56 protein-coding genes and 1 tRNA gene (1 of these 57 running past the window's edge) are annotated in these 55,460 nt (G+C 61.9%); 37 read left to right on the top strand and 20 right to left on the bottom strand.

Features of this window, described 5'->3' with window-relative positions:
• From DNK06_RS14840 to DNK06_RS14820, 5 genes are all read left to right on the top strand, one after another.
• Nucleotides 1-542, top strand: partial view of a monovalent cation/H+ antiporter subunit D gene (locus DNK06_RS14840; RefSeq protein ID WP_131180763.1) — the 3' end only. The gene continues 961 nt to the left of window position 1, outside the view; 542 of the gene's 1,503 nt are visible here — the last part of the coding sequence; the start codon falls outside the window, past its left edge; it ends in the stop codon at nt 540-542.
• Entirely contained in the window at nt 539-1,042 is a 504-nt protein-coding gene (locus DNK06_RS14835) for a Na+/H+ antiporter subunit E (protein WP_131180762.1), read from the top strand. The genes DNK06_RS14840 and DNK06_RS14835 overlap by 4 nt, the downstream gene beginning before the upstream one ends.
• Nucleotides 1,027-1,296 carry a K+/H+ antiporter subunit F gene (locus tag DNK06_RS14830; protein WP_131180761.1) on the top strand — a complete coding sequence of 90 codons (270 nt, stop codon included), beginning with the start codon at nt 1,027-1,029 and terminating at the stop codon, nt 1,294-1,296. The genes DNK06_RS14835 and DNK06_RS14830 overlap by 16 nt, the downstream gene beginning before the upstream one ends.
• A gap of 13 nt (nt 1,297-1,309) precedes the next feature.
• Entirely contained in the window at nt 1,310-1,642 is a 333-nt protein-coding gene (locus DNK06_RS14825; protein ID WP_131180760.1) for a Na+/H+ antiporter subunit G, read from the top strand.
• A gap of 94 nt (nt 1,643-1,736) precedes the next feature.
• Nucleotides 1,737-2,243, top strand: a complete 507-nt coding sequence (locus DNK06_RS14820) for a GNAT family N-acetyltransferase (protein WP_131180759.1) — start codon at nt 1,737-1,739, stop codon at nt 2,241-2,243.
• Here DNK06_RS14820 and DNK06_RS14815 read toward each other — a convergent pair.
• Nucleotides 2,240-3,850 carry an NAD(P)/FAD-dependent oxidoreductase gene (locus DNK06_RS14815; RefSeq protein WP_131180758.1) on the bottom strand — a complete coding sequence of 537 codons (1,611 nt, stop codon included), beginning with the start codon at nt 3,848-3,850 and terminating at the stop codon, nt 2,240-2,242. The two genes, DNK06_RS14820 and DNK06_RS14815, sit on opposite strands and share 4 nt — an antisense overlap.
• 190 nt (nt 3,851-4,040) lie before the next feature.
• On the opposite strand from DNK06_RS14815, the gene DNK06_RS14810 reads away from it, so the two are divergent.
• Nucleotides 4,041-4,670 carry a DUF998 domain-containing protein gene (locus DNK06_RS14810; RefSeq protein ID WP_131180757.1) on the top strand — a complete coding sequence of 210 codons (630 nt, stop codon included), beginning with the start codon at nt 4,041-4,043 and terminating at the stop codon, nt 4,668-4,670.
• Between the two features lie 92 nt (nt 4,671-4,762).
• Nucleotides 4,763-5,653: a universal stress protein gene (locus tag DNK06_RS14805; RefSeq protein ID WP_131180756.1), complete on the top strand. Its 891-nt coding sequence runs from the start codon at nt 4,763-4,765 to the stop codon at nt 5,651-5,653.
• Nucleotides 5,654-5,658: 5 nt separating this feature from the next.
• Here DNK06_RS14805 and rlmF read toward each other — a convergent pair whose 3' ends face one another.
• On the bottom strand, nt 5,659-6,636 hold the full coding sequence (rlmF, locus tag DNK06_RS14800; protein ID WP_131180755.1) for a 23S rRNA (adenine(1618)-N(6))-methyltransferase RlmF: 978 nt from the start codon (nt 6,634-6,636) through the stop codon (nt 5,659-5,661).
• A 199-nt stretch (nt 6,637-6,835) separates the two neighbouring features.
• On the opposite strand from rlmF, the gene DNK06_RS14795 reads away from it, so the two are divergent.
• Nucleotides 6,836-7,303, top strand: a complete 468-nt coding sequence (locus DNK06_RS14795) for a bacteriohemerythrin (RefSeq protein WP_131180754.1) — start codon at nt 6,836-6,838, stop codon at nt 7,301-7,303.
• A gap of 167 nt (nt 7,304-7,470) precedes the next feature.
• On the opposite strand, the gene DNK06_RS14790 is transcribed toward DNK06_RS14795, so the two are convergent.
• The 12 genes from DNK06_RS14790 to DNK06_RS14735 all read right to left on the bottom strand — a co-directional run bounded on the left by DNK06_RS14790 (nt 7,471) and on the right by DNK06_RS14735 (nt 24,611).
• Nucleotides 7,471-9,300 (bottom strand): SLC13 family permease, encoded by a 1,830-nt coding sequence (locus DNK06_RS14790; RefSeq protein WP_131180753.1) that lies wholly within the window; start codon nt 9,298-9,300, stop codon nt 7,471-7,473.
• Nucleotides 9,301-9,324: 24 nt separating this feature from the next.
• Complete coding sequence (locus DNK06_RS14785; protein ID WP_131180752.1) at nt 9,325-9,621, bottom strand: winged helix-turn-helix domain-containing protein; 297 nt, start codon at nt 9,619-9,621, stop codon at nt 9,325-9,327.
• Between the two features lie 10 nt (nt 9,622-9,631).
• Nucleotides 9,632-10,831 carry a DUF3322 domain-containing protein gene (locus tag DNK06_RS14780; RefSeq protein WP_131180751.1) on the bottom strand — a complete coding sequence of 400 codons (1,200 nt, stop codon included), beginning with the start codon at nt 10,829-10,831 and terminating at the stop codon, nt 9,632-9,634.
• Between the two features lie 12 nt (nt 10,832-10,843).
• Nucleotides 10,844-14,233 (bottom strand): ATP-binding protein, encoded by a 3,390-nt coding sequence (locus tag DNK06_RS14775; protein ID WP_131180750.1) that lies wholly within the window; start codon nt 14,231-14,233, stop codon nt 10,844-10,846.
• Between the two features lie 2 nt (nt 14,234-14,235).
• Nucleotides 14,236-15,726: an RNA-binding domain-containing protein gene (locus tag DNK06_RS14770; protein ID WP_131180749.1), complete on the bottom strand. Its 1,491-nt coding sequence runs from the start codon at nt 15,724-15,726 to the stop codon at nt 14,236-14,238.
• Nucleotides 15,723-16,301 (bottom strand): DUF4194 domain-containing protein, encoded by a 579-nt coding sequence (locus DNK06_RS14765; RefSeq protein WP_131180748.1) that lies wholly within the window; start codon nt 16,299-16,301, stop codon nt 15,723-15,725. Before DNK06_RS14765 ends, DNK06_RS14770 begins: the two co-directional genes overlap by 4 nt.
• Before the next feature lie 8 nt (nt 16,302-16,309).
• Nucleotides 16,310-17,746, bottom strand: coding sequence for a DUF3375 domain-containing protein (locus tag DNK06_RS14760; protein ID WP_207389927.1), 1,437 nt, complete (start codon nt 17,744-17,746; stop codon nt 16,310-16,312).
• 125 nt (nt 17,747-17,871) lie between these two features.
• The gene (locus tag DNK06_RS14755) at nt 17,872-18,981 is read right to left on the bottom strand and encodes an ISAs1 family transposase (protein WP_131180885.1); all 1,110 of its coding nucleotides are present in this window, start codon (nt 18,979-18,981) and stop codon (nt 17,872-17,874) included.
• Between the two features lie 200 nt (nt 18,982-19,181).
• Nucleotides 19,182-22,067 (bottom strand): valine--tRNA ligase, encoded by a 2,886-nt coding sequence (locus DNK06_RS14750; protein ID WP_131180746.1) that lies wholly within the window; start codon nt 22,065-22,067, stop codon nt 19,182-19,184.
• A 140-nt stretch (nt 22,068-22,207) separates the two neighbouring features.
• Nucleotides 22,208-22,618, bottom strand: a complete 411-nt coding sequence (locus DNK06_RS14745; RefSeq protein WP_131180884.1) for a DNA polymerase III subunit chi — start codon at nt 22,616-22,618, stop codon at nt 22,208-22,210.
• Nucleotides 22,619-22,627: 9 nt separating this feature from the next.
• On the bottom strand, nt 22,628-23,047 hold the full coding sequence (locus tag DNK06_RS14740; protein ID WP_131180745.1) for a DNA polymerase III subunit chi: 420 nt from the start codon (nt 23,045-23,047) through the stop codon (nt 22,628-22,630).
• Nucleotides 23,048-23,111: 64 nt separating this feature from the next.
• Nucleotides 23,112-24,611, bottom strand: coding sequence for a leucyl aminopeptidase (locus DNK06_RS14735; RefSeq protein WP_131180744.1), 1,500 nt, complete (start codon nt 24,609-24,611; stop codon nt 23,112-23,114).
• A 206-nt stretch (nt 24,612-24,817) separates the two neighbouring features.
• Between DNK06_RS14735 and lptF the strand changes: the two genes are divergently transcribed.
• Both lptF and lptG read left to right on the top strand, forming a co-directional pair.
• On the top strand, nt 24,818-25,939 hold the full coding sequence (gene lptF / locus DNK06_RS14730) for an LPS export ABC transporter permease LptF (protein WP_131180743.1): 1,122 nt from the start codon (nt 24,818-24,820) through the stop codon (nt 25,937-25,939).
• Entirely contained in the window at nt 25,932-26,993 is a 1,062-nt protein-coding gene (gene lptG / locus DNK06_RS14725) for an LPS export ABC transporter permease LptG (RefSeq protein WP_131180742.1), read from the top strand. The genes lptF and lptG overlap by 8 nt, the downstream gene beginning before the upstream one ends.
• Nucleotides 26,994-27,113: 120 nt before the next feature.
• Here lptG and DNK06_RS14720 read toward each other — a convergent pair whose 3' ends face one another.
• The 3 genes from DNK06_RS14720 to DNK06_RS14710 form a co-directional block, all read right to left on the bottom strand.
• Nucleotides 27,114-27,608, bottom strand: a complete 495-nt coding sequence (locus DNK06_RS14720) for an RDD family protein (RefSeq protein WP_131180741.1) — start codon at nt 27,606-27,608, stop codon at nt 27,114-27,116.
• A gap of 94 nt (nt 27,609-27,702) precedes the next feature.
• Complete coding sequence (locus DNK06_RS14715) at nt 27,703-27,915, bottom strand: cold-shock protein (RefSeq protein ID WP_131180740.1); 213 nt, start codon at nt 27,913-27,915, stop codon at nt 27,703-27,705.
• A gap of 346 nt (nt 27,916-28,261) precedes the next feature.
• Nucleotides 28,262-28,346 (bottom strand) — tRNA-Leu (locus DNK06_RS14710).
• Between the two features lie 112 nt (nt 28,347-28,458).
• Here DNK06_RS14710 and queA point away from each other — a divergent pair.
• The 6 genes from queA to DNK06_RS14680 all read left to right on the top strand — a co-directional run bounded on the left by queA (nt 28,459) and on the right by DNK06_RS14680 (nt 34,542).
• Nucleotides 28,459-29,508: a tRNA preQ1(34) S-adenosylmethionine ribosyltransferase-isomerase QueA gene (queA, locus tag DNK06_RS14705; protein WP_131180739.1), complete on the top strand. Its 1,050-nt coding sequence runs from the start codon at nt 28,459-28,461 to the stop codon at nt 29,506-29,508.
• A gap of 14 nt (nt 29,509-29,522) precedes the next feature.
• Nucleotides 29,523-30,638 carry a tRNA guanosine(34) transglycosylase Tgt gene (gene tgt, locus DNK06_RS14700; protein WP_207389926.1) on the top strand — a complete coding sequence of 372 codons (1,116 nt, stop codon included), beginning with the start codon at nt 29,523-29,525 and terminating at the stop codon, nt 30,636-30,638.
• 39 nt (nt 30,639-30,677) lie between these two features.
• Complete coding sequence (gene yajC, locus DNK06_RS14695; protein ID WP_131180737.1) at nt 30,678-31,007, top strand: preprotein translocase subunit YajC; 330 nt, start codon at nt 30,678-30,680, stop codon at nt 31,005-31,007.
• 72 nt (nt 31,008-31,079) lie between these two features.
• Complete coding sequence (gene secD, locus DNK06_RS14690) at nt 31,080-32,948, top strand: protein translocase subunit SecD (RefSeq protein WP_131180736.1); 1,869 nt, start codon at nt 31,080-31,082, stop codon at nt 32,946-32,948.
• A gap of 9 nt (nt 32,949-32,957) precedes the next feature.
• Nucleotides 32,958-33,878: a protein translocase subunit SecF gene (gene secF / locus DNK06_RS14685; protein WP_131180735.1), complete on the top strand. Its 921-nt coding sequence runs from the start codon at nt 32,958-32,960 to the stop codon at nt 33,876-33,878.
• Nucleotides 33,879-34,002: 124 nt separating this feature from the next.
• Nucleotides 34,003-34,542: a glycine zipper 2TM domain-containing protein gene (locus DNK06_RS14680; protein WP_131180734.1), complete on the top strand. Its 540-nt coding sequence runs from the start codon at nt 34,003-34,005 to the stop codon at nt 34,540-34,542.
• Between the two features lie 144 nt (nt 34,543-34,686).
• Here DNK06_RS14680 and suhB read toward each other — a convergent pair whose 3' ends face one another.
• Nucleotides 34,687-35,502, bottom strand: coding sequence for a type III secretion system regulator SuhB (gene suhB / locus DNK06_RS14675; protein ID WP_131180733.1), 816 nt, complete (start codon nt 35,500-35,502; stop codon nt 34,687-34,689).
• 143 nt (nt 35,503-35,645) lie between these two features.
• Between suhB and trmJ the strand changes: the two genes are divergently transcribed.
• The 19 genes from trmJ to der all read left to right on the top strand — a co-directional run bounded on the left by trmJ (nt 35,646) and on the right by der (nt 52,240).
• Nucleotides 35,646-36,425, top strand: a complete 780-nt coding sequence (gene trmJ, locus DNK06_RS14670; RefSeq protein ID WP_131180732.1) for a tRNA (cytosine(32)/uridine(32)-2'-O)-methyltransferase TrmJ — start codon at nt 35,646-35,648, stop codon at nt 36,423-36,425.
• Complete coding sequence (cysE, locus tag DNK06_RS14665) at nt 36,418-37,197, top strand: serine O-acetyltransferase (protein WP_131180731.1); 780 nt, start codon at nt 36,418-36,420, stop codon at nt 37,195-37,197. The genes trmJ and cysE overlap by 8 nt, the downstream gene beginning before the upstream one ends.
• Before the next feature lie 148 nt (nt 37,198-37,345).
• Entirely contained in the window at nt 37,346-37,843 is a 498-nt protein-coding gene (gene iscR, locus DNK06_RS14660; RefSeq protein WP_131180730.1) for a Fe-S cluster assembly transcriptional regulator IscR, read from the top strand.
• Between the two features lie 43 nt (nt 37,844-37,886).
• Nucleotides 37,887-39,101: an IscS subfamily cysteine desulfurase gene (locus tag DNK06_RS14655; protein ID WP_131180729.1), complete on the top strand. Its 1,215-nt coding sequence runs from the start codon at nt 37,887-37,889 to the stop codon at nt 39,099-39,101.
• Between the two features lie 42 nt (nt 39,102-39,143).
• Nucleotides 39,144-39,530 (top strand): Fe-S cluster assembly scaffold IscU, encoded by a 387-nt coding sequence (iscU, locus tag DNK06_RS14650; RefSeq protein WP_002552476.1) that lies wholly within the window; start codon nt 39,144-39,146, stop codon nt 39,528-39,530.
• Between the two features lie 12 nt (nt 39,531-39,542).
• On the top strand, nt 39,543-39,866 hold the full coding sequence (gene iscA, locus DNK06_RS14645; protein ID WP_131180728.1) for an iron-sulfur cluster assembly protein IscA: 324 nt from the start codon (nt 39,543-39,545) through the stop codon (nt 39,864-39,866).
• Nucleotides 39,866-40,393: a co-chaperone HscB gene (gene hscB / locus DNK06_RS14640; protein ID WP_131180727.1), complete on the top strand. Its 528-nt coding sequence runs from the start codon at nt 39,866-39,868 to the stop codon at nt 40,391-40,393. The genes iscA and hscB overlap by 1 nt, the downstream gene beginning before the upstream one ends.
• Nucleotides 40,394-40,447: 54 nt before the next feature.
• Nucleotides 40,448-42,313 (top strand): Fe-S protein assembly chaperone HscA, encoded by a 1,866-nt coding sequence (gene hscA / locus DNK06_RS14635; protein WP_131180726.1) that lies wholly within the window; start codon nt 40,448-40,450, stop codon nt 42,311-42,313.
• 3 nt (nt 42,314-42,316) lie between these two features.
• Complete coding sequence (fdx, locus tag DNK06_RS14630; RefSeq protein ID WP_131180725.1) at nt 42,317-42,658, top strand: ISC system 2Fe-2S type ferredoxin; 342 nt, start codon at nt 42,317-42,319, stop codon at nt 42,656-42,658.
• 15 nt (nt 42,659-42,673) lie between these two features.
• Nucleotides 42,674-42,874, top strand: a complete 201-nt coding sequence (gene iscX, locus DNK06_RS14625) for a Fe-S cluster assembly protein IscX (RefSeq protein ID WP_131180724.1) — start codon at nt 42,674-42,676, stop codon at nt 42,872-42,874.
• Between the two features lie 138 nt (nt 42,875-43,012).
• On the top strand, nt 43,013-43,444 hold the full coding sequence (gene ndk / locus DNK06_RS14620; protein WP_042555298.1) for a nucleoside-diphosphate kinase: 432 nt from the start codon (nt 43,013-43,015) through the stop codon (nt 43,442-43,444).
• A 27-nt stretch (nt 43,445-43,471) separates the two neighbouring features.
• A complete protein-coding gene (gene rlmN, locus DNK06_RS14615) occupies nt 43,472-44,620 on the top strand; it encodes a dual-specificity RNA methyltransferase RlmN (protein WP_131180723.1) in 1,149 nt (382 codons plus the stop codon).
• A gap of 13 nt (nt 44,621-44,633) precedes the next feature.
• The gene (pilW, locus tag DNK06_RS14610) at nt 44,634-45,395 is read left to right on the top strand and encodes a type IV pilus biogenesis/stability protein PilW (RefSeq protein ID WP_131180883.1); all 762 of its coding nucleotides are present in this window, start codon (nt 44,634-44,636) and stop codon (nt 45,393-45,395) included.
• The gene (locus DNK06_RS14605) at nt 45,392-46,411 is read left to right on the top strand and encodes a helix-turn-helix domain-containing protein (RefSeq protein ID WP_131180722.1); all 1,020 of its coding nucleotides are present in this window, start codon (nt 45,392-45,394) and stop codon (nt 46,409-46,411) included. The genes pilW and DNK06_RS14605 overlap by 4 nt, the downstream gene beginning before the upstream one ends.
• A 1-nt stretch (nt 46,412) precedes the next feature.
• Entirely contained in the window at nt 46,413-47,525 is a 1,113-nt protein-coding gene (ispG, locus tag DNK06_RS14600; protein WP_131180721.1) for a flavodoxin-dependent (E)-4-hydroxy-3-methylbut-2-enyl-diphosphate synthase, read from the top strand.
• Between the two features lie 20 nt (nt 47,526-47,545).
• Complete coding sequence (hisS, locus tag DNK06_RS14595) at nt 47,546-48,835, top strand: histidine--tRNA ligase (protein WP_131180720.1); 1,290 nt, start codon at nt 47,546-47,548, stop codon at nt 48,833-48,835.
• A 33-nt stretch (nt 48,836-48,868) separates the two neighbouring features.
• Entirely contained in the window at nt 48,869-49,507 is a 639-nt protein-coding gene (locus tag DNK06_RS14590; protein ID WP_131180882.1) for a tetratricopeptide repeat protein, read from the top strand.
• A complete protein-coding gene (gene bamB / locus DNK06_RS14585) occupies nt 49,500-50,651 on the top strand; it encodes an outer membrane protein assembly factor BamB (protein ID WP_131180719.1) in 1,152 nt (383 codons plus the stop codon). The genes DNK06_RS14590 and bamB overlap by 8 nt, the downstream gene beginning before the upstream one ends.
• Nucleotides 50,652-50,767: 116 nt before the next feature.
• Nucleotides 50,768-52,240, top strand: a complete 1,473-nt coding sequence (gene der, locus DNK06_RS14580) for a ribosome biogenesis GTPase Der (protein WP_131180718.1) — start codon at nt 50,768-50,770, stop codon at nt 52,238-52,240.
• Nucleotides 52,241-52,447: 207 nt separating this feature from the next.
• On the opposite strand, the gene DNK06_RS14575 is transcribed toward der, so the two are convergent.
• Nucleotides 52,448-53,383 (bottom strand): LysR family transcriptional regulator, encoded by a 936-nt coding sequence (locus DNK06_RS14575; protein WP_131180717.1) that lies wholly within the window; start codon nt 53,381-53,383, stop codon nt 52,448-52,450.
• 96 nt (nt 53,384-53,479) lie between these two features.
• Between DNK06_RS14575 and DNK06_RS14570 the strand changes: the two genes are divergently transcribed.
• Nucleotides 53,480-54,304 carry an SDR family oxidoreductase gene (locus DNK06_RS14570; RefSeq protein ID WP_131180716.1) on the top strand — a complete coding sequence of 275 codons (825 nt, stop codon included), beginning with the start codon at nt 53,480-53,482 and terminating at the stop codon, nt 54,302-54,304.
• Nucleotides 54,301-54,855: a lipocalin-like domain-containing protein gene (locus DNK06_RS14565; protein WP_131180715.1), complete on the top strand. Its 555-nt coding sequence runs from the start codon at nt 54,301-54,303 to the stop codon at nt 54,853-54,855. The genes DNK06_RS14570 and DNK06_RS14565 overlap by 4 nt, the downstream gene beginning before the upstream one ends.
• An 80-nt stretch (nt 54,856-54,935) precedes the next feature.
• On the opposite strand, the gene DNK06_RS14560 is transcribed toward DNK06_RS14565, so the two are convergent.
• Nucleotides 54,936-55,325 carry a DUF4260 domain-containing protein gene (locus DNK06_RS14560; RefSeq protein WP_207389922.1) on the bottom strand — a complete coding sequence of 130 codons (390 nt, stop codon included), beginning with the start codon at nt 55,323-55,325 and terminating at the stop codon, nt 54,936-54,938.
• Between the last annotated feature and the right edge of the window lie 135 nt (nt 55,326-55,460).

Raw genomic sequence — 55,460 nt, 5'->3', positions numbered from 1 at the left:
TCGGTACCGCGCAGAGTCTGAGCGCCGCGCTTTACTACCTGGTGCACAGCACCTGGGTGTGTGGCGGGCTGTTCCTGCTCGCCGACCTGCTGGCGCGTCAGCGCGGCGATATTGGCTTGCGGCTGCGCAAGGGGCCGCAATTGCTGCAGCCGAAATTGCTCGGTGGGCTGTTCTTCATCGGTGCCATTTCCGTTGCCGGCTTACCGCCGTTCTCGGGGTTTCTGGGCAAGTTGATGCTGCTGCGTTCGGTGGAAACCGGCACGCAGGCGCTGGTGCTATGGCCGGTAGTGCTGTGCGGCGGGCTGGGGATGGTGATCGCCCTGGTGCGCGCTGGCAGCACCCTGTTCTGGCGCTGCACCGGTGAGCCGGCGCCGGCCGCCGAGTTCGACCGGATTCGCGCTCTGGCTGCCATCTGCCTGCTGGCTGGCGGGCCGCTGCTGGTGATCGCCGCTCAGCCGATCCATGAGTACGTCCAGGCCGTCGCCCAGCAATTGCTGGATGTCGATAGCTACCTGCAGATCGTGCGCGGAGGTGATGCATGAGCCTATCCCGATGGTTGCCCCATCCCATGCTCACCGTGCTGCTCACGGTGATCTGGCTTTTGCTGGTCAACGCACCGAGCGTTGGTCATCTGTTGCTGGGTGCTTTTCTCGGCTGGGGCATCGCCCTGCTGTGCCGTGGTTTCATGCTTGACGTGCCACGCCTGCGTCGGCCTTTGCTGCTGTGCCGCTACATGCTGATGGTGCTCTGGGACATCGTTATCGCCAACCTGCATGTGGCGCGATTGGTGCTGGGTCCGACCAGCAGGTTGCGGCCGGCATTCGTCGAGGTACCCATGGCCATCGAGAACGAATTCATGCTTTCGGTACTCGCCTGCATCGTGTCGCTGACCCCGGGAACCGTGTCATCCGGTCTCAGTAGCGATCATAAAACCCTGCTGCTGCACGGCCTGGACGTGGCTGATGGCGAGGCACTGATCGCCGAGGTCAAGTCACGCTACGAAGCCCCGCTGATGGAGATTTTCGAATGCTCGTCTACGTAATTCCCCTGTGCATGGCGCTGATGGGCGTCGCCGTAGCGCTCAACGTGATCCGCCTGGTGCGCGGCCCGGATATGCCGGATCGGGTACTGGCCCTGGATACGCTGTACATCAACGCCCTGGCGTTGATCGTGGTGTTCGGTATCTGGCTCGAGTCGGATCTGTTTTTCGAGGCGGCGCTGCTGATCGCCGTCATGGGTTTCGTCGGTACCGTGGCGGTGGGCAAGCACCTGCTGCACGGCGAAATCATCGACTGAGGAGGGTATTGCCATGCCATTTTGGATCGAAGCACTGGTGGCGTTTTTTCTGATCACCGGCTGCTCCTTCGCCTTGATCGGCGCCATTGGTCTGTACCGCCTGCCGGACTTCTTCACCCGTCTGCACGGCCCGACCAAGGCCACCACCCTGGGCGTAGGCAGCATGGTCGTGGCGTCGATGATCTTCTTCGGCAGTCACGAAGAAGGGCTGAGCCTCCACGAACTGCTGATCACCCTGTTCCTGTTCATCACCGCCCCGGTCAGTGCCCACATGCTCGCCAAGGCGGCGATGCAGCAGAAGGTCAAGTTGGTGAGCCGTACCCGCGGTCGGCCCTGGGAATCCTGAACTGGGCTGGTCGTTTGGCGCCTGGCTGTTCCTGTCGGCGGTGCTGCGCAGCCCATAGACTGCATCCGCAACCTTCCTGAGCGAGGCCCTGCAGATGCAGTGGCAACAACGTGCGGCGACCGCCGCGGACATCGAAGCGCTCTGTGCGCTGATCTTCGAGCACGGCCCCAACCCCTGGAATCATCTGCCGCGCGCAGAGGTGACTGCCCATCTGCAGGGCATCGCCGATGGCAGTACACGCGCTTTGCTGGCTGAGGGAGAGGCTGGATTGCTGGGGTTCGTCAGCCATGTGCGCACCACCTGGTTTCACGAGCACCAGCCCCTGAGCAGATGCGATGACGAACATGCCTATATCTGCGAGGCCGTGACCCACCGCGACATGGCGGGACGGGGGCTGGGTTCCGCGCTACTGCGCCAGGTGGTGGCGGATATCCGCAGCGAAGGCATCATGGACATCTATATCGATCGTCACGAAGAGAACGCGGCCTCAGCCGGCATGATGCGCAAGGCCGGGTTCGTCGAGATCAGCACCGTTGATGACGGCGAGCGCCGGCCCAATGGGTCACGGCGCACCACTCTATGTCGTTGGCAGTCGGCTTAGTCGGCCAATAGCGCCCGCGCCAGGCCTTCGGCGACGCGGATGCCATCGACACCGGCGGAGAGGATGCCACCGGCGTAACCAGCGCCTTCGCCGGCGGGGAACAGGCCACGCACGTTGAGGCTCTGCAGGTCTTCACCGCGGGTGATCCGCAACGGCGAGGACGTGCGGGTTTCGATGCCGGTCAGTACCGCATCGTGCAGGTCGAAGCCCTTGATCTGCTTGCCGAATGCCGGCAGTGCCTCACGGATCGCCTCGATGGCGAAGTCCGGCAGGGCCGGTGCCAGATCCCCCAGTTTGATTCCCGGTTTGTAGGACGGCTCGACACTGCCCAGTGCCGTGCTCGGCTTGCCAGCGATGAAGTCGCCCACCAGTTGGCCCGGCGCTTCGTAGCTGCTGCCACCGAGTACATAGGCGTGGGACTCCAGGCGTTCCTGTAGCTCGACACCAGCCAGCGGGCCACCGGGATAGTCCTGCTCCGGGGTAATGCCGACGACGATGCCGGCATTGGCATTGCGCTCGTTGCGCGAGTACTGGCTCATGCCGTTGGTCACCACTCGATGCGGCTCGCTGGTGGCGGCGACCACGGTGCCGCCCGGGCACATGCAGAAGCTGTACACCGAGCGGCCGTTCTTGGCGTGGTGCACCAGCTTGTAGTCGGCGGCGCCAAGCTTCGGATGGCCGGCGTATTTGCCGAGACGGGCACGATCGATCAGCGATTGAGGGTGTTCGATACGGAAGCCCACCGAGAAGGGTTTGGCTTCCATGAATACGCCGCGCTTGTGCAGCGCACGGAAGGTGTCGCGGGAGCTGTGACCGAGAGCCAGGATGACGTGGCGGCTGTGGATCTGCTCGCCGTTCTCCAGTTCTACGCCGAGCAGTTGGCCGTCCTCGATCAGTACGTCGCTGACGCGCTGCTGGAAGCGTACTTCACCGCCCAGGGCCTTGATCTCCTCACGCATGGTGGCGACCACGCCCGTCAGGCGGAAAGTGCCAATGTGCGGTTTGCTGACGTAGAGGATTTCCTCTGGCGCGCCAGCTTTGACGAATTCTTCCAGCACCTTGCGGCCGTAATGGTTGGGATCCTTGATCTGGCTGTACAGTTTGCCGTCGGAAAAGGTGCCCGCGCCGCCCTCGCCGAACTGCACGTTGGACTCGGGGTCGAGCACCTTCTTGCGCCACAGGCCCCAGGTGTCCTTGGTGCGTTGGCGCACTTCCTTGCCACGCTCGAGCACGATCGGCTTGAGGCCCATCTGCGCCAGCAGCAACGCGGCGAAGATGCCACAGGGGCCGAAGCCGATCACCAGAGGACGCTGTTCCGGTTGCTGTTCTGCGGGAATGTTCAGCGGCTTGTAGCGCAGGTCTGGCGCGATGCCAAGATTACGGTCGTTGCTCAGGCGTGCCAGCAGCGCCGCTTCGTCGCGCACACTGAAGTCGAGGGTATAGATGAACGGCATGTCCCCGAACTTCTTGCGTGCATCGTAGCTGCGCTTGAACACGTTGAACTCGAGCAGTTCGCTGTCTTCGATACCCAGGCGCTCGAGCAGAGCAGGGCGGAGTGCGTCGTCCGCATGGTCGAGGGGCAGTTTCAGTTCGGTGATGCGCAGCATGTGGAGTCCACCTTTCAGGGCCGGAGGTCACCCGGCAGCTTTTCGAGGGCGGCGATTATGGACGAAAAAGAACCATCAGGCTGCAGTTCTCGCGTCGCAGTCGACGGGCAGTGGCAGGGATCGATGTATCCAGCCCCGGATCAGACGCGTCAATTTTCAGGTACCTCACTGGCGTAAAAAGGACATTCGCATGCAATCGAGCAAGATGCTCGTCCTCGGTTATCTGGCTGGTCTTGTCACGCCGCTGTGGTTGGCGCTCGGGGTGACCCTCGTCGGCGCGCTTTATCCCGGTTACAGCCATTTCGATCACGCCATGAGCCTGCTCGGTGCCGAAGGGGCCCCGACCCGGTACATCTCGCCGTTGATCAATAACTACCCGCTGGGCGCGTTGTTCATGCTGTTCGGCGTTACCGTGCTGCTGAGCTTCGACAACCTCTGGGCGCGGCTCAGTGGTGTGCTGATCCTCCTCCATGGCCTGGGTAGCTACGGCACCGGCTACTTTGCCTGCGACCCTGGTTGCGCTCCAGATAGCCCGTCGACCAGCCAGAATCTGCACAACCTGGCGGGATTGCTCATGGCACTCGGTTTGCTGATCGCCAGCGCGCTATGGGCCTATCTGGGCCGACGTCTGCTCGGTTCGTGGACGTTCTCCTGGTTCTCTCTGTTATGCACCCTGGTGGCGGTTAGCGCCCTGCCATTGATGGCCGGAGCCCTGGAGAGCGGTCATGGTTTTGGTCTCTATCAGCGCCTCAACTATGGGGTGTCGCTGCTATGGTTGGCCACGCTGGCGTCGATGTTGCTGCGCCGTTCCCGAGCCTGACTCGCGTTTGCTTACGATTTGCCGGTGTCGCACGTCGAGGGGAATTGTTAGGGTCTTAGGCTCACGTTTAATAGGGATATCAAGGGGGCAAAATGAGCGAGCAACCCTGGGCTGGTGGAACACCCGTCAGCATACTGCTGGCTACGGATCTGAGCGTGCGTTGCGACCGTGCCCTGGATCGCGCTGCGCAATTGGCCAGTGAATGGCAGGCCATGCTGGTGGGCGTCAACGTGCTGGAAACGGCCCAGGCGCCGGATCTGGTGCTCGGCTGGGTCGGTGCGCAGGACGATACCGACCTGTCACGCTTCGCCGAGCAGCAACTGCAGGATGATCTGTCCGGTCTCGACGTACGTGTGCGGCTGCGCATCGAACGCGGCGAGCCCGTGCAGGCCATCGTCAAGGCTGCGCGGGAAACCGGTAGCGGGCTGGTGGTGACCGGCGTTGCCAGCAACGAGCTATGGGGCCGTCTGTTGCTCGGTTCCACGGTCGAGTCGCTGACCCGGCAACTGCCGCAGCCTTTGCTGGTGGTGCGTCAGCGGCCGCGTGGACGCTATGAGCGCATCCTCATCGCCACCGACTTTTCCGACTCGTCACGCCATGCGCTGCATGCTGCCGCCCGCTATTTTCCGGATCGCGAACTGGTGCTCTATCACGTCACCGAGGCGCCCATGTCCGACCGCCTGGAGCGAGTGATCGACGGTGAAACACGCCGGCACATCGAGGAGGGTGACTATGCTGCCTTTCTCGCCGCCAGCGATCTGCCGGAAGACTTGCGCAAGCGAACCCGCATCATCATCGAGCAGGGCTCGCTGGGCGTTTCATTGAGCCGCTACGTGCGTGAACATGGCGTGGATCTGGTGGTGATGGGCACCCATGGTCGCAGCGGGCTGATGAATGTGCTGCTTGGCAGCGCGGCCAGCGAATTGCTGCAGTGGGTACCGTGCGATACCTTGATCGTGCGAGAGCCGCGGGCCGCCAGATAGTCTCTTCAGCGCCCGTGAAGCCAGCGCTGGCGCTGATCGGCATCGAGAAATGTCCAGGCCACGAAGCGGCTCTGCTTCTGGCCCTGACTCATTTCCACGGTACGTGTCTCCACGGCGCCGACTTTCTTCAGCGTGGTGTACACGCCAGGCAGGTTGCCGGATTTGGAGATCAGCGTGCTGAACCACAGCACCTGCTCGCCGTGTTCGGCGCTTTCGCGAATCAACCGCGCGACGAACGCCGCCTCGCCACCGGGGCACCACAGTTCTGCCGCCTGGCCGCCGAAATTCAGCACCGGCAGTTTGCGCTTGGGGTCGAGCTTGCCAAGGTTACGCCATTTGCGTTTGCTGCCACTGGCGGCTTCGTCTGCCGAGGCGTGGAAGGGCGGGTTGCACAGGGTCAGCTCGAAGCGTTCTTCAGGTTGTAGCAAGCCATTGAAAATATGCCCGGCATCCTGCTGCAGGCGCAGTTCGATCTGTTCGTTCAGGCCAGGATTCGACTGCACGATGGTCTTCGCCGACGCGATGGCCTGAGGCGCGATATCCGCCCCCACGAAACGCCAGCCGTATTCGCGGTTGCCAAGCAGCGGGTAGATGCAGTTGGCGCCCACGCCAATATCCAGCGCCCGTACCGCCGCGCCTCTGGGAATCTCACCGGCGTTGTCGGTAGCCAGCAGATCGGCCAGGTAATGCAGATAGTCGGCGCGCCCGGGGATAGGCGGGCACAGGTAATCCGCCGGAATGTCCCAGTGCGCGATGCCGTAGAACTGCTTGAGCAGGGCGCGGTTGAACACCTTGACCGCCGCCGGGTTGGCGAAGTCGATGCTCTCCTTGCCGTATGGATTGATGATGACGAACGCCGCCAGTTCCGGGCTGGTCTTGATCAACACCGGAAAATCGTAGCGCCCCTGATGACGATTGCGAGGATGCAACTGACCCTTGTCAGGCGACGAGGCGGGCGGTTTCGGCGGACGTTTGGCGGGCATGCTGACGGATCACACAGAGGGGCGGCCGCGCATTTTCCCACAGCTCATAGCGCTGTGCTTGCCGGCTTTTCGGAGATGCATCGGAAAACAGCTGCCGCCCACCTGCTGGCGTTCGGATGCGCACTGACCCAGGTCAACGGTCTGCCGCCTGACCAGCCCTAGACTGGCTCCATCTAGGGGAATGACAGGGAGGCCGGACATGGCCTATCTCAGTTGGAGTGATGATCTGAACACCGGAATCGCGGTGATCGACGGCCAGCACCGGCGCATCGTCGACATGATCAATGAGCTGTATGTCGCTCAGCAGAATGGCGCGCGCGAGGGTGTGGCGCTGGTGATCGAGGAGCTGGTCGATTACACCACCTCGCACTTCGCCTTCGAGGAGGCGATGCTCGAAGAAGCCGGTTATGTCTTCACCAAGGCCCACAAGCGGGTGCACGAGATTTTCATCAGGCGGGTCGACGACTACCGCACGCGATTCAAACAAGGCGAAGACGTCTCCGACGAACTGCGCAGCCTGCTCGGGCGCTGGCTGTTCGGCCATATTCGCAACGACGACCAGAACTACGTGGCGGCCGTCACCGAAAACCTGCGCCGCCTGGCCGCCGACAAGACCGAAGAGGGTTGGCTGAGCCGAGCCAAACGGCGTTTCTTCCGCGCGGCGTAGCGGGCGGTTTCAAGGGAATAGCGGTCATTGAGCTGCAAGCCGCAAGCTTCAAGCTGCAAGACAGAAGCAAGAGCAATAGAGCGCTCCGAGCTGCTTTTAACTTGTTGCTTGAAGCTTGCAGCTTATGGCTTCTTTCGACTTTATCCCGCCGCTGTCCTTGCCGTGAGCTAAAGCGGGAAGATCCAGGGCACCATCACCACGCTGACGATCATCACCAGAATGGTGAACGGTACGCCGATACGCACGAAGTCACCGAAACGATATTGGCCCGGCCCCAGCACCAGGGTATTCACCGGCGATGAAATCGGCGTCATGAACGCAGCCGAGGCCGCCAGGGCGACGGTCATCGCGAAAGGCACGGGTGATGCGCCCAGCGCCTGAGCGGTGGCGATGGCCACGGGAGCCATCAGCACCGCCGTCGCGGTATTGGAGATGAACAGGCCGATCAGCGCGGTGACGGCGAACAGGCTGGCCAGGATCACCCGTGGCCCCGCCTCGCCGAGTGCTCCGACCAGGCCGTTGACCGCCAGGTCGATCCCGCCGGTTTTCTGCAGGGCCAGGGCGAAGGGCAGCATGCCGACGATGAGGATCAGGCTCGGCCAGTGGATCGATCGGTAGGCGCTGGCCATATCGATGCAGCGGAAGGCGCCCATCAGCAGGCAGCCGATCAACGCAGCCATGACGTTGGGCACCAGGCCGCTGATCATCAGGCCGACCATCACCGCCAGGCTCAACAAGGCATAGGGCGCCTTGCGTGCGGCGGGTGCCACCTCATCGACTTCGGCGGGCAGGCTGAGCACCAGAAAGTCACGATTGAGGCTTTGCAGGTGATGGATCTGCTTCCAGCTACCGGCCACCAGCAAGGTGTCGGCGTGGGTCAGTTTTTCGTCCACCAGCAGGCCTTCCAGCGCCTGGCCATGGCGGCGCAGGCCGACCAGGTTGAGTTTGTAGCGGCTGCGCAGGCCCAGTTCCTGGACGGTCTTGCCCGGCAACCGGGATTCCGGCGGCAACGCCACCTCAGCCAACCCCAGTTCGTGGGAATGCACGCTGTAGTAGGAGTTGCGCAGTGGCAGTGCCTCCAGGCCCAGCTCCTGATAGGCGCCGAGCAGGGCGATGGCCGGGCTGGCCAGGTCGACCAGCAGCACATCGCCGGCTTGCAACTGGGTGTTGCCGGTGGCCATCAGCAGCAGGGTGCGAAACTGTCGCTGGCGCTCCACGGCAATCACGTTGATACCGTACTGCGAGCGCAGCTGCAGTTCGTCCAGTGCCTGATTGGCCAGAGGCGAGTCGGCCCGCACCCGCAGGCGACGTTCGCGTTCGCTCAGGCGATAGGTGCGCGCCAGATCGGTCAGGGTCAGCCGCGGCGGCGCAGACGCATCGCCATCGACGTCACGCTGCAACCAGCGACGTGTGGCGAGCATGTAGAGTACGCCAAGCACCAGCACGGTCAGGCCGATGGGGGTGAAGCTGAAGAAGTCGAAGCCCGGCAGACCAGCGCGCAGCAGTTCGCTATGCACCACCATGTTCGGCGGCGTGGCCACCAGGGTCAGCATGCCGCTGATCAGGCCGGCGAACGCCAGCGGCATCATCAGTCGGCCCGGTGCGATCTTCAGGCGCGCCGCCACACCGAGCACCACGGGGATGAAGATCGCCACCACGCCGGTCGAACTCATCACCGAGCCGAGACCGGCCACCGCCACCATCAGCAGGATCAGCAGACGTGTTTCGCTGCTGCCGGCCTTGGCCACCAGCCAGTCACCCAGGCGGTAGGCGATGCCGGTGCGCACCAGGCCCTCACCGATCACGAATAGCGCGGCGATAAGGATCACGCTGGGGTCGCTGAAACCGGCCAGGGTTTCCTGGATGCTGAGTACGCCCGTCAACGGCAGGGCGACGATGATCATCAGCGCGACCACGTCCATGCGCGGTTTGTCGAGGACGAACAGCACTACCGCCGCAAACAGCAGGCCGAGCACCATAAGCAGGTCGAGGGTCATTCTGGCTCCTTGCCGGGCAGTGTTTCAGGGATAGCCGAGCACGGTCTTGATCTGCTGCAGATTGGCGGCGATCCAGCGTTTGTCGATGGCACCCCAATCGCGGATCACATAATGGCCGGCGTTGTTGCGTTCGCCTTCCTGCTGCTGGAATTCGCAGCGGATATCCAGTTCTTCCAGCGCTGTCAGGGTGTCCTGGGCAGTGCGTCGGGGCATGCCGGTGGCGGTCATCAACGCCGGCACGCTGTTGGCGCTGCCGCTGTCGATCAGCCAGGCGACGTAGAGGCGGCGGTAGAAGCTGGTCTTGGTCTTGCTGACGTCCATGGCAGTCCTTTCAGTCGAGAAGGTCGATGGCGGTTCGCAGCCAGTTGAAACGGACATGTTCCTGCTCCAGCCTCAGCGCCATGACGGTTTTACCCTCTGCTCCGCCTACGCGATCATGGCGCAGGTCGTCGTACAGATCGGCTTCCCGCTCGTCCAGGCGTGTCAGTGGGTGGCTGCAGCGCTTGTCCGCAGGCTCCTTGCCCCAGAGCGGCCGATGGGCCAGCAAGGTGGCGCGATCCATCAGCAGGGAGCGGGCGTCGGGGAAATAGGCGCGCAAGCGGTCGAGTATGGCGAAACCATGGGTATCGATGTCGCCCCAGTAATGCAGCGGTTGATCCTCGAGCCAGCGAACCTGCGCCAGGCGATCCAGCGCGTAGCCCTGGCCGTACAGGATGGCGCTGGCAGGATGCGGCGGAAAGGCCAGGAAGTTGGTTTCGTTCTCGGTGACGAACACGCGCTTGAGCGGCATCCGCAGCCGGGCGAGCTGTTCCACCGGGAGTTCCAGGTCGCTCAGACCCGCAATGTATAAAACGGGATCGAGCAGCCGCAGGCGCACCCGAACGGGTTTTTCGCGCAGCCCATAGCGACGGCTGAAGCCGCTGGCACCACGGGCCTCGGGGTCATGTACGGCGTCTGCCAGAACAGGATTCAGCAGCTCGCCGAGCAGGCCGCGGCGTTGTTCGATGAACTTGCTGTCGACGCCGGGAATGTCCAGCTGGCGCAGGTACAGCCCGCTACGGGGGTGGGCGCGGAACCACTGCAGTACGGCGCGTATCCGCGGCCAATGCGGGGCGCTCTCCAGGGCTTGCATAGGCTGCCGATGGAGCCAGTCATGCAGTTCGGGGAACTCGGCCAGTGCCGCGGTACGCAGCTGCTCGAAGCGGCGCCAGTCTGCTTGCCGGCCGATCAGGCGCAGCGCGGCATCGGGGCTGTCGACCCAGGCTTCTGCGGGGATCCGGTTACGGCCGAGCTGCTGATTGCTGACGGTTTTCCAGACCAGTCGGTAGTCGCCTTCGCCAGCCTGCAGCTTGCCTATCCACTGGCGTACGTCGGCGAAGCGATTGCCCAGATCCGCGGCACCCGGCTTTTTCAGGCGCAGGCGAAGCGGGAACAGCGGCTCGTCCGCCAACGGCGTACGCAGTAAGGTACCCTGATCCCACAGCCGCTGCAGCTGAGCCCTGAGATCCTCGGGGCTGCTCCAGGCGTTCATGCGCGTACCGATTCAGGGCGCATCAGGACTCTCCCGCGCCGCCTTCTGTTCGCGGTACTCCTCGATCGTCAGGCACCTGAGCATCGACTCGCGGCCCTGCTCGTTGTGCACGAAGCCGACATTGGCGACGTAGGGTTCGATGATGTGGATCTTCTGCAGCGGCGTGACGATCAGCAGTTGCAGATTGAGTTTGCGGAACAGCTCCAGGCCGTAGCGGGCCGATTCGTCGGAGCCGCGGCCGAAGGCTTCGTCGATCACCACGAAACGGAACGAGCGCGAGCGGGTCGCGCCCCATTCCAGGCCGAAGCGGTAGGCCAGGCTGGCGGCCAGCACGGTATAGGCGAGTTTTTCCTTCTGCCCGCCGGATTTGCCACCGGAATCGCTGTAGTGCTCGTGCTCGCTGCCATCCTCGCGCCAGCGCTCGGAGGCGGAGAAGACGAACCAGTTGCGCACGTCGCAGACCTTGCGCGTCCAGCGCCGATCGGCGTCGCTGCTGCCTTCGCGACCACGGAATTTCTCGATGATCTTCCGCACTTCGAGGAATTTGCTCTCCGCATAATGTTCGTCGTCGCTGCCGGAGAGACTGCCTTCGGTACAGGCCCGCAGGTCGCTGCGGAAGGCGGTAATCTCGCCGTCGCCGGCGCCTTGCGCTTCCAGCTGGATCAGGCGCCCGGGGTTGTAGTCGATCTCCTGCAGCGAGCGATTGATCTCCTCGATGCGTTCGCGGATATCGTGTTCCTCGCGGCGCAGGTGGCTCTGGAAGTTGGCGATTTCGTTGATGACGTTTTCATTGAGCATGGCCTTGAACTGCTGCTCGAACTGCGGCAGGCCGTCCTGTTCCAGGCTATGCAGCATGGCGCCGTATTCGTCGAGCGCCTCGAGGTTGACGTCCACCTCGCGGGTTTCCAGGGCAAAGGCGGCGCGGTACTCGCTCATCGCCTGGATGATGTTTTCAGCCAGGCGCCTGACTCGCTGGTTGGCGGCATCGATACGGGCTTGCAGCCAGTTGCGCAGATCCTGTTCGCGATTACCGCAGGATTCCACCGTCAGCGTGTGCTCTCCCAGGGCCTGGTCGCGCAGCGCTTGCAGCTCGTCGAAGCGAGCCCGCTGCTCATCGTTCGCCGATTCGTGCTGGAGACGCGCCTCGTCGGCCTGGCTCTGGGCGTCCTCCTGCTTCTGTTCGGTACGTGCCAGTTCCCGGCCTTTTTCGTCGAGGGCGTCACGCAGGTCAGCAAGTTGTCGTTCCAGCTCCCGCAACTGCTGTTGCAAGGTATGCAGGATGTCGGATTCGGCTTCCAGCTGGCGGCGCTCTTGCTCCAGGGCATGGATCTGTCCTTGCAGGGGTTTCCAGTCCAGTTCCTGGAAGCTGTCGAATACCGAGAGTTTGTCGAGCAGGCCGATGCGTTCGTCCAGTGTGCGTTGCTGGCGCTGCAGGTCGGCCAGGCGCAGCGCCTGCTGCTGGATGCGGGCCTGCAGGTCGCCGGCCTGTTTTTCCAGGGCGGCGATCTTTTCCACGTTGCTCCAGCCGAGTACGTACTGGGTGCGATCGTCCAGGCGGCGGCGGTCGTCCTTTTCATGACGCTCCTGGCCGGACTTGATCTGGCCGGCACGGCTGACGGCCTTTTCTTCCCGGCGGAACTGCTCCAGCGAAGTGCAGCAGGCATAGTCGAAGCGCCGTCCCAGCTCGCTTTCGAGCCAGTCGTAGAACGGCGTATCGGGTTTGATCTGCAGTTTGCGCACCAGGGATTCGCCGTGCAGGCTCGGCAGCGCCTGGGGGCGGCGTTCGCGGATGCGGAAATACACCAGGCGCTCGCCCAGGTGGGTCTGTTCGACCCACTGCGCCACTGGCGCATACAGCGCGTCGGGCACCAGCAGCGACAGCGCGAAGTTGTGCAGCAGGCGTTCGGCCACGCCTTCCCAGTCGCGTTCGTCCTCGCGTACCTGCAGCAGCTCGCCGGCGAAGGGCAGCTCGCTTTCGTCCAGGTTCAGGGCCTGGCAAAGGCTCGCACGCACCTTGAGCATTCGCTCGGGCAGGTTGGAGCGGCGTTTGCGCAGGGACACCAGTTCCTGGTCGAGTTCGTCGTGCCGGTCTCTCAGGTCGCGCAGCTCGACGCTGGTTTCGGTCTGTTGGTTCTGTGCGCCGTCACGCTGTTCGCGACTGTCTTCTACGAGTTCCGACAAGGCCTGGCGATTGGCCAGAAACGGCTCGCTACTGCTGGCCAGCGGCAGATCCAGCTGGCTCGCCAGGGCGTCATAGCGTTCGCTGGCACGCTGGCGACGCTGCCGTTCACTGTCCAGCCGACCGATGTCCGCTTCTATGGCGGCCAGGCGGTCGCCGCCATTCTGGGCAATGGCGCGGTTGAGATCGTCACGCCGGGCCTGTCCCTGACGCTGATGCTCCTGCAGGGCGGCGTGCTGTTCGTGCTGGCGCGCGATGTCCTGGGCCAGGTTGGCCAGGCGTTTGTCCAGCAACTGCGCCTTGAGTCCGGCGAACCAGGGCGTCAGCGCCTCGCGGCAGGCGACCAGTGAGTCGGCTTCGGCGGATTCCCGGGCATGGTGCTGGCCACTCTCCACCAGCGGCTGTAGCAGGCCGATCTGCCGTTTTGCCTTGAGCACGGCTTCGTGGGCGCGATTGAGGTCGTCGAAGTGGCGCACCAGGGCCTGGATACGCTCGTCCACCGGGAACTCCTCGAGCATGTGCTCGCGGACGAAATCGGTGAGGTTGCCCACCGATTTCATCGATACCGTCTGGCCGAACAGCTCCAGCGCCTGTTCGTCGGCAATGCCGAAGCGGCGGCGGAAACTGGCGCTGTAAGCGGCGAAGCTGGTTTCCAGCTCGACATGGGGCATGTCCCGCAGGCGCTTGCGCAGGGCGTTCAGGTCGCTGCCGAAATGGGCGAAATGCTCGGTGATGGACAGTTGCCGGTCGGCCACCACATAGAAGCGCTCCGGTTGGCTACGGGCGTCGGTGATGTAGAACACCTGGGCCAGGGTGACGTGCTGGTCGAAGCCTTCGTTGTAGAAGTGGCCGAGGATCACCGAGTAGCTGTTGTGGTCGCGCAGGGCCACGGGCTTGGCGCTGGCGCCGCTGTCGCTGCGTTCGGACTTGTAGTGGCCGAGCACGTAGGAGCGCAGGGTGCGCTCCTTGGCTTCGGCGCCGGCGGCCTTGTTGTAGGCGATCTTCTGGGCCGGCACCAGCAAGGTGGTGACCGCATCCACCAGGGTGGACTTGCCGGAACCGATGTCGCCGGTAAGTAGGGCATTGTCGCCGCCTACCGGAAAGCGCCAGACGCGCTGGTGAAAGGTGCCCCAGTTGTAGACCTCGAAACCATGCAGGCGAAAGCCCGCGCGTTCGTCGCTTTGCGCGAAGTCGAGCAGAGGAAGTATTTTGGGTTCGGTCATGATCAGCTCTCGGCCTCATCCGCTAGTTCCCAGTGGCCACTGCGGGGGGATCCTACTCGGCGTAAGCGGCCCTGAGTTTTCAGGTTGTCGATGTAGGTCAGGATCGTTCGCTTGGATACCTTGAGTCTTTCGCCGAGTTGCACGGTGGAGAGGCGGGCGTTTTCCCTGAGTAACGCAAGCACGGCGTCCTCCATGGCGGATGGAACGATTGGTGAAGCGATTGGTGAAGCGATTGGTGAAACAGCTTGCGGCCAGGCCAGTTCCAGGCGCGTCTGCTCATAGGGCTCGAAAGTATCCTGAAGCGATAGTCTGCCATTCACTAGTTCCCAGCCTTGGCGAATTTTTGGCAGCCCGGAACCGGCTCGTTCGCCGATGCCGATCATCAGAAACATTTGATGCAAGGTCCGGTTGCGGCAATCGCTTTCGCCCCCTTGCAACGCCTGAGCGGGCGGGACGCGCATGGTGCCCGGATTGCGGAAGAGAAAACCTTCGCTGCGTTTGAATACCTGAACGGATGCCCGATCGCTGTAGTCCGCGTGAACCAGCGTATTGACCAGTGCTTCGCGTAAAGCCTGATGCAGCAGCGTGTCATCCACGCGGATATCGTCCTTCAGCGCAAAGGGTACTTTCAGGTCAGTGGCGAGTTTGCGTGAGACCCGCCGGTAAAAGTCGTACAGGTTTCCCGACCAGCTTCCATCGGGAACCAGTCGATCCAGCCAACGAACCTCTGGATCGGCCTGCTCCTGATAGTCCAGGAAATAATGGGGAAATGCTTCCTGGATGGATGGCCAGGCACCGAACATCAGCAGTCCGGCGAATGTCAGCCCTTCCTCTCCACTGTCGCGATCACGACGCCAGCCCCCTATGGCATCGAGAAACGCTCTATCGTTGAGAACACTCCATGGATGATTGGGCCTGAAGGCGGAAAGGGCCTGTCGATAGGCATGCAGGCTGTCGCCATCCAGATCTGCCAGTGTGTAGTGGCTCAGGATTCTAGCGTCTCTGCTGTCTTCGACCTGCTCGGCCAACATGCGCTTGACCGTTTCATCATCACAATGCCTGTCTCCTTCGTGGAGCCGGCGGTAGGTGTTTCCGTTGAAAGGATTACCTTTCAGGTAGACCGGACGCACTTTGCGACCGGCTGCCGGCACCTCTACCAGAACGACCTGTTTGCCGCCCACGTCACTGATCCGAACATGGGCATCGCTGAGCAGATTCGCACTGATCTTCTGGCGATTGTTCAGATTGTCGAACAGCTCTTTCACGACTCGGTCTGCCAGAGCAAGCCCCTGTACTTCGAACTGGCCGCCTTTCTCCTTCAGACCCAGGGCAATGAGACCGCCCCGCGTGTTGGCGAAGGCACTGTAGGTCGCCCAGAAGTCAGTGGGCAATTTGCCCTGGCCGTCGGGGCCGGCAGCCAGTTTGCATTCCAAGTCGACTGACTCTTTGATGCGTTGCAACTGGGTGAGGAGATGATCTGCCTTGTCTGTCATGTGCGTTCATCCCTGACCTGCCCGGCGTATTCCTTCAGCCGTTGATCCAGTTCATTGAGCCATTGCGCATCGACGAAGGCCTTGAGTATCCGGCGTACCTCGTAACGCGCCTCGTCCTGCCCGCGTAGCCGGCGCAGGAAGCCGAGTTCGACCACCTTGCCGATATGGGCGTCGATACGATCGATCAGGCGCGCTTCGTTGCTGCCTTCGGCAAGAAACAGACGGAGCAGATCGGCCATCTCTTCGCGCGACAGAATCAGGCGTTCGCCACCGCTGGCATCGTTTTCCGCCATGCGTTTGCGCAGCAGTGCCAGCAGCAGGCTGACCGGGTAGCTGAGCTGGCGGCGCGGCACCAGGCGGGGCAGGGTGCCGTCCTCCTCGCCACTGTCCTGAGACAGGTAGGCGTAGCCCTCGGCCTCGTCGAGCACCAGGCGCAGGCCGATGACGGCGAGGTAGTCGGCCAGGGCTATCTGCCGATCGAGCAACTGCTGCCACTGGGTGGCGTCGTCCTCGCGGTACAGCACGCCCTTGAGCAGGCCGACCAGCAGCAATGATTGAGCGTTGGATGCATTCATGGTGGCGTTCATTGGCTGAAAACGATCAGGGGAATACTGGCACGCCGTTCCAGGCCGGATTCGCTTTGCCAGGTAACCAGTTGCGGCTGGTTGTCATCGAAAACGCTGCGTTTGTCGGCAGCGGCCAGGTCGAGGTAGGCGACCAGCTCGGCCAGGCCCTGGCGCAGGGGATAGTGCTGCAGCAACTCAGCGAGGCTGATGCGCGCTTGGCTGCGCAGGGCCTGGCGAATCTGTGCTTGCAAACGGGTCTTGTCCACGGGGTTCTGCTCGAACAGGGCCGACGCGTCGTCCTGCGCCTCGCCCTCAAGCAGGATCTGGGTGTCGATTTTCGGCTTCAGTGGCGGGCTGTAGAGTGGGCGATCCAGTGCCAGGGTCAGGTGTGGCACGAGGGCATCCAGCTCGATCGGATCGTCGCTTGGTGGTCGCTCGCGCAGATCCAGGGCACTGCCTTCGATATCGCGCAGCAGGTGCATGATGCGCCGGTTTTCCAGCCAGGCCTGATCGTCGAGGTAGCGGCGCAACTGTTCGGACAAGCGCGCCACGGTGCGTTGCGCCGACTCGCCTGCCTCCAGCCAGTTGTAGTGCATGCGCAGCAGGCGACGATCCGGCTCCAGGCTCTGTACCGCTTGCAGGGCGAACGCCTTGTGCAGCAGTTCGGAGAGCTCCTGCTGGCGTGCCGGCGACATCAGGAACTCCCAGAACGCGCGGAAGCTGCGACCCTGATCCGAGTCGGAAATGGCGTCACGATCACCGAAGATTTCCTTCAGCAACTGGCTCTTGTTGCCTTCGAAGGTGGTGATGCGTTCACGTACCTGACGATCCAGGTCACGGAAGTTCTGTTCCACTTCGCGAAAGTCCGCCAGCAGGCTGCGGGCGGTTTGCGACACATCGAGAAAGCGCTCCTTGACCCGCGTTTCGTCCATCAGGGTGATGTCGCCGGCCCGTACCCTGGCGATCTCTTCGTCGATGGCCGCGCGGCGTTTTTCCAGTTCGGCCAGGCGCGTTCGCGGGTCGCTGTTGCTGCCTTCGACCAGTTGGCGCAGCAGCTCGAAGATCGACAGCAGGCGTGACTCGGTGCCGACGAACTGGCGTTTACCCAGGCTTGCCAGCCATTCGATGGCCTTTTCGGTGGCGGGCGTAAGTTCGAAATGGGCGACATCCTGCGCTGGCGGATAGAACTTGCGCAGCCAGCCATTGGCGTTGTCCGCCCAGTCGTCCAGGTAGGCCGAGGCCGCCCGTGGGAAGGCGTCCTCGCCCAGCGCCTGGCGCAGGCCATAGAGCTGATCTTCCAGCAGCGAGGCCAGCGCGTGCTCGTCGATGCTACGGCGATTGCTCGATAGGAAGGTGCTGGTGAGGAAGCTGGCGATCAGTGGCGCATTGTCCGCACGCAGCAAGCGCCAGGCCGGATGGTGCTGGCGCAGGGCGATGAGTTGCTGGTACTCCATGGTCATTTCGCGCTGAGACAGGCGCTCGGGTTCCTAGATGAACAAGAGCCGGAGTGTAACGCGTATCGGCCTGGCGTCGAATGATTGAGTGTATCGGTCGCAGGGCAATCGGGTGAACGTCCTCTTTACAACGCGATCAAGCCGGCAAGGAAGTCGTCGTCCCAACCGGCAGCCTTTCGGCGCGCCCGGATCGACAGTTTGTCGTTCGGGCGTCTCAGCAGGTTCAACGCCATGTGCTTGAGGGTAGTGAAGTTCGCCGGCGCATTGGCTGTTCTAACCCGGCACTCATCATCGCGGAAGACCATATCCAACACCCAATGCAGGCTGTTTTCCACTGCCCAATGATCACGCACCATCGGCCCCTGTTCGTCAGCCGGCAAGGTCAGTGAGCTCAGGTAATACCGGGTTTCCCGCTCGATCCGCTCGCCCAGTTCGCGGGTACTCTCGACCATCACCAAGCTTTTCAGTCCCGGCCAGGCGTGGCGCTGTTGCACCCAGCCCACCTCGTGGATCACAGTCGTGGTACGAGTTTCGATACGCCCGTGGTCGCCCTCCACGCGTTGATGGCGTGTCACCTGGGTGTTGGCGAAATCCCGGTTCTTTTGCGCCTGAGCGAACAGTTCCACGTCCTCGCGCAGGCTGCCCTGGTTACCCTTGAGTGCAAGGACATAGTCGGCCTGCTTGTCCAGGATCGCCTGGGCGATCTCACGCTGACAGCCCATCGCGTCCAGGGTGACGATGGCGCCTTCCAGGGCCAGCATCGTAAGTAACTTGGGAATGGCGATGATCTCGTTGGATTTTTCGGCTACCTTGGTTTGCCCCAGTACCAGCCGCTGCCGGGCAGCGAAGGCCGAGACGGTGTGCAAGGTGGCCTTGCCTGTACTCTTGGCGCGGCGCGAAGTCTTGCCGTCGAGGGCGACGACCCCGCTGGGAAGACCTGTGAACGAGGCCACCCAGGCGGCAAAACAGCACTGGAAACACTCGGCATCCAGGGGGGCGAACAGATCCCCCAAATGATCGTGTGAGGGCGTGCCTGCGGCAAAGGGCCGGAATCGACGCAGCAATTCACGCTTCTTGACGCCAAACAGGGCAATGTCCACGAAGGTTTCGGCACCGGCCAAGCAAGCCAGCAAGCTCAGCAGGAGCACTTCATCGAGTGGATAGATGATCTTGCCGGGCTGGCGCGGATCGGGCAGTGCGTCGAAATGGGTCAGAAAGGAGGCTGATTCGGCCAGTGCATCGGCGGCGGTGGTCGACATGGTGCATCTCGCAACGGCAGGAAGTGCCTGCAAGGATGATCCAGTCGACAGAGCGACAACAAGTGTGGGCAGATTTCTTCACCCGATTGCCCTGGTATCGGTCGCGGGATCGAGTCGCAGAAACGAAAACGGCCTGTCGGGCGTTCACCACGACAGGCCGTTTATCAGTGCAGCGATCAGAGACTGGCGATCTTGCCGCGCTGCTCGACCAGATTGGCCAACGCCTGTTCGGCCTCGGCCAGCTTGACGCGTTCCTTCTCCAGTACTTCAGCTGGAGCCTTGGCAACGAAACCCTCGTTGGCCAGCTTGCCGCCGACTCGTTTGGCTTCACCTTCCAGGCGCTGGATTTCCTTGTCCAGGCGCGCCAGTTCGGCTTCCTTGTCGATCAGCCCGGCCATCGGCACCAGTACCTGCATGTCGCCGACCAGGGCGGTGGCGGACATCGGTGCTTCTTCACCAGATACCAGTACCTTCACCGATTCGAACTTGGCCAGCTTGTTGAGCAGCGGAGCGTTGTCGTTCAGGCGGCGCAGGTCTTCGGTATTGGCGTTGGCGAGGATGACGTCGATGCGCTTGGCCATGGAGATCTTCATCTCGCCACGGATCTGGCGTACGCCGAGCATCAACTGCTTGACCCACTCGATGTCGCCTTCGGCAGCCGCGTCGATGCGGCTTTCATTGGCCACCGGCCACGGCTGCAGCATCAATGTTTCGCCGCTGACGCCGGCCTGGCCCTTGATGCGCTGCCAGATCTCTTCGGTTATGAACGGCATGAACGGGTGAGCCAGGCGTAGGATCACTTCCAGCACGCGCACCAGCGTGCGGCGGGTGCCGCGCTGGCGTGCCAGTTTATGTGCGTTCTCGGCCGCTTCCGGCGTCCTGCCTTCAGCGGCACTCGTACCTCCCTGTACAGCGTCCCACAGCACCGGCTTGACCAGCTCCAGGTACCAGGCGCAGTACTCGTCCCAGACGAATTCGTAGAGGGCCTGGGTGGCCAGATCGAAGCGGAAGGCGTCGAGATGGCGGGTCACGTCCTGCTCGCAACGCTGCAGCGCGGAGATGATCCAGCGATCTACTGGCGACAGATCGACCTGCTCACCATTGATGCCGGTGTCCTGGCCATCGGTGTTCTCGATGACGAAGTTGGCGGCGTTCCACAGCTTGTTGCAGAAGTTGCGGTAGCCCTCGACGCGGCCCATGTCGAACTTCACGTCGCGGCCGGTGGTGGCCAGCGAGCAGAAGGTGAAACGCAGGGCGTCGGTGCCGTAGCTGGCGATGCCTTCCGGGAATTCGGCCTTGGTCTGCTTGGCGATCTTCTCGGCGAGCTTGGGCTGCATCATGCCGCTGGTGCGTTTGGCCAGCAGGGTCTCGAGGTCGATGCCGTCGACGATATCCAGCGGGTCGAGCACGTTGCCCTTGGACTTGGACATCTTCTGGCCCTGGCCGTCGCGCACCAGACCGTGCACGTAGACGGTCTTGAACGGAACCTGCTGGGTCAGGTGGGTGGACAGCATGATCATCCGGGCAACCCAGAAGAAGATGATGTCGAAACCGGTAACCAGCACGTCGGTGGGGTGGAAGGTCTTCAGTGCCTCGGTCTGCTCGGGCCAGCCGAGGGTGGAGAAGGTCCACAGGCCAGAGCTGAACCAGGTATCCAGTACGTCGTCGTCCTGGCGCAGCGGGATGTCGCCCAGGTTGTGCTTGGCGCGTACTTCCGCTTCGTCACGGCCCACAAAGACGTTGCCCGCCTGGTCGTACCAGGCCGGAATGCGGTGGCCCCACCATAGCTGACGGCTGATGCACCAGTCCTGGATGTCGCGCATCCAGCTGAAGTACATGTTCTCGTACTGCTTGGGTACGAACTGGATTTCACCGTTCTCGACCACTTCGATGGCTTTCTCGGCCAGCGGCTTGGTGGACACGTACCACTGATCGGTCAGCCACGGCTCGATGATGGTGCCGGAGCGGTCGCCCTTCGGCACTTTCAGGGCGTGGTCGTCGATCTTTTCCAGCAGGCCGAGGGCGTCGAAGGCGGCGACGATCTGCTTACGCGCTTCGAAGCGATCCAGGCCGGCGTATTCGGCGGGCAGGCTGGCATCGAGCAGGGCGTTGACGCTGCCGTCGATATTGAAGATCTGCGCACCGGGCAGCACTGCGGCGTCCTGGTCGAAGATGTTGATCAGTGGCAGGTTGTGGCGTTTGCCGACTTCGTAGTCGTTGAAGTCGTGGGCCGGGGTGATCTTCACGCAGCCGGTGCCGAATTCCGGGTCGCAGTAATCGTCCGCGATGATCGGGATGCGACGGCCAAGCAGCGGCAGTTCGACGTACTGGCCGATCAGAGCCTTGTAGCGTTCGTCTTCCGGGTTCACGGCGACGGCAGCGTCACCCAGCATGGTTTCCGGGCGCGTGGTGGCGACGATCAGGTAATCGGCACCTTCGGCGGTCTTGTTGCCGTCAGCCAGCGGATAACGCAGGTTCCACAGGTGACCTTTCTCGTCGTGGCTTTCCACTTCCAGATCGGAAATGGCGGTGTGGAACTTGGTGTCCCAGTTGACCAGACGCTTGCCACGGTAGATCAGGCCGTCCTCATGCAGGCGTACGAAGGCTTCCTTGACCGCTTCGGACAGGCCGTCGTCCATGGTGAAGCGCTCGCGCGACCAGTCCACCGAGGAGCCCAGGCGGCGGATCTGTCGGGTGATGTTGCCACCGGACTCGGCTTTCCAGTCCCAGACCTTGTCGAGGAATTTCTCCCGGCCGAGGTCATGACGATCGATACCCTGAGCGCCCAGTTGGCGTTCCACCACCATCTGCGTCGCGATGCCGGCGTGATCGGTGCCCGGCTGCCACAGGGTGTTGCGACCCTGCATGCGGCGGAAACGGATCAGGGCATCCATGATCGCGTTGTTGAAGCCATGGCCCATGTGCAGGCTGCCGGTCACGTTCGGCGGCGGGATCATGATGGTGTAAGGCTCACCGGAACCCTGGGGCGCGAAGTAGCCCTTCGCCTCCCAGTTCTCGTACAGCACGGTTTCGATGGCGTGGGGCTGGTAGGTCTTGTCCATGCGCGGCGGGACCCTTCTGGCGTCTGATCGGAAAAGCCGAGCAGTATAACGAACCGCCGTGCAGTTTTCCTCCGCTCTCTGGAAGCTACCGGTCGGGTAGAGGAGGGTATGGTTCTCCAGGCCGGGGCGGCTTGGTTGTATCAGCGGCGCGGTGGCAGCAAGCGGTTCAGGCGCGCCTGCAGGCGGCGCTTGAGTTCGGCTTCGATCTGCGGTGCGAAATCGTCGATCACATCTTGCAGCAGTAACTGAGCGGCGGCGCGCAGTTCGCTGTCGAGGCGGTTGATCTCGTTATCCCGGCCAATGGCGCGCTGCACCGTCTGGCGCAACTCGTCTTCGGATGCCATGCCGGTGCCGGGGTTACTCGTGGGGGATGGCTGCGGGCTGAATACGGGATCAGGTGCAGGTACCACATCCGAGAGCAGCGGGATGTCGTTCGGATCGAGTTTCTCGGTCAGCAGCGGTGGATCGAGATCGTCATCCAGCAGCTCGCGGATCGACTCGAGATCGTTCAGCAGGGCGCCCGGTTTTTGCGGTGGGTTCAGGTTGTCCATGGGGAGCATTTACAGTTCGACACGTTTGGGATCATAGCCCCGTTGACGGTAGCTGCGGAAATTCTCCCGGCAGGCGGTCAGCAGGTCGGGTTCCTGGTTGACGATCTCGATCACCCGGCTGAAGTGCTCGATATGCGGGCTGAGTGTGCTACCAAGGTTGATCAGCACGCCCTGGGTCGCCTCGGGCACTTCGTCCAGGCCGATCACGATTGGCGATTGCGGGTCATCCTGATGCAGGTCATGGGGGATGAAGCTTTCCTGGCGAGCCCGCCACAGCAACTCGTCGAGTTCACTGCATTGCGCGGCGTCGCTGCCGCGCAGAAACACCGGCAGACCATGACGCCAGGCTTTGCCGGCGAGCTGACAGGCTGCGCGCAGGCGCTCGGCCGTGGTGCTCGACGACAGTACGTAGAATTCTATTCGGGGCATGAAGGTATCCGCAGACAGCCATCTTGCAGCGCGCCACTAGGCGGCGCGCTGCCTCGGGCTGATATCAGCGCTGCTCCTGCGGCACACGGTCGAGCAGGTACTGGGTCAGCAGGGGCACCGGACGGCCAGTGGCGCCCTTGTCCTTGCCGCCGCTGATCCAGGCCGTGCCGGCGATGTCCAGGTGGGCCCAGCGATAGCTCTTGGCGAAGCGCGACAGGAAGCAGCCCGCGGTGATGGTGCCGGCCTTGGGGCCGCCGATGTTGGCGATGTCGGCGAATGGGCTATCAAGCTGCTCCTGGTATTCGTCGTACAGCGGCAGTTGCCAGGCGCGGTCGTCGGCATGGCGGCCAGCGGCGAGAATCTCGCCGACCAGGTCGTCATCGTTGCCCATCAGTCCGGACACATTGCTGCCCAGAGCGACGATGCAGGCACCGGTGAGGGTAGCGATATCGATCACCGCCTGCGGCTTGAAGCGCTCGGCGTAGGTCAGGGTGTCGCACAGCACCAGGCGGCCTTCGGCGTCGGTGTTGAGGATTTCCACGGTCTGCCCGCTCATGGTGGTGACGATGTCGCCAGGGCGGGTCGCGCCGCCGCTGGGCATGTTCTCGGCACAGGCGAACAGGCACACCAGGTTGATCGGCAACTGCATTTCCAGCACGGCGCGCAGGGTGCCGAACACGCTGGCAGCGCCGCACATGTCGTACTTCATCTCATCCATGCTGGCGGCCGGTTTGATGCTGATGCCGCCGGTATCGAAGGTGATGCCCTTACCGACGAGTACAAAAGGCTTGTCGGTCTTCTTCGCGCCCTGATAATTGAGCACGATCATCCGTGGCGGCTGATCGCTGCCCTGGGCCACGGCAAGGAAGGCGCCGGCGCCAAGCGCTTGCAGCTTCTTCTCGTCGAGGATCTCGACCTTGAGGTTCTTGTGCGCCTTGGCCAGTTCCTTGGCCTGCTCGGCCAGGTAGCTGGGGTGGCAGATGTTTGGCGGCAGGTTGCCCAGATCCTTGGTCAGCGCCATACCGATACTGATGGCGCGAGCCTGCGTGGTGGCGCGTTCGACGTCGGCGACGCTGGCCTTGTCGGTGCTCAGGATGATTTTCTTCAGGGCACCAGGCGTGGCCTTCTGGCTCTTGAAGCGGTCGAACTGGTAGCCGGCATCGGCCAGGCTTTCCACCAGCAGGCGGGCCTTGCCGTAGGCGTCGCGGTTCTTCACCTGGACATCCTGCAGGGCGAGCAGGGCATCACTGCCGCCGAGGTTCTTCAGCACGCCATAAACCGCTGCGATCAATTTGCGCAGTTGGCGGTCAGAGAGTTCGGCGTCTTTGCCGGTGCCGACCAACAGCACACGCTCGGCCTTGAGATTGGGCAGGCTGTGGGCCAGCAGGGTCTGGCCGGGCTTGCCGGCCAGGTCGCCACGCTTGAGCAGAGCACTGATGGCCCCGCCGCTGGCAACGTCCACCGCTTTGGCAGTGGTGCCGAGGATTCCACCTTCGCCGACGGGAATGACCAGGGTGGCGGTTTTCAGTGTTTCCGGGCGAGCGCTTTTGACAATAAATTCCATGCGTGGTGTCCCCAAGACAACGAGTCGCGAATGCAGGATAATAACGACAATTTTTTCGGCTGGTTCGCTAAGAACCTATTTAAAGTCTGCTGCGCAGCATGGCTCTAGCTCGCGAGACTTTGAACAGGCTCCAAGTAGGCGTACCGCCATGCAGTGCGGTTAGTTTGAGCACAGCCGCCTGAGCCTGACAACCCTGGAGTGTCTGTTTGATCGTCTTCCGATATTTGTCCCGAGAGGTTCTGGTTACCTTGAGTGCGGTCAGTGCCGTGCTGCTGGTGATCATCATGAGCGGCCGCTTCATCAAGTACCTGGCCCAGGCGGCCCAGGGGGTACTCGATCCGGGCGTGCTGTTTCTGATCATGGGCTTTCGTCTGCCCGGCTTCCTGCAACTGATCCTGCCGCTGGGGCTGTTCCTGGGTTTCCTGCTGGCCTATGGGCGTCTGTATCTGGACAGTGAGATGACCGTGCTGTCTGCGACCGGCATGAGTCAGCAGCGACTGTTCCTTTACAGCCTGGCTCCGGCGACCGTGGTGGCGCTGCTGGTCGCCTGGTTGAGCATGGGCCTGGCGCCCCAGGGCGTTTCTCAGGTCGCGAAAATTTTCAACGAGCAGGATGCGCTGACCGAGTTCGACACCCTGGTGCCCGGCCGCTTCCAGTCCATGCGTAACGGTTCCCGGGTCACTTACACGCAGGAGTTGTCGGAGGATCGCACCGAGCTGGGTGGCATCTTCATCTCCGACAAGCGCTTGTCCCGTGCGGGCGACAAGGAGCGCGGCATTACCGTGCTGGTGGCCGAGAGCGGTCGCCAGGAAGTACAGGCCGATGGCAGTCGCTATCTGATCCTGGAAAACGGCTATCGCTATGACGGCAGCCCCGGCCAGGCGGATTACCGCGTAGTGCAGTACGACACCTATGGCGTGCTGCTGCCCAAGCCATCGGTGGCCGCTGACATCAGTGAGCGAGAAGCCATTCCGACGTCGCAATTGTTCGGCAGTGATGAGCCGCGCCTGCAGTCGGAGCTGCAATGGCGTCTGTCCATTCCGCTACTGGTGTTCATTGTCACCTTGATGGCGGTACCGCTTTCGCGAGTCAATCCGCGTCAGGGGCGTTTCCTCAAGCTGCTGCCGGCGATTCTGTTGTACATGACCTACCTGGGGCTGTTGGTCGCGGCGCGCAGCGCGCTGGACAAGGGCCGTATCCCGCCGGCAGTGGGCTTGTGGGGTGTGCACCTGCTGTTCCTGCTGATCGGTCTGGCGCTGCTGTATTGGGAGCCGCTACGTCTGAAGCTGGCAAGCCGTCGTATGGTGCGGGAGATCGCTCGTGGTTAAGCTGGATCGTTACATTGGCACTCAGGTGCTGTTCGCCATCCTGGCTGTTCTCGGCATCATCGTCGGGTTGGCCCTGCTGTTCGCCTTCATCGACGAGCTGGGTGATATAGAAGGCAACTACGGCCTGGGCGATGCCCTGTGGTACGTGTTCCTCACCGCGCCGCGGCGCATCTACGACATGCTGCCCATGGCGGCGCTGGTGGGTTGTTTGATCGGCCTGGGTACCTTGGCCAGCAATAGCGAGCTGACCATCATGCGTGCTGCCGGTGTGTCCATCGGGCGCATCGTCTGGGGCGTGATGAAGCCGATGCTGGTGCTGATGCTCGTCGGCATTCTGATCGGTGAATACCTTGCACCCTGGAGTGAGAACCAGGCCCAGGCGGGCCGTGCCATGGCGCAGGGCGGTGGCGAGGCGCAGACCGCCAAGCGTGGCATGTGGCACCGTCAGGGGCATGAATTCGTGCACATCAACGCTGTGCAGCCCGGTGGAGTGCTGTTTGGGGTGACGCGTTATCGCTTCGATGATCAACGCCGTATGGAGTCGTCCAGCTTCGCCCGTCGCGCCACTTACGAGGGCACCTATTGGCAACTGGAAGATGTGGTTACCACCAGATTCCATGAGCGCAACACCGAGGTGGTCACGGTGCCGAGTGAGCGCTGGGATATCGAGCTCAATCCGCAATTGCTCGGTACCGTGGTGCTGGAGCCCGAGGCGCTGTCGGTCAGTGGTCTGTGGCGCTACATCCATTATCTGAAAGAGCAGGGATTGAACAACGGTCAGTACTGGCTGGCGTTCTGGACGAAGGTGTTGCAGCCGCTGGTCACTGCGGCGCTGGTGCTGATGGCCATTTCCTTCATCTTCGGGCCGCTGCGCTCGGTCACCCTAGGGCAGCGCGTGTTCACCGGTGTGCTGGTGGGCTTCGTGTTCCGTATCGCCCAGGATCTGCTCGGCCCTTCGAGCCTGGTGTTCGGTTTCTCGCCGTTGTTCGCGGTGCTGATCCCGGCGGGTATCTGTGCGATAGCGGGCTTCTGGCTATTGCGCCGAGCAGGCTGATCGATCGCGTCTTCTCTCGCCTGGCGGGAGAGGACGCTGCGCCACTCTCTGATCATTCCCTTCAGGCTGGGGCTGTTGACGTTTCAGCGCAAGCCGCGTTGCCGCTTGGCAATGTGCGGGCTACTTGCGATATGCGTTCTTCGGAAGTCGTACGACAAGGCTGTCTGAATAGAGGTCGTGCCAGCTGCGTTTCTGTTTGTCGAACACTATCCACAGGTAGCCCAGCCCCAGGGCTAGCCACGAAAGGATCGCGACCAGAAAGCGCAGCAATGCCTGCCAGACACTGATCGCTGTGCCGTCCGCATTCTGTACGCGTATGCCCCAGACCTGCATGCCGAGTGTCTGGCCGTTGTGTGTCCAGAACTTGGCGAAGAAGCCGAACAGGCTGAGCAGCAATAGGGTAGAAAGCAGTGGGTCGCCATCCAGGGCTCCAGCTTCCGACCATTGGCGCAGTTGGGCTTCGCCGTAGATCCCCATCTGAATCAGCTTGTAGAGAAAGGTGACGACGATCAGCAGGGCGACACACAGGAAGCTGTCATACAGCACGGCAGCCAAGCGACGGCCCAGGCCGGCTGTGGGGAAGGCGCCTTGCGGGCGCAGTGCATGTTTCGGCATGAAGGACTCGTGGTGAGGGCCGGATGATCGACGATACTAATTTGCAGGCATAAAAAAACCCCTGATATGCATCAGGGGTTTTTCAAGCAGCGGCTTATTCCTGGACTTGAACCTGGTCAGCCTGCAGGCCTTTTTGACCTTGTACAGCAACGAAGCTAACTTTCTGGCCTTCTTTCAGGCTCTTGAAGCCGTTACCTTCGATGGCGCGGAAGTGTACGAACAGATCCGGACCGCTTTCTGGAGTGATAAAACCAAAACCTTTCTCGTCGTTAAACCACTTGACGGTACCGTTCTGACGATTCGACATGTCTCTTTTCCTTGGAACTAGAGTTGATGACAGCCTCCATATATAGAGGACTGAAGACTGGTTGCAAGGAGTGATGGAAGTCGAACGGGATGTAGCGGATCTAGGGCGATCTACTGCATCAGGTCACGATTCTCGGCGACCCATGCAAACACAGTGAATGAACTCTACGCTAACTCTGGAGCAAATGCCAACCCCTTGGGCACGCATAATCCCACGTAGGATTCGTGAGGCTTTCAAGCGGCTTCCAAGTTGGTTTTTTATAATGGCTAATTGCTTGCGCGAACAGGAGTCGTGCAGCACAGCTTTGGTGCGAACTGTCACAAGTAGGTAACAGTTGAAGGATATATGGTGCCCCGGGGGAGACTCGAACTCCCACTTCTTTCGAAAACGGATTTTGAATCCGCCGCGTCTACCGGTTCCGCCACCGGGGCACAATGGCGGCGCAGTATAGGGAGCAAGATGCCATTGGTCAATGCACTTGCGTGGTCACCGTGAGGGAATTCCGGTAAGCTGCTCCGCCCTGCAAGACGACACCTTTCCACCATGCGCGTTGCCGACTTTCATTTCGATTTGCCTGATGAGCAGATCGCCCGTCACCCCCTTGCCGAACGCCGTGCCAGCCGCCTGTTGATTCTCGATGGCATCAGTGGTGCGCTCGCTCATCGGCACTTTGCCGATCTGCTCGAGTACCTGCGCCCGGGCGATCTGATGGTGTTCAACAACACCCGGGTTATTCCTGCACGGTTGTTTGGTCAGAAGGCCTCGGGCGGCAAGCTCGAGGTGCTGGTCGAGCGTGTGCTCGACCAGCACCGGGTGCTGGCTCATGTGCGTGCCAGCAAATCGCCCAAGCCGGGTTCGATGATCCTTATCGATGGTGGTGCCCAGGCACAGATGGTGACGCGCCACGATGCACTGTTCGAGCTGCGTTTCGATGAGGCGGTGCTGCCGCTGCTCGAGCGCGTTGGGCACATGCCGTTGCCTCCTTATATAGACCGAGCCGATGAAGCCTCGGATCGCGAGCGCTACCAGACCGTGTATGCCCAGCACGCCGGTGCGGTAGCCGCGCCCACGGCCGGTCTGCATTTCGATCGCGAGCTCCTGGCCGCCATCGCCGAGAAAGGCGTCGAGTCGGCCTTCGTCACCTTGCACGTCGGTGCTGGCACCTTCCAGCCTGTGCGCGTCGAGCGTATCGAAGACCACGTGATGCACAGCGAGTGGCTGCAGGTGGACGCCGCCGTAGTCGACGCCGTGGCTGCCTGCCGGGCGCGCGGCGGGCGAGTGGTCGCGGTTGGTACCACCAGCGTGCGCGCGCTGGAAAGTGCGGCGCAGGGCGGTGAGTTGCGTCCGTTCAGTGGCGACACCGATATCTTCATTTATCCCGGCCGGCCGCTGCATGTGGTCGATGCCCTGGTGACCAACTTCCATTTGCCCGAGTCGACCCTGCTGATGCTGGTGTCGGCCTTCGCCGGCTATGCGGAAACCATGGCTGCCTACGCTCAGGCGGTGGCCGAGGGATATCGCTTCTTCAGTTACGGTGATGCCATGTTCATCACCCGCAATCCCGCACCGCGCGGGCCCGAGGAACACCTATGACACGCAGCTGCCGCATGTCCTTCGAATTGTTGGCCACCGATGGCAAGGCTCGCCGTGGGCGCCTGACTTTCCCCCGTGGCGTGGTCGAGACGCCGGCCTTCATGCCAGTGGGCACCTACGGCACGGTAAAAGGCATGTTGCCGCGCGATATCGAAGCCATCGGCGCACAGATCATTCTCGGCAACACCTTTCATCTGTGGCTGCGCCCTGGTACCGAAGTCATCAAGCGCCATGGCGACCTGCATGACTTCATGCAGTGGCAGGGGCCGATCCTCACCGACTCTGGCGGCTTTCAGGTGTTCAGTCTGGGTGCGATGCGCAAGATCAAGGAGGAGGGCGTGACCTTCGCCTCGCCGGTCGATGGTTCCAAGGTGTTCATGGGGCCGGAAGAATCGATGCAGGTGCAGCGCGATCTGGGTTCGGACATCGTGATGATCTTCGACGAATGCACGCCGTATCCCGCCGAGTTCGACGTGGCCAAGACCTCCATGGAACTGTCGCTGCGCTGGGCCAAGCGCTCCAAGGTCGCCCACGGTGATAGCACGGCCGCGCTGTTCGGTATCGTCCAGGGTGGTATGCACGAATCCTTGCGCATGCGCTCGCTGGAAGGTCTGAGCGAACTGGATTTCGACGGCCTGGCCATCGGTGGCCTGTCGGTCGGCGAGCCGAAGGAAGAGATGATCAAGGTGCTGGATTATCTGCCGGGGCAAATGCCGAGCGACAAGCCGCGTTACCTGATGGGCGTCGGCAAGCCGGAAGACCTGGTCGAAGGCGTGCGCCGTGGCGTGGATATGTTCGACTGCGTGATGCCGACCCGCAATGCGCGCAACGGCCACCTGTTCATCGACACCGGCGTGCTGAAGATCCGCAATGCGTTTCACCGTCACGATGACTCGCCGCTGGATCCGACCTGCGACTGTTACACCTGCAAACACTTCTCGCGCGCCTATCTGCACCATTTGGATAAGTGTGGCGAAATGCTCGGCAGCATGTTGAATACAATCCACAACTTGCGTCATTACCAGCGCCTTATGGCTGGTTTGCGCGAGGCAATTCAACAAGGTACATTGGCCGCCTTTGTCGATGCCTTCTACACCCGGCGCGGTCTGCCAACGCCGCCGCTGGATTGATGATTCGATGGCTAAAAGATCTTTCAACAGGAGTGTCAAATGAGCTTTTTTATTCCCGCTGCCTACGCTGATGCTGGTGCTGCCGGCCCGGCTGGTTCCGGTTTCGAGTGGATCTTCCTGGTCGGCTTCCTGGTCATCTTCTACCTGATGATCTGGCGCCCCCAGGCCAAACGCGCCAAAGAGCACAAGAACCTGCTCGGCAACCTGCAAAAGGGTGACGAAGTCGTGACCTCCGGTGGTATCGCCGGCAAGGTTTCCAAGGTCAGCGACGATTTCGTGGTGATCGAAGTGTCCGACACCGTCGAGCTGAAGATCCAGAAAGCAGCCGTTGCGGCAACCCTGCCCAAGGGCACGCTGAAAGCCATCTAAGTCTTCTGTTTCAGTTTTTCCATCCCGCGGGGCGCAGATTGCGCCCCGCGTCATAAGCGGGCGGCGTCATTCATGCTCAACAAATACCCTCTGTGGAAATACCTGCTGATCATGGCCGTACTGGCTATCAGCCTGGTTTATTCCGCACCCAATCTCTACCCCGATGACCCGGCTATCCAGGTCAGTGGGGCCAGCTCGGCGCAGACCATAGCGCAAGCCGATCTCGACCGTGTCAGCAAGGCGCTGAACGATGCGGGTATCGAGGTCAAGGCATCGAGCGTTGGCGAGCAGGGCCGTAACGGCCTGCTGCGTCTGACCAAGCAGAGCGACCAGCTGCCGGCCAAGGACATCGTGCGCAAGGCACTCGGCGACAACTATGTCGTCGCCCTGAACCTGGCGCAGACTACCCCCGACTGGCTGCGCAGTCTCGGTGCGAGCCCGATGAAGCTCGGCCTCGACCTGTCGGGTGGTGTGCACTTCCTGCTCGAAGTCGATATGGATAAAGCCCTGGACGTGCGTCGCCAGGTCTATGAAGGTGAGCTCAAGAGCTTGCTGCGCAAGGAGCGTGTGCGTTATCGCAGCATGCCGCAGCAGGGCGGTGCCATCCAGTTGGGCTTCGCTGACAGCGCGACCCTGGAAAAAGCCCAGCAACTGATCCGCAAGGATTTCAACGATTTCGAATTGAATGCCCAGGAACGCGGCGGCCAACAAGTGCTGCGCGTGACCATGACGGCAGCCAAGATTGCCGAGATTCGCGAGTACTCGATCCGCCAGAACCTGACCACCGTGCGTAACCGGGTCAACGAACTGGGTGTCGCTGAGCCGCTGGTACAGCGCCAGGGCGCCAACCGTATCGTGGTCGAGCTGCCGGGCGTGCAGGACACCGCCGAAGCCAAGCGTATTCTCGGCAAGACCGCCAACCTGGAATTCCGCCTGGCGGCCGACCCCAATGCGCCGCGTGGCACCACCGAGCAGTTCGGCTTCCGCGAGGAAGGTCGTCCGCCCGTTCAGCTCGAGCGTGAGCTGATCATCACCGGTGACCAGGTGACCGACGCCCAGGCCAGTTTCGACGAGAATGGCCGGCCGCAGGTGAACATCCGTCTGGATGGCCACGGCGGTGATCTGATGAACCGCGCGACCCGCAGCAATGTCGGGCGCAGCATGGCAGTGATCTTCATCGAGCAGCGCCCGCAGACCCGTTACGTGAAACAGATGGTCGACGGCGTCGAGCAGGAAGTGCAGGTCGACTCTTTCAAGGAAGAGAAGCAGATCATCAGTCTGGCGACCATCCAGTCGCCGCTGGGCAGCCAGTTCCGTATCACCGGCCTGAACGGCCAGGGCGAATCTTCCGAGCTGGCCCTGCTGCTGCGTGCCGGTGGTTTGGCGGCGCCGATGTACTTCGCCGAAGAGCGCACCATCGGCCCGAGCCTGGGTGCCGAGAACATCACCAAAGGGATCGAGTCCACCGAGTGGGCAATGATCTTCGTGTCGCTGTTCATGATTGCCATCTACCGTTTCTTCGGGGTGTTGGCGACCGTGGCGCTGGCCTTCAACCTGGTGCTGCTGGTCGGCCTGATGTCGGTCATCGGCGCAACGCTTACCCTGCCGGGTATCGCCGGTATCGTGCTGACCCTGGGCATGGCGGTGGACGCCAACGTACTCATCTACTCGCGGATACGCGAGGAACTGAACAACGGCCTGTCGGTGCAGCGGGCGATCCACGAAGGTTTCGACCGCGCCTATACGGCGATCATCGACAGTAACCTGACTACGCTGCTGGTGGGGGCGATCCTGTTCGGGCTGGGTACCGGGCCAATCAAGGGCTTCGCCGTGACACTCTCGATCGGGATCATCACCTCGATGTTCACCGCGATCATGTTCACCCGAGGGATGGTCAACCTGATCTTCGGTGGCCGTAACTTCAAGAAACTGTGGATTTGAGGTGAGGCTATGAGATTTCCATCGCGCATTCCGTTCATGGCGATACGCAATATTGCGTTCGCCATCACTGTGGTTATCAGCCTTATCGGCCTCGGTAGCCTGTTCAAGCATGGCCTCAACTTCGGCCTGGATTTCACTGGTGGTACGCTGATCGAGCTGACTTACGAGCAGCCGGCCGACCTGGAGCTGATCAAGCGCGAGCTGGGCCAGGCCGGCTACCAGGACGCTGTCGTGCAGAGCTTCGGCTCCACCACCGATGTGCTGGTGCGTCTGGCTGGTGATTCGGCGGATCTCGGTAACGAGGTGGCTGCTGCGTTGCGCAAGATCGACGTCGATACTGCCTTCGAGGTCAAGCGCGTCGAGTTCGTCGGTCCGCAGGTGGGTGAAGAGCTGCGCGATCAGGGCGGCCTGGCCATGCTTCTGGCGCTTGGCGGCATCCTGCTGTACCTGGCTTTCCGCTTCCAGTGGAAGTTCGGTGTCGGTGCCGTGGCCTCGCTGGCTCACGACGTGATCGTTACCCTTGGCATCCTGGCGTTCTTCCAGGTGCCGTTCGACCTGACGGTGCTGGCTGCCGTACTGGCTATGATCGGCTATTCGCTCAACGACACCATCATCATCTACGACCGTGTCCGCGAGAACTTCCGGGTGCTGCGCAAGGCCGAGATCATCGAGAACATCGACGTGTCGGTAACTCAGACCCTGCTGCGTACCGTCGCGACGTCGACATCGACTGCCATGGCGCTGGTCGCGCTGCTGGTATTCGGTGGTGACAGCCTCGGTGGCTTCGCCCTGACGCTGCTGATCGGTGTGGTGGTCGGTACTTATTCCTCGGTCTATATCAGTGCCCCGGTGCTGATCTGGCTGAAGCTGACTTCCGAGGATCTGATCCCTCCGGTAGTCAATGCCGATGGCGTCGACGAGCGCCCCTGAGGTGTGACGCACGGCTCGATTACAGCGGATAAAAACGGGCGACAAGGGAACTTGTCGCCCGTTTTTCGTTTCCAAGGCAGGGAGTAAAGCAGCAAGAGCGCTGCGGTTGTGATCAGGAGTTCACATGAACAAGTCGTTGTTGGTTGGAGCTGTGTTGGGTGCTGTTGGTGTCACTGCAGGTGGTGCTGTCGCGACCTACAGTTTGGTCGGCGGCGGGCCTCAATATGCCGAGGTTCTGGCAGTCAAGCCGGTGACTGAAACCATCAAGACGCCGCGTGAAGAATGCAAGGATGTGGCCGTGACGCGTCAGCGTGCGGTCAAGGATCAGCATCAGCTGGCGGGTACCGCTATCGGTGCCGTAGTCGGTGGCCTGCTGGGTAACCAGGTGGGTGGTGGCAACGGTAAGAAGATCGCTACCGTGGCAGGTGCGGTCGGCGGTGGTTATGCCGGTAACAAGGTGCAGGAAGGCATGCAGAACCGCGACACCTATACCACCACCGAGACCCGCTGCAATACCGTCACCGACACCAGCGAGAAGATCGTCGGCTACGACGTGAAATACGATCTGGACGGCAAGGTCGGTCAGGTGCGTATGGATCGTGAGCCGGGTCACCAGATCCCGGTGCGTGAGGGCAAGCTGGTACTGGCCGATTCCGCTGAGTAAACAAACAGCCATCGCTGGCTGGGTGATGGAAAAAAGGCGCTCTTCGGAGCGCCTTTTTAATGGATTACGCTATTGGCTACATGCTTCAGGCGGGTCGGGGCAGTGCCTTGCTTGAAGCTTGTGGCTTGTAGCTTAAAACTGCTCCTAGCGTTTGAGCGAAGCCGAGAGGTGCGGCTGGATCGCGGTCAGCACAGCCTTGAAGCATTTGGTGTTGCCGGCGACGATCTGACCTTTCTCAAGGAATTCATGGCCGCCGCTGAAGTCGCTGACCAGGCCGCCCGCTTCCTGGATCAGCAGGGCGCCTGCCGCCATGTCCCACTCGGAGAGGCCGAATTCCCAGAACGCATCGAAGCGACCTGCGGCTACATAGGCCAGATCCAGGCTGGCGGCGCCGGCGCGGCGCACGCCTGCAGTCTGGCCGACCAGGCTGCGGAACATGCCCAGGTAGTTTTCCAGGTTGTCCAGTTGGCTGTCGCGGAACGGGAAGCCGGTACCCAGCAGGGCGCCTTCCAGGCTCTTGCGGTTGCTCACGCGCAGGCGGCGGCCGTTCAGAGCGGCGCCACGGCCACGGCTGGCGGTGAATTCTTCCTGGCGAACCGGGTCGATGATCACTGCGTGTTCCAGGCGACCGCGGTATTTGCACGCCACGCTCACGGCGAAGTGCGGGACGCCGCGGATGAAGTTGGTGGTGCCATCCAGCGGGTCGATGATCCACTGATAGTCGGCGCCTTCACCGCTGCCTTCGAGCAGGCCGCCTTCTTCGCCGAGGAAGCTGTGGGTCGGGTAGGCCTTGCGCAAAGCCTGGACGATCATCAGCTCGGCAGAGCGGTCGATCTCGGTGACGTAGTCCTTGGCGTCCTTTTCATCTACGGAGATGACGTCCAGGCGTTCGATTGAGCGGAAGATCATTTCACCGGCGCTACGGGCTGCGCGCAGCGCGATATTCAGCATGGGCTGCATGGAAGTTCACCTGGGGTCGTAATAAAGCCGGCCATTCTAGCAGAAAAGTACATCGCTTGAAGTGCCGTCCGTGTCCTGCGTGGCATAAAGCGGGGGGCTTCTGTAAGATTTGTCACCTTATTTATCCGACGCGGGCGTCTCTCTTGCTGCAGAACATTCGAGTGGTACTGGTCAACACCAGTCATCCCGGCAATATCGGCGGGGCGGCTCGCGCCATGAAAAACATGGGATTGTCGCGGCTGGTGCTGGTGGAGCCGCGCCAGTTTCCGAGTGAGGAAGCTGTGGCGCGAGCCTCGGGTGCGGCCGACATTCTCGATGCTGCTGAGGTGGTTTCGTGTCTCGAGGATGCGCTGGTCGGTTGCAGTCTGGTGTTCGGCACCAGTGCCCGTGAGCGACGTATTCCCTGGCCGCTGATCGATCCGCGCGAGTGTGGCGTAGCGGTTGTGGACAAAGCTGCTGCCGGTGGAGAGGTGGCGCTGGTGTTCGGGCGTGAGCACGCCGGCCTGACCAATGAAGAGCTGCAGCGCTGTCATTTCCATGTGCACATTCCGTCCGACCCGGCATTCAGTTCGCTGAACCTGGCGGCTGCCGTGCAGGTGCTGACGTACGAGGCGCGCATGGCGGCCCTGGCGCTGGAAAATGCTCCGCTCGTGGCGCCTCGACAGGACGTTGTCGCTGACGAGGGCGAGCAGCCGGTGACCGCTGACGAGATGGAATCCTTCTACGGGCATCTCGAAAAGTCGCTGGTGGAGATCGGGTTTCTCGACCCGGTCAATCCGCGTCACTTGATGAGTCGCCTGCGTCGTCTGTATGGACGCAGTGCGGTGACCAAGCTGGAAATGAATATCTTGCGCGGCGTGTTGACCGAAACGCTCAAGGCGGCGCGCGGCGAGCACCATAAGCGGGGAAAGACTGATGTTTGAGCGCATGCGGGAAGATATCCAGGGTGTTTTTCATCGTGATCCGGCGGCGCGCAACGCGTTCGAAGTGGTTACCTGTTACCCGGGGTTGCATGCGGTGTGGCTGCATCGGGCGGCGCACGGGTTGTGGGTGTCCGGCTGGAAGTGGCTGGCGCGTAGCGTGTCGAACTTCAGTCGCTGGTTGACGGGTATCGAAATTCATCCGGGGGCGGTGATCGGCCGACGCTTTTTCATCGATCACGGCATGGGCATCGTCATCGGTGAGACCGCTGAGATCGGTGACGACGTCACGCTCTATCAGGGTGTGACCCTGGGTGGCACCAGTTGGAACAAGGGCAAGCGCCATCCGACGCTCGAGGATGGTGTGGTGGTGGGCGCTGGCGCCAAGGTGCTCGGTCCGTTCACTGTGGGTGCGGGCGCCAAGATCGGCTCCAATGCGGTGGTCACCAGGGCGGTGCCGGCTGGGGCTACGGCGGTCGGTATTCCGGCGAAGGTCATCGTCAAGGATGAAGATGGGCTCGAGGCGCAGCGTCGGGCCATGGCCGACAAGCTGGGGTTCGATGCCTATGGCGTCAGCCAGGACATGCCGGATCCGGTGGCGCGGGCTATCGCGCAACTGCTTGATCACCTGCATGCGGTCGACAATCGCCTGGAGGGTATGTGTGACGCGCTCGGTGCATTGGGCAGTGATTACCGTGCCAAGGAGTTGCCCGAGCTGCGTGACGAAGACTTCGATGGTGTCTGCAAGGGGCAGGGCGACAAGCCGGCCGCTTGATGCGTGGCGGGCGTGGCTTTGCTATGATCCGCCGCCGCTTGAAGCGGGCAAGGCGTCTAATCCCGAGTGTTCTAGTAGGTCTTATAGTTGACTTAAATACTCGGGAATAGGATAATTGCGGCACATTGTGATTCCTTGGTAACCCTTCATGCGACTGACTACCAAAGGCCGATACGCCGTTACTGCCATGCTCGATCTGGCGCTGCATGCGCAGAACGGGCCGGTATCCCTCGCCGATATCTCCGAGCGCCAGGGTATTTCTCTCTCCTACCTCGAGCAGCTGTTCGCCAAGCTCCGTCGTGGGAGCCTGGTTTCCAGCGTGCGTGGCCCGGGTGGTGGTTATCAACTGTCGCGCAACATGCAGGGTATCCAGGTCGCTGAAGTGATCGACGCGGTCAACGAATCCGTCGATGCCACCCGTTGCCAGGGGCAGGGCGGTTGTCACTCCGGCGATATCTGCCTGACCCACCATTTGTGGTGCGATCTGAGCCAGCAGATCCACGAGTTCCTCAGCGGCATCAGTCTGGCCGATCTGGTCACGCGCCGTGAGGTGCAGGAAGTTGCCCAGCGCCAGGATCAGCGTCGCTGCAATAACAATGGCAGGGCACACCATCTGGATAAGATTGAAGCGTCCACCGTCGATTGAGCACGCAAGGCGCCGGCCTGATACCTGATTAGGAGATACCGAAATGAAATTGCCGATCTACATGGACTACTCCGCGACAACGCCGGTCGACCCACGCGTTGCGCAAAAAATGATCGAATGCCTGACCAACGAAGGCAACTTCGGCAACCCGGCTTCGCGCTCCCACGTGTTTGGCTGGAAGGCCGAAGAAGCCGTGGAGAACGCCCGCCGCCAGGTCGCCGAGCTGGTCAATGCCGACCCGCGCGAGATTGTCTGGACGTCCGGTGCCACCGAATCCGACAACCTCGCCATCAAGGGCATCGCCAGCTTCTACGCAAGCAAGGGCAAGCATCTGATCACCTCGAAGATCGAGCACAAAGCGGTGCTCGACACCATGCGTCAGCTTGAGCGTGAAGGCTTCGAAGTCACCTATATCGAGCCCGGTGAAGACGGCCTGATCACCCCGGCCATGGTCGAGGCGGCACTGCGTGAAGACACCATTCTGGTGTCGATCATGCACGTCAACAACGAAATCGGCACCGTCAACGATATCGCCGCGATCGGCGAATTGCTGCGTGCTCGTGGCGTGTTCTTCCATGTCGATGCCGCTCAGTCGACCGGCAAGGTGGAGATCGACCTGCAAAATCTCAAGGTCGACCTGATGTCCTTCTCGGCGCACAAGACCTATGGCCCGAAAGGCGTCGGCGCCCTGTACGTACGCCGCAAGCCGCGTGTACGCCTGGAAGCCCAGACCCACGGTGGCGGCCACGAGCGCGGCATGCGTTCCGGTACCCTGGCGACCCATCAGTGTGTCGGCATGGGTGAAGCCTTCCGCATCGCCAAGGAAGAAATGGCCGCAGAGAACGCCAAGGTACTGGCCCTGCGTGACCGCTTCTTCAAACACGTCGACGGTCTGGAGGAGCTGTACATCAATGGCAGCATGACTGCCCGTGTGCCGCACAATCTGAATCTCAGCTTCAACTACGTCGAAGGCGAGTCGCTGATCATGGCCCTCAAGGATCTGGCGGTCTCGTCCGGTTCGGCCTGTACCTCGGCCTCTCTGGAGCCTTCCTACGTGCTGCGCGCCCTGGGCCGCAACGACGAACTGGCACACAGCTCGATTCGCTTCACCTTCGGCCGCTTCACCACCGAAGAAGAAGTCGACTACGCCGCGGAGAAAGTACGCGAGGCAGTCACCAAGCTGCGCGAACTGTCGCCGCTCTGGGATATGTTCAAAGAAGGTGTCGACATTTCCAAGGTGGAATGGGCAGCACACTAAAAGCTGCCAGTGAGCGGCGCCTGATGAAAGAGGATTGATAACATGGCTTACAGCGAAAAGGTCATCGACCACTACGAGAACCCGCGCAACGTCGGCAAGATGAACGCGGAAGATCCTGACGTCGGCACCGGCATGGTCGGCGCGCCGGCCTGCGGCGACGTGATGCGTCTGCAGATCAAGGTCAACGAGCAGGGTGTGATCGAAGACGCCAAGTTCAAGACCTACGGCTGTGGCTCCGCCATCGCCTCCAGCTCCCTGGCCACCGAGTGGATGAAGGGCAAGACACTGGATGAGGCAGAGACCATCAAGAACACCCAGCTCGCCGAAGAGCTGGCGCTGCCGCCCGTGAAGATTCACTGTTCGGTACTCGCCGAGGACGCCATCAAGGCTGCCGTGCGCGATTACAAGCAGAAGAAAGGTTTGCTCTAAGGAGGTTTGTCGATGGCCATCAGCATGACTCAAGCCGCTGCCCAGCATATTCGTCGTTCGCTCGACGGCCGTGGAAGGGGTGAGGGTATCCGCCTGGGTGTGCGCACCACAGGCTGTTCCGGCCTGGCTTACGTGCTGGAGTTCGTCGACGAAACCGCCGGCGAGGATCAGGTGTTCGAGAGCCATGGCGTCAAGGTGATCATCGATCCCAAGAGCCTGGTCTATCTCGACGGCACCGAGCTGGACTTCGTCAAGGAAGGGTTGAACGAAGGCTTCAAGTTCAACAACCCGAATGTCCGTGGCGAGTGTGGCTGCGGCGAAAGCTTCAACATCTGATGAGCAGCTCCGGCCCTTGTCACTTCGCCCTGTTCGAGCTGCAGCCGAGCTTCCGTCTGGATCTCGATCAGCTCGCGACCCGTTATCGCGAGTTGGCTCGTGGCGTGCACCCTGACCGTTTCGCTGATGCTTCCGAGCGTGAACAGCGTCTGGCGCTGGAGCGTTCGGCGAGCCTCAACGAGGCCTATAGCACGCTCAAAAGCGATTCGCAGCGTGCCCGCTATCTGCTGGCGATGCGCGGGCCCGAGTTGCCGCTGGAAGTCACCGTGCAGGATCCTGACTTCCTGATGCAGCAGATGCAGTGGCGTGAAGAGCTCGAAGAGCTGCAGGACGATGCTGACCTGGCGGGTGTTGCGGCGTTCAAGGGGCGTTTGAAGACAGCCAAGCAAGACCTGAACGATAGCTTCGCCGATGCCTGGGAGGACGATGCGCGCCGAGAAGAGGCCGAACGCCTGATGCGCCGCATGCAGTTCCTCGACAAGCTTTCCCACGAGGTGCGCCAGTTGGAAGAGCGCCTCGACGATTAATGCACGTACGGCTGCCGTGGCCGTGCCTGATACCCAGATAAGCACCGATTACCTATGGCTTTATTGCAGATTGCTGAGCCCGGACAGAGCCCACAACCACACCAGCGTCGTCTGGCTGTCGGGATCGACCTGGGCACCACCAATTCCTTGGTCGCTGCCGTGCGCAGCGGCGTCAGCGAACCGCTGCCGGACAGTGAAGGGCGCCTGATTCTGCCCTCGGCCGTGCGTTATCACGCCGATCGCGTCGAGGTCGGAGAAGCGGCCCGTCGCGACGCCGCGAGCGACCCCTTCAACAGCATCCTGTCGGTCAAGCGCCTGATGGGGCGCGGCCTTGCCGATGTGAAGCAATTGGGTGAGCAACTGCCTTACCGCTTCGTCGCCGGCGAGTCGCACATGCCGTTCATCGACACCGTGCAGGGTCTGAAAAGCCCTGTGGAAGTGTCCGCTGACATCCTCAGGGTGTTGCGCCAGCGCGCCGAGTCGACCCTGGGTGGCGAGCTGGTAGGGGCGGTGATCACCGTGCCGGCCTATTTCGACGACTCCCAGCGCCAGGCTACCAAGGACGCAGCGCGTCTGGCCGGCCTGAGCGTGCTGCGTCTACTCAACGAACCCACCGCTGCCGCGGTCGCCTATGGCCTCGACCAGAACGCCGAAGGCGTGGTGGCGATCTACGACCTGGGCGGCGGTACCTTCGATATTTCCATCCTGCGTCTGACCGGTGGTGTATTCGAGGTGCTGGCTACCGGTGGCGACAGTGCCCTGGGCGGTGATGATTTCGACCATGCCATCGCTGGCTGGATCGTCGAGCAGGCTGGCCTGTCCGCCGATATCGAGCCGGGTGCCCAGCGCAGCCTGCTGCAGACCGCCTGCTCCGCCAAGGAGGCACTGACCGATGCCGAGAGCGTCGAGGTCGTGCACGGCCAGTGGTGCGGTGTATTGTCCCGCGCCGATTTCCAGGCGCTGATCGAGCCGATGGTGGCGCGCAGCCTGAAAGCCTGCCGCCGCGCCGTACGCGATTCGGGTATCGAAGTCGAAGACGTCGGAGCCGTGGTCATGGTCGGTGGTTCGACCCGTGTACCGCGTGTGCGTGAGGCGGTCGGCGAGCTGTTCGGCCGCCAGCCGCTGACCGATATCGACCCGGATCAGGTGGTCGCCATCGGCGCGGCGATCCAGGCCGATGCCCTGGCCGGCAACCGCCGTGCAGATGGTGAGGAATTGCTGCTGCTGGACGTCATCCCGCTGTCCCTGGGGCTGGAAACCATGGGCGGGCTGATGGAAAAGGTGATTCCGCGCAACACCACGATTCCCGTGGCTCGTGCACAGGAATTCACGACTTACAAAGATGGCCAGAGCGCCATGATGATCCATGTGCTGCAGGGTGAGCGCGAGCTGATCAGCGATTGCCGTTCCCTGGCGCGTTTCGAGCTACGCGGTATTCCGCCAATGGTGGCCGGCGCGGCGAAGATCCGGGTGACCTTCCAGGTGGACGCCGATGGTCTGCTCAGCGTAAGTGCCCGCGAGCTGGCTTCGGGCGTCGAAGCCAGTATTCAGGTCAAACCGTCCTATGGCCTTACCGATGGTGAGGTGGCGCGCATGCTGAAGGATTCCTTCCAGCACGCCGGTGGTGACAAGGCCGCCCGCGCCTTGCGCGAGCAGCAGGTCGATGCGCAGCGTCTGCTCGAGGCGGTCGAGGCTGCCTTGCAGGTCGATGGCGAACGTCTGCTGGATGCCGAAGAGCGCATGGTGATCGACCTGCAGATGCAGGAACTACGTGATTTGTTGACTGGCACCGATGGCATGGCCATCGAGCAGCAGACCAAGCGTCTGTCGCAAGTGACCGATGCTTTTGCAGCCCGCCGCATGGACTTGACGGTAAAAGCCGCGCTGGCGGGGCGCAACCTGAATGAGATCGAGGAATAACTGATGCCTCAGGTAATTTTTCTGCCCCACGAGAAGTTCTGCCCGGAAGGGCTGGTGGTGGAGGCTCAGCCTGGTACTTCCATTCTGGAACTGGCCCACGAGCACCATATCGAGATGGAAAGCGCCTGTGGCGGCGTGTGTGCCTGCACCACCTGTCACTGCATCGTGCGCGAGGGTTTCGATTCGCTGAACGAAGCCGATGAGCTCGAAGAGGACTACCTCGACAAGGCCTGGGGGCTGGAAGCTCAGTCGCGTCTCGCCTGTCAGGCTATCGTTGGTGAAGAAGACATCACCGTCGAAATCCCCAAGTATTCGCTCAACCACGCCGCCGAAGCGCCGCACTGATCAGGGAGCCTCAGCATGAGCCTGAAATGGGTCGATGTTCTTGAAATCGCCATCCAGCTTGCCGACAGCAAAGCGGATGTCGACCCTCGTTACGTGAATTTCGTCCAGCTGCATCGCTGGGTGGTAGAGCTACCGGATTTTTCCGACGACCCGCAACGCGGCGGCGAAAAGGTGCTCGAAGCCATTCAGGCTGCCTGGATCGAAGAGGCGCAGTGAGGCGCTAGGGCGGTCTTGCCGCCTCGGCTGCAGCGAGCCGATTGCCGCCAAGGGCCGCTGTTATGTTTTTGAATGGAACCCGCGTATAATTCGCGGGTTTAATTTTTGGCTTTAAATCTATTGTTTCTGGAGTGTCACATGGCTGTTCAACGTACTTTCTCCATCATCAAGCCTGATGCCGTTGCTAAAAACGTTATCGGCGAGATCACCACTCGTTTCGAAAAAGCGGGCCTGCGCATCGTCGCTTCCAAGCAGCTGCAACTGTCCGAGCGTGAGGCCGCTGGCTTCTACGCCGAGCACAGCGAGCGTGGCTTCTTCAAGGATCTGGTCGCATTCATGACTTCCGGCCCGGTCATCGTCCAGGTTCTGGAAGGCGAAAACGCCATCGCCAAGAACCGTGAGCTGATGGGCGCTACCAACCCGAAAGAAGCCGCTGCCGGCACCATCCGTGCCGACTTCGCCGTTTCCATCGACGAGAATGCCGTTCACGGTTCGGACTCCGAAGCTTCCGCTGCGCGCGAAATCGCTTACTTCTTCTCCGCTACCGAGGTAAACGCCCGCATTCGCTAAGGCGAAGCGTGCGAGGGTGAATACGCCATGACCGACACAAACGGCAAAATCAACCTGCTGGGCCTGACCCAGCCGGAAATGGAGCAATTCTTCGACAATATCGGGGAAAAACGCTTCCGTGCCGGTCAGGTCATGAAGTGGATTCACCACTTTGGCGTCGATGATTTCGACGCCATGACCAACGTTGGCAAGGTCTTGCGCGAAAAGCTCAAGGCTGCTGCCTATATTCGCGGGCCAGAAGTGGTCAGCGAAGATATTTCCTCCGATGGCACGCGCAAGTGGGTAGTGCGTGTGGCGTCGGGCAGCTGCGTGGAAACCGTGTACATCCCCCAGGGCGGGCGTGGCACCCTGTGTGTTTCCTCGCAAGCCGGCTGTGCCCTGGACTGCAGCTTCTGCTCCACGGGCAAGCAAGGTTTCAACAGTGACCTGACCAGCGCCGAAATCATCGGCCAGGTGTGGGTCGCCAACAAGTCGTTCGGCAGTGTGCCAGCGAAGATCGACCGCGCGATCACCAACGTGGTGATGATGGGCATGGGCGAGCCGCTGCTGAATTTCGACAACGTGGTCGCCGCCATGAAGATCATGATGGATGATCTCGGCTACGGGATCTCCAAGCGCAAGGTGACGCTGTCCACCTCCGGCGTGGTGCCGATGATCGACAAGCTGGCCGAGGTCATCGACGTGTCCCTGGCGCTGTCGCTGCACGCGCCGAACGACGAGCTGCGCAGTCAGTTGGTGCCGATCAACAAGAAGTACCCGCTGGACATGCTGCTGGCTGCCTGCAAACGTTACATTTCCCGTCTGGGCGAGAAACGTGTGCTGACAATCGAGTACACCCTGCTCAAGGATGTGAACGATAAACTCGAGCATGCCGAACAGATGGTCGCGCTGCTGGCGGATGTACCCTGCAAGATCAACCTGATTCCATTCAACCCGTTCCCCCATTCGGGTTACGAGCGTCCAAGCAACAACGCCATTCGTCGTTTCCAGGAACTGTTGCAAAAAGCCGGACATAACGTCACGGTGCGCACGACCCGTGGCGAAGATATCGACGCGGCGTGTGGGCAACTGGTTGGCCAAGTCATGGATCGTACCCGCCGCAGTGAACGCTACATCGCCGTGCGTCAGTTGAGCGGCGAGGCGGACTCTCCGCGTCCCACTGCCAGTCGTACCTGAGAGGATGTCCATGATCGTGCTGCGTTCCTTGTTGTTTCTGCTCAGTGCAAGTCTGCTCACCGCCTGCGTTTCCACCGGTGATGTCGATCCGATGAAAACCGCCGAGGGCCGCAAGAAGGCTTACGATTCATTCGTCCAGCTCGGTATCGGCTATTTGCAGCAGGGTGAAACGGGGCCGGCCAAGGTGCCGTTGAAGAACGCGCTGAACATCAATCCGTCAGGCTCCGATGCCCACGCGGTACTGGCGTTGGTATTCCAGCGCGAGATGGAGCCGGAATTGGCCGACGAGCACTTTCGCAAGTCGCTGTCGGGTAATTCCAGGGATGCACGCCTGCTGAACAATTACGCGGGTTTTCTGTTCGAACAGAAGCGTTACAAGGAAGCCCTGCAGCGCTACAGCCTCGCCGCCGAGGACAGCCTCTATCCAGAGCGTGCCCGGGTGTTCGAGAATCTTGGCATGACCGCGATGATGCTCAAGCAGCGCGACGAGGCCAAAGCCTATTTCGAGCGTTCGCTGCGCCTCAACAGCCGTCAGCCGCGGGCGCTGCTGGAAATGGCGAACCTTTCTTACGAAGACAAAGAGTACGTCCCGGCGCGTAGCTACTACGAAAGCTACAGCGCCATTGCCGAGCAGAATTCCCGCAGCCTGTTGTTGGGGGCCCGACTGGCCAGGATCTTCGAGGATCGTGACCGCGCCGCCAGCATTGGCTTGCAGTTGAAACGTCTTTATCCCGGTACGCCGGAATATCAGCAATATCTGTCGGAGCAAAGATGAAAGCGGCCCAACCTGAAGTTGCAGCAGCTCATCACGTCAATCCTGGTGAAGCGCTGCGTGCGGCGCGTGAGAGCAGGGGCTGGTCGGTCGCGGAAGTCGCGGCCCAGCTCAATCTCACGCCTATGCGCCTGGCCCAGCTGGAGGCCGGCGAATTCGATAAGCTGCCGGGCAATACCTTCGCCCGCGGCTATATCCGCGCCTATGCAAAACTGCTCGGCCTGGATCAGGCACCGCTGGTCGCCGATTTCGATCAGTTCACCGGCAGCAATGCCACTGGCAGCAGCGTGCATGCCCTGGGTCGTATCGAAGAGCCGACGCGTTACTCGCAGAGCATCCTGCGCCTGGTCAGCTTCCTGTTGCTGCTCGGTGTGGGCGGCGCCTGTTTCTACTGGTGGCAGGATCAGGGTTGGCAACTCGATGATCTGAAGAATGTTGGCCTGGGCCATGTCGAAGTCGATGGCGCCGACGGCAATACGCAGATCCACCCACTCGACGAGCCGGAAGATCAGGCCGTTGCCGAAGCGCAGAATCAAGGTACCGAATTGCCGCTGCCAAGTGTTCCTGTCGAGCCGCTGGGCGATGCCGCGGACACTACCCCTAAGGCCACTGCCAGTGAGCTGCTGGAACAGAACCCTCCTGCTCAGGCCGCGCCGGCCGACCCCACTCAGGCCCCAGCCGCACCGGGTACACCAGCGACGGCTCCTGCCGCGCCGGCTGCTGAAGCGCCTGCACCGGCTGCTGCCGCTCAGCCTCAAGCGCCGGTCGCTGCTGGTGAAGGCCTGTTGAGTCTGACGTTCGTCGCCGACTGCTGGATTCAGGTGACCGATGCCAATGGCAAGATCGTCGCCAGTGGCCTGAAACGTTCCGGTGAGAGTCTCGATGTGCGCGCCCAGGCGCCGCTGGAACTGCGTCTGGGGTTTGCCCGTGGCGCTCAGGTGGCCTATAACGGCGCAGCCGTGGACGTGACGCCGCACATCTCTGGTGAGACCGCACGCTTCAAGTTGGGTGGGCAGTAATATGCACGGTGAATCGCCGATCAAGCGCCGGCTGTCCCGCAAGATCTGGGTCGGCTCGGTACCGGTAGGGGGCGATGCGCCCATCGCCGTGCAGAGCATGACCAACACCGATACCAACGATGTCGCCGCGACCGTCGAGCAGATTCGTCGTCTTGAAGCGGCGGGTGCCGACATCGTGCGGGTTTCCGTGCCGGACATGGACGCTGCCGAAGCCTTTGGCCGAATCAAGCAGCAGGTCAATCTGCCGCTGGTGGCGGACATTCACTTCGATTACCAGATCGCCCTGCGCGTGGCCGAACTGGGCGTCGATTGCCTGCGTATCAACCCCGGTAACATCGGTCGTGAAGACCGGGTCAAGGCGGTGGTCGAGGCTGCTCGCGACAAGGGCATCCCGATCCGCATCGGCGTGAATGCCGGTTCGCTGGAAAAGGATCTGCAGAAGAAATACGGTGAACCGACCCCGGCCGCCCTGGTTGAGTCCGCGCTGCGTCACGTGGAGCACCTGGATCGCCTGAATTTCCCGGACTTCAAAGTCAGCGTAAAGGCCTCCGACGTGTTCATGGCCGTCGAGGCCTATCGCCTGCTGGCCAAGCAGATCGAGCAACCGCTGCACCTGGGCATCACCGAAGCCGGTGGCCTGCGTTCGGGCACCGTGAAGTCCTCCGTCGGCCTGGGCATGCTGCTGGCCGATGGCATCGGCGACACCATTCGCATCTCTCTGGCTGCCGATCCGGTGGAAGAGATCAAGGTCGGCTTCGATATTCTCAAGTCGCTGCGTCTGCGTTCGCGGGGCATCAACTTCATCGCCTGCCCAAGCTGCTCGCGCCAGAACTTCGACGTGGTCAAGACCATGAACGAGCTGGAAACCCGCGTCGAAGACCTGCTGGTGCCGCTGGACGTCGCGGTGATCGGCTGCGTGGTCAACGGCCCGGGCGAAGCCAAGGAGGCGCATATCGGTCTCACTGGCGGCAGCCCGAACAATCTGGTCTATATCGACGGCAAGCCCGTCTCGAAACTGACCAACACCAACCTGGTGGATGAGCTGGAACGGCTGATCCGCACAAAGGCGGCCGAGAAGGTCGCAGCCGACGCGGCCGTGATCGTGCGCGGCTGATCCGTGCCTAAGGAAAACAATTGAGCAAGTCCCTGCAAGCCATTCGTGGCATGAACGATATCCTGCCGCAGCAGACCCCGGCCTGGCGTTACCTGGAAACCACCCTGGCAGCGCTGCTCGACAGCTACGGCTACCAGGAAATGCGTCTGCCGATCCTTGAGTTCACCGAGCTGTTCGCCCGTGGTATCGGCGAAGGCACCGACGTGGTCGACAAGGAGATGTACACCTTCCTCGACCGCAACGACGAATCCCTGACTTTGCGCCCCGAAGGCACTGCCGGTTGCGTGCGTGCCGTGCTCGAGCATGGCATGACCGGCGGCGGCCAGGTGCAGAAGCTGTGGTACGCGGGCCCGATGTTCCGCTACGAGAAGCCGCAGAAGGGCCGCTATCGGCAGTTCCACCAGATCGGTGTCGAAGTCTTCAACCTGCCTGGGCCGGACATCGATGCCGAGCTGATCACCCTGACCTGGCGCCTGTGGAAGCAATTGGGTCTGAGCGATGCGGTGACCCTGCAGCTCAACAGCCTGGGTTCCAGCGAAGCCCGCGCGGTGTATCGCGATGCGTTGGTGGCCTACCTGCAGGAGCGTTTCGATCAGCTCGACGAAGACAGCCAGCGTCGCCTGACCACCAATCCGCTGCGCATTCTCGACAGCAAGGTGGCCAGTACTCAGGCACTGCTCGCCGACGCGCCGACCCTGCACGACTATCTGGACGAAGAGTCCCGCGTGCATTTCGAGGGCCTCAAGGCGCGTCTCGATGCGGTCGGCATCGCCTACGAGATCAACCCCAAGCTGGTACGTGGCCTGGATTACTACGGCCGTACCGTGTTCGAGTGGGTCACCGACAAGCTCGGTTCCCAGGGCACCGTGTGTGCCGGTGGCCGTTACGATGGCCTGATCACCCAGTTTGGTGGCAAACCGACTCCGGGTGTTGGCTTCGCCATGGGTGTCGAGCGTCTGGTGTTGCTGCTGGAAACCCTGCAGCGTGTGCCGGCCGAGCTGAACCGCCCGGCCGATGCCTTTATCTGCGCCTTTGGCGAGCCGGCCGAGCTGGCGGCGTTGGCCCTGGCGGAGAATCTGCGTAACGAAGTTCCGGGGCTGCGCCTGCTGGTCAATGCCGGCAGCGGTAGCTTCAAGAGCCAGTTCAAGAAGGCCGACAAGAGCGGCGCCACCTATGCATTGATTCTGGGTGAGGACGAACTGGCTGCTCGCGTGGTAGGTTGCAAACCTTTGCGCGACGACAGCGAACAGCAAAACATTGCCTGGTCGGCCCTGGCCGAGCATCTGGCGTCCTGCACCAAGCAGGCTTGAGCGATTTAGCGATTAAGGAGTATTGGGGTGGCGTTGAATAGCGATGATGATGAACTGGCCGGCCTGAAGGACTGGTGGCAGCGTAATGGTAAGCCGCTGGTAGCTGGCGGTGCTTTGGCGCTGATCGTGGTATTCGGCTGGCAGGCCTGGCAGAAGTACCAGAGCAATCAGGCTCAGGGCGCTTCGGTGGTCTACCAGCAGCTGCTGGAGTCGGCCCTGACCCCGAGCGGTCAGCCTGATGCCGCCAAGGTAGCGGCTCTGGCCGGTCAGCTGAAGAGTGATTTCGGCGGTACTCAGTACGCTCAGTACGGCAGCCTGTTCGTGGCCAAGGTCGCGGTCGAGGCCGGCAAGCTGGACGACGCAGCCAGCGAACTGCGCAGCGTGGTCGACAAGCCCGCCAATGAGACGCTCGGTGAACTCGCTCGTCAGCGTCTGGCCCGCGTGCTGGCCGCTCAGGACAAAGCCGACGAAGCCCTGAAACTGCTCGACGGCGACGCCGATCAGGCTTACCTGGCCAGCCGCGAAGAGCTCAAGGGCGATCTGTTGGTGAAGCTGGGCCGTACCGACGATGCCCACGCTGCCTATGTGAAGGCCAAGGGTGCGCTGTCTGAAGAGGCTGCCGTTGGTGGTCTGCAGATGAAGATCGACGACCTGGCCAAAGGGGATGCATGACGTGATGCGTTGGAAGAATGCCGCACTGCTGGCCCTGGCCGTTCTGGTCGTCGGTTGCAGCAGCAACAGCAAGAAAGAGCTGCCACCTGCCGAGCTTCCCAAGTTCAAAGAGGAAGTGAGGCTGCAGAAAGAGTGGAGCCGTTCGATCGGCAACGGTCAGGGCGACATCTACAACATGCTCGAGCCTGTGGTCGATGGCGAGCAGATCTTCGCCGCCGACGTCGAAGGCCTGATCATGTCCATGGAGCGCACCACCGGCAAAGTGTCCTGGAAGAAGGAACTGGATGTGCCGATTTCCGGTGCCGTGGCAGCTGGCTACGGGATGGTCGTGGTCGGCACTCTCAAGGGTGAAGTGATCGCCCTGGATTCGTCCAGCGGTGAAGAAAAATGGCGCGCCAAGGTACCGAGCGAAGTGCTGTCGGCTCCGGCCATCAACAGCGACACCGTGTTGGTACAGACTCAGGATGACACCCTGGTCGCTCTGGATGCATACAGTGGCCAGCAGCGCTGGATCTTCGAGAACACCCCGGCAGTCCTGACCCTGCGTGGCACTGGCAGCCCGCTGCTGACCAACCAGTTGGCCATCGCCGGCCTGTCCAGCGGCAAGGTCATCGCCCTGGACGCCCAGCGTGGCATCCCGGTGTGGGAACAGCGCGTCGCCATCCCGCAAGGCCGTTCCGAGCTGGATCGCATCGTCGACATCGACGGTGGCCTGCTGCTTTCCGGTGGTCAGCTGTACGTGGTGACCTACCAGGGGCGCGTTGCTGCCCTCGATCTGGAAAGCGGCCGTGTGCTGTGGCAGCGAGAAGCATCCAGCTCCATGAGTGTGGCTCAAGGTTTCGGTAACGTTTACGTGACCCTGGCCAGCGGCACCGTGGAAAGCATCGATGAGCGCTCGGCTTCGGCCCTGTGGAGCAACGATGCCCTGGCCCGTCGCCAGCTGTCGGCGCCGCAGGTGTTCTCCAGCTATGTCGCGTTCGGCGATCTGGAAGGCTACCTGCACCTGATCAGCCAGGTCGATGGCCGTTTCGTCGGCCGCATCCGTATCGACAGCGACGGCCTGCGTGCCCGTCCGCTGGTCGTCGGCGACTGGCTGTACGCCTTCGGCAACGGCGGCAAACTGGTGGCCTTGACCATCAAGTGAGCCCGTGTCCCGCTCGCTCGGTTTAGCCGGGCGAGCGGGGCAGATAGCGCAAGATTTGTGGCCGCTGCCTGTGCAGCGGCTTTTGTATTTTCTGAAATAACGAAGTGGAGAGCCGAATGGTTCCCGTAATTGCCCTGGTGGGCCGGCCGAACGTCGGTAAATCCACCCTGTTCAACCGCCTGACCCGCACCCGCGACGCGATCGTCGGTGACCTTTCCGGTCTGACCCGCGACCGCCAGTACGGCGAGGCCAAATGGCAGGGGCGTACCTATATCGTGATCGACACCGGTGGTATCTCCGGTGACGAAGAAGGCATCGATGCGAAGATGGCCGAGCAGTCCCTGCAGGCCATCGAAGAAGCCGACGCCGTGTTGTTCCTGGTCGACGCCCGTGCCGGGCTGTCCGCCTCCGACCAGATGATTGGCGAGCACCTGCGCAAGCGCAACAAGCGCAGCTTCCTGGTGGTCAACAAGGTCGACAACCTCGACCCGGATCTGGCCCGCGCCGAATTCGCCCCGCTGGGCATGGGCGAAGCCCTGGCCATCGCCGGTGCCCATGGTCGTGGTATCACCCAGATGCTCGAAGCGGCCCTGGGCAGCTTTCCCAAGGATGCTGGCGAGCCTGAGGAGGGCGAAGAGCCGGAGGTCGTCGCCGAAGGCGAGGAAGCCAAGCGCATTCCCGGTCCGAGCGAGAAGGACGGCATCAAGCTGGCGATCATCGGCCGCCCCAACGTCGGCAAGTCGACCCTGGTCAACCGCATGCTCGGTGAAGACCGGGTCATCGTCTACGATCAGGCCGGCACCACCCGCGACAGCATCTACATCCCCTTCGAACGGGATGAAGAGAAGTACACCCTGATCGACACCGCTGGCGTGCGCCGGCGCGGCAAGATCTTCGAGGCGGTGGAAAAGTTCTCGGTGGTCAAGACGTTGCAGGCCATTCAGGATTCCAACGTGGTGGTGTTTGTCATGGACGCCCGCGAAGGCGTGGTCGACCACGACCTCAACCTGCTCGGCTTCGTGCTGGAGAGTGGCCGTGCCCTGGTCATTGCCCTGAACAAGTGGGATGGCATGGAGCCCAGCGAGCGTGACTATGTGAAGACCGAGCTGCAACGCCGGTTGTTCTTCGTCGACTTCGCCGATATCCACTTCATCTCGGCGCTGCATGGCACCGGTGTCGGCCATCTGTACAAGTCGGTGCAGGCTTCGTTCCAGTCGGCCATCACCCGCTGGCCGACCAACCGCCTGACGCAGATCCTCGAAGACGCCGTGCGCGAGCACGCGCCACCCATGGTCAACAACCGCCGGATCAAGTTGCGCTACGCCCACCTGGGTGGTGCCAACCCGCCGCTGATCGTGATCCACGGCAACCAGGTCGATGCGGTGCCCAAGTCCTATATCCGCTACCTGGAAAATACCTATAGGCGTGTGCTCAAGCTGGTTGGTACGCCGATCCGCATCGAGTTCAAGGGCGGTGAGAACCCTTACGAGGGCAACAAGAACACCCTCACCGATCGTCAGGTGAACAAGAAGCGTCGCCTGATGAGCCACCACAAGAAAGCCGACAAGAAGCGCAAGGACAAGCGCTGATCGGTGCTCTGGCAGGGCCAGGCGGGTAGCGATTCGCTATAGCCTGACGCTGTCAGGCAGTGAGTCTCTGCCAGGTCGCCGCAAGGTTCGGGATGGCTTTTCGGCATGGCGGATAAGCAGTTGGGGCCGACCGTCAGTGCGATCCATGCCGATTCAGTGTATCGCTGGACGTTGCAGGCATCCTTCCGATTGTCCGGGCCGCCAGCCTCAATTGCTCCAGTCAAGCCCGCTCGGATGCTTTCGGCCTTGAGCCTGTGTCGACTCACGAACCACCGCGATGAATGCCTTCAGCGGCGCAGGCACATGGCGATAGCTGGCGTAGTAGAGGCACAGACCCGGTGACGCCGGAGTCCAGTCTTCAAGCAGCAGGCTCAGCGTACCGCTGTCCAGGGCTGGGCGAGCGAAAGGTTCCGGTACGAAGGCAATGCCCAGGCCATCGGAAGCCGCCTCGACCATCAGATCGTTGTCGTCCAGGCTCAGCGTGCCGGGGACGTCCAGTGCCAGCTGCTGCGTGCCCTTCTCGAACTCCCATCGATAGCGCTTTCCGCTGGGCAGCCTTTGGCGAATGCAGCGATGGGACATCAGGTCGGCAGGTGTGGCCGGCACTCCGAACGCCTCGACGTAGCCTGGCGACGCCACCGCAACGAAGCGAATGTCGCTGCCGAAGGGGACGGCCACCATATCTTTTGGTACCGATTCGGCCAGACGCACACCGGCATCGAAACCTTCACCCACGATGTCCACCAGTTGCCCTTCGGTGACCAGCTCCAGAACCACGCGCGGGTGACGCTGCTGGAATGTCGGGACGGCGTGCTTGAGCAACCAGCGCGCGCCGCCCTTGTTGGCGTTGATGCGCAGTGTGCCGACCAGTTCGTCCTGGCCGTGGCTGACCGCATCCAGTACGTCATCCAGTTCTCGCAACAGGGGGGCCAGCCGCTGCAGCAACTGCTCGCCGGTCTCCGTCAGCGCAACACTGCGGGTGGTTCGGTGCAGGAGGCGGACACCGAGATGGCGTTCGAGCCCTTTCAAGGCATGGCTGAGGGATGACCGCGATACGCCAAGCACGTCGGCGGCCTTCTGGAAGCCGCGGTGCCGTGCCACATGGGCGAATGCTTTCAGGTCGGAGAGGCTGACGTTGGCCATTAGTGAATACTTTTCACCAGCTTGTTCGAATTGGTACGGCTTATCATACGCCGTTCGGGCTCCTACCATCTGTGCAAACCCCACAGGAGGTTCCCGATGAAAACATGGTTGATCACAGGCGCATCATCCGGCCTTGGGCTGGTCATGACCACGAAGTTGCTGGAGCGGGGCGATCGGGTGGTCGCGTGCGGGCGACGTATTGCGCCGTTCGAGGCGCTCCAGCGAACGGCGGGCGAGAGGCTGCACATCGCGCGCTTCGATCTCACCGACACGGCCGCACTGAGGCGGGAAGTGGATGCCGCCTTCGCAACCTTTGGCCGAATCGATACGGTGGTCAGCAATGCCGGTTACGGGCTGTTCGGCGCCGCAGAGGAGGTCACCGATGCGCAGATAGAGCGTCAGATCGCCACCAATCTGATCGCGTCGATCCAACTCGTGCGTGCCGTGTTGCCCCGCCTGCGCGAGCAGGGAGGCGGCCGGATCATGCAGGTCTCCTCCGAAGGCGGACAAGTGGCCTATCCCAATTTCAGTCTCTACCACGCGACCAAGTGGGGCATCGAGGGCTTCCTCGATGCGGTTGCCCAGGAGGTGGCGCCGTTCGGCATCGACATCGTGATCGCCGAGCCGGGGCCGACCGTGACCGGGTTCGCTGATGGCCTGGATCACGCCGCCCCGTTGGAGGCCTACGACGCGACGCCGGCCGGCGATGTGCGGCGCGCCATATCCAGCGGCGCATTCGATATCAAGGGCGATGCCGAGCGCACGGTCGATGCGATGATCCGGGTGGCGGATTCGGCGCAGCCGCGGCGCCGGATTGCGCTGGGCAGCACGGCGTTCGAGAACATCCATCGTGTATTGACCGCCCGTCTGGACGATCTGGTGGCGCAGAAGTCGCTGACGCTGACGGCGGACAGGCTATGAAGTGGTCGCTCGCGCTTCTCCTTGCGTCCTCCATCGCCATCGGGGCCAGCGAGCTTGTGCCGTCTCCTGCCGTACCCAACCAGGTTGCCGGCACGTGGCGCATGGTCTCTGCCACATTGGAGACCGATGGCAAGATCGAACGACCTTATGGAGAGAACCCCGAAGGCATGCTCGTCTTCACCACCGACATGCATTACGTCGAGGTGCTGACCAATGGCGACACCCCACGTTTCGGGTCGAACGCGCGGGGTGGCGGCACCGACAACGAAAACAGGCGCGCCATGGCGTCGAGCATCGGGTTCTTCGGTACCTACACCGTGGACGAGCACGGCCACTTCACCGGCAACCGCGTCGAGGGCGCCACGTTCCCCAACTGGGTGGGCGCAGTTCGAACCGGGCGGGAACTGCAACTGAGGGTTGAGGGTGATCGTATGTACGAAACCTTCACTCGCCCGGATGGAGGACGAGTGAGTGCAGAGTTCGTGCGGGTTCGACATCCCGGCGTAACCAGCGGAAAAGGGGCCAGAGTCGACGTTCCCGAACCTCGATGACCTATCCGCCAACGTCCTACCGACTCTCGCATTGAACGACTGAATTAAGCCGCGCCGCGAAGCGGCGTCGGCTTGAATTGCTAGGTTCGATCAGACGAGCGACCAATGGCACCCAAGTGTGTGAAGCGAAACCCCGCTGAGTACTTGAGGCCGTACCCCAATGCACGATCAAAACCTATATGTGCCGCCCAGATGATGCCGAGGGCCAACATGGTAGGTGCGTCAAAGGCAATGCCAGCCCCAAGAAGCAGCAGCGAGCCAATGTACGAGTGAGCAGCGTTGTACAGCGCGGCGCCTGCTTTCGGCCCTGCCAAATAGCCAAGGAAGGAAAGATCGGGCGCCAGAAACAGCAAGGCGAACATTCCCCAGCCGATCCCGAACTGTGCATAGGCAAACAGGCTGAATGCCAGCACGCACAGGCCCTCGATACGCAAAATGAACTTCACTCCACCGCTAACCGAATTGTCCATGCTTTGTCCTAGGGTCTGTTGAGATTCATCGTGAATTGATAATGGCAGCGGCAAGATTGACCATGGCGCAAAAGCTTGCATCGGTCTTGTCACAGCGCATTGCAATACGCTTGAACTCCTTGAGTTTGCAAAAGA

It is taken from the genome of Phytopseudomonas daroniae (genome assembly GCF_004327285.1).
Taxonomy (GTDB): domain Bacteria; phylum Pseudomonadota; class Gammaproteobacteria; order Pseudomonadales; family Pseudomonadaceae; genus Aquipseudomonas; species Aquipseudomonas daroniae.
The sequence above is the reverse complement of the archived record's forward strand: the minus strand, read 5'-3'. Positions and strand labels throughout refer to the sequence as shown.

What these genes read in the sequence shown, in the direction of transcription:
- DNK06_RS14835 (WP_131180762.1), top strand. Translation starts at nt 539, where the DNA reads ATGAGCCTATCCCGATGGTTGCCCCATCCCATGCTCACCGTGCTGCTC.
- DNK06_RS14830 (WP_131180761.1), top strand. Translation starts at nt 1,027, where the DNA reads ATGCTCGTCTACGTAATTCCCCTGTGCATGGCGCTGATGGGCGTCGCC.
- DNK06_RS14825 (WP_131180760.1), top strand. Translation starts at nt 1,310, where the DNA reads ATGCCATTTTGGATCGAAGCACTGGTGGCGTTTTTTCTGATCACCGGC.
- DNK06_RS14820 (WP_131180759.1), top strand. Translation starts at nt 1,737, where the DNA reads ATGCAGTGGCAACAACGTGCGGCGACCGCCGCGGACATCGAAGCGCTC.
- DNK06_RS14815 (WP_131180758.1), bottom strand. Translation starts at nt 3,850, where the DNA reads ATGCTGCGCATCACCGAACTGAAACTGCCCCTCGACCATGCGGACGAC.
- DNK06_RS14810 (WP_131180757.1), top strand. Translation starts at nt 4,041, where the DNA reads ATGCAATCGAGCAAGATGCTCGTCCTCGGTTATCTGGCTGGTCTTGTC.
- DNK06_RS14805 (WP_131180756.1), top strand. Translation starts at nt 4,763, where the DNA reads ATGAGCGAGCAACCCTGGGCTGGTGGAACACCCGTCAGCATACTGCTG.
- rlmF (WP_131180755.1), bottom strand. Translation starts at nt 6,636, where the DNA reads ATGCCCGCCAAACGTCCGCCGAAACCGCCCGCCTCGTCGCCTGACAAG.
- DNK06_RS14795 (WP_131180754.1), top strand. Translation starts at nt 6,836, where the DNA reads ATGGCCTATCTCAGTTGGAGTGATGATCTGAACACCGGAATCGCGGTG.
- DNK06_RS14790 (WP_131180753.1), bottom strand. Translation starts at nt 9,300, where the DNA reads ATGACCCTCGACCTGCTTATGGTGCTCGGCCTGCTGTTTGCGGCGGTA.
- DNK06_RS14785 (WP_131180752.1), bottom strand. Translation starts at nt 9,621, where the DNA reads ATGGACGTCAGCAAGACCAAGACCAGCTTCTACCGCCGCCTCTACGTC.
- DNK06_RS14780 (WP_131180751.1), bottom strand. Translation starts at nt 10,831, where the DNA reads ATGAACGCCTGGAGCAGCCCCGAGGATCTCAGGGCTCAGCTGCAGCGG.
- DNK06_RS14775 (WP_131180750.1), bottom strand. Translation starts at nt 14,233, where the DNA reads ATGACCGAACCCAAAATACTTCCTCTGCTCGACTTCGCGCAAAGCGAC.
- DNK06_RS14770 (WP_131180749.1), bottom strand. Translation starts at nt 15,726, where the DNA reads ATGACAGACAAGGCAGATCATCTCCTCACCCAGTTGCAACGCATCAAA.
- DNK06_RS14765 (WP_131180748.1), bottom strand. Translation starts at nt 16,301, where the DNA reads ATGAATGCATCCAACGCTCAATCATTGCTGCTGGTCGGCCTGCTCAAG.
- DNK06_RS14760 (WP_207389927.1), bottom strand. Translation starts at nt 17,746, where the DNA reads ATGGAGTACCAGCAACTCATCGCCCTGCGCCAGCACCATCCGGCCTGG.
- DNK06_RS14750 (WP_131180746.1), bottom strand. Translation starts at nt 22,067, where the DNA reads ATGGACAAGACCTACCAGCCCCACGCCATCGAAACCGTGCTGTACGAG.
- DNK06_RS14745 (WP_131180884.1), bottom strand. Translation starts at nt 22,618, where the DNA reads ATGGACAACCTGAACCCACCGCAAAAACCGGGCGCCCTGCTGAACGAT.
- DNK06_RS14740 (WP_131180745.1), bottom strand. Translation starts at nt 23,047, where the DNA reads ATGCCCCGAATAGAATTCTACGTACTGTCGTCGAGCACCACGGCCGAG.
- DNK06_RS14735 (WP_131180744.1), bottom strand. Translation starts at nt 24,611, where the DNA reads ATGGAATTTATTGTCAAAAGCGCTCGCCCGGAAACACTGAAAACCGCC.
- DNK06_RS14720 (WP_131180741.1), bottom strand. Translation starts at nt 27,608, where the DNA reads ATGCCGAAACATGCACTGCGCCCGCAAGGCGCCTTCCCCACAGCCGGC.
- DNK06_RS14715 (WP_131180740.1), bottom strand. Translation starts at nt 27,915, where the DNA reads ATGTCGAATCGTCAGAACGGTACCGTCAAGTGGTTTAACGACGAGAAA.
- queA (WP_131180739.1), top strand. Translation starts at nt 28,459, where the DNA reads ATGCGCGTTGCCGACTTTCATTTCGATTTGCCTGATGAGCAGATCGCC.
- tgt (WP_207389926.1), top strand. Translation starts at nt 29,523, where the DNA reads ATGTCCTTCGAATTGTTGGCCACCGATGGCAAGGCTCGCCGTGGGCGC.
- yajC (WP_131180737.1), top strand. Translation starts at nt 30,678, where the DNA reads ATGAGCTTTTTTATTCCCGCTGCCTACGCTGATGCTGGTGCTGCCGGC.
- secD (WP_131180736.1), top strand. Translation starts at nt 31,080, where the DNA reads ATGCTCAACAAATACCCTCTGTGGAAATACCTGCTGATCATGGCCGTA.
- secF (WP_131180735.1), top strand. Translation starts at nt 32,958, where the DNA reads ATGAGATTTCCATCGCGCATTCCGTTCATGGCGATACGCAATATTGCG.
- DNK06_RS14680 (WP_131180734.1), top strand. Translation starts at nt 34,003, where the DNA reads ATGAACAAGTCGTTGTTGGTTGGAGCTGTGTTGGGTGCTGTTGGTGTC.
- suhB (WP_131180733.1), bottom strand. Translation starts at nt 35,502, where the DNA reads ATGCAGCCCATGCTGAATATCGCGCTGCGCGCAGCCCGTAGCGCCGGT.
- cysE (WP_131180731.1), top strand. Translation starts at nt 36,418, where the DNA reads ATGTTTGAGCGCATGCGGGAAGATATCCAGGGTGTTTTTCATCGTGAT.
- iscR (WP_131180730.1), top strand. Translation starts at nt 37,346, where the DNA reads ATGCGACTGACTACCAAAGGCCGATACGCCGTTACTGCCATGCTCGAT.
- DNK06_RS14655 (WP_131180729.1), top strand. Translation starts at nt 37,887, where the DNA reads ATGAAATTGCCGATCTACATGGACTACTCCGCGACAACGCCGGTCGAC.
- iscU (WP_002552476.1), top strand. Translation starts at nt 39,144, where the DNA reads ATGGCTTACAGCGAAAAGGTCATCGACCACTACGAGAACCCGCGCAAC.
- iscA (WP_131180728.1), top strand. Translation starts at nt 39,543, where the DNA reads ATGGCCATCAGCATGACTCAAGCCGCTGCCCAGCATATTCGTCGTTCG.
- hscB (WP_131180727.1), top strand. Translation starts at nt 39,866, where the DNA reads ATGAGCAGCTCCGGCCCTTGTCACTTCGCCCTGTTCGAGCTGCAGCCG.
- hscA (WP_131180726.1), top strand. Translation starts at nt 40,448, where the DNA reads ATGGCTTTATTGCAGATTGCTGAGCCCGGACAGAGCCCACAACCACAC.
- fdx (WP_131180725.1), top strand. Translation starts at nt 42,317, where the DNA reads ATGCCTCAGGTAATTTTTCTGCCCCACGAGAAGTTCTGCCCGGAAGGG.
- iscX (WP_131180724.1), top strand. Translation starts at nt 42,674, where the DNA reads ATGAGCCTGAAATGGGTCGATGTTCTTGAAATCGCCATCCAGCTTGCC.
- ndk (WP_042555298.1), top strand. Translation starts at nt 43,013, where the DNA reads ATGGCTGTTCAACGTACTTTCTCCATCATCAAGCCTGATGCCGTTGCT.
- rlmN (WP_131180723.1), top strand. Translation starts at nt 43,472, where the DNA reads ATGACCGACACAAACGGCAAAATCAACCTGCTGGGCCTGACCCAGCCG.
- DNK06_RS14605 (WP_131180722.1), top strand. Translation starts at nt 45,392, where the DNA reads ATGAAAGCGGCCCAACCTGAAGTTGCAGCAGCTCATCACGTCAATCCT.
- ispG (WP_131180721.1), top strand. Translation starts at nt 46,413, where the DNA reads ATGCACGGTGAATCGCCGATCAAGCGCCGGCTGTCCCGCAAGATCTGG.
- bamB (WP_131180719.1), top strand. Translation starts at nt 49,500, where the DNA reads ATGCATGACGTGATGCGTTGGAAGAATGCCGCACTGCTGGCCCTGGCC.
- der (WP_131180718.1), top strand. Translation starts at nt 50,768, where the DNA reads ATGGTTCCCGTAATTGCCCTGGTGGGCCGGCCGAACGTCGGTAAATCC.
- DNK06_RS14575 (WP_131180717.1), bottom strand. Translation starts at nt 53,383, where the DNA reads ATGGCCAACGTCAGCCTCTCCGACCTGAAAGCATTCGCCCATGTGGCA.
- DNK06_RS14570 (WP_131180716.1), top strand. Translation starts at nt 53,480, where the DNA reads ATGAAAACATGGTTGATCACAGGCGCATCATCCGGCCTTGGGCTGGTC.
- DNK06_RS14565 (WP_131180715.1), top strand. Translation starts at nt 54,301, where the DNA reads ATGAAGTGGTCGCTCGCGCTTCTCCTTGCGTCCTCCATCGCCATCGGG.
- DNK06_RS14560 (WP_207389922.1), bottom strand. Translation starts at nt 55,325, where the DNA reads ATGGACAATTCGGTTAGCGGTGGAGTGAAGTTCATTTTGCGTATCGAG.